General features: G+C 64.0%; 39 protein-coding genes. 18 read left to right on the plus strand and 21 right to left on the minus strand.

The genetic code is table 11. From position 1 onward, the window contains the following. Window positions 1–197: 197 nt before the first annotated feature. A complete protein-coding gene (locus HMPREF0372_RS05645) occupies window positions 198–1574 on the minus strand; it encodes an MATE family efflux transporter (RefSeq protein ID WP_007489701.1) in 1377 nt (458 codons plus the stop codon). Between the two features lie 193 nt (window positions 1575–1767). Here HMPREF0372_RS05645 and HMPREF0372_RS05650 point away from each other — a divergent pair, with 193 nt between their 5' ends. Further along, window positions 1768–2289, plus strand: a complete 522-nt coding sequence (locus HMPREF0372_RS05650; protein WP_007489702.1) for a PadR family transcriptional regulator — start codon at window positions 1768–1770, stop codon at window positions 2287–2289. 537 nt (window positions 2290–2826) lie between these two features. Next, window positions 2827–4479, plus strand: coding sequence for a recombinase family protein (locus HMPREF0372_RS05655; RefSeq protein WP_007489707.1), 1653 nt, complete (start codon window positions 2827–2829; stop codon window positions 4477–4479). Between the two features lie 72 nt (window positions 4480–4551). Here HMPREF0372_RS05655 and HMPREF0372_RS05660 read toward each other — a convergent pair whose 3' ends face one another. From HMPREF0372_RS05660 to HMPREF0372_RS05685, 6 genes are read right to left on the minus strand one after another with little or no spacing between them, the layout of a single operon-like run. Continuing rightward, window positions 4552–5184: a stage II sporulation protein R gene (locus tag HMPREF0372_RS05660; protein ID WP_007489709.1), complete on the minus strand. Its 633-nt coding sequence runs from the start codon at window positions 5182–5184 to the stop codon at window positions 4552–4554. A 54-nt stretch (window positions 5185–5238) separates the two neighbouring features. Further along, window positions 5239–6111: a 4-(cytidine 5'-diphospho)-2-C-methyl-D-erythritol kinase gene (gene ispE, locus HMPREF0372_RS05665; RefSeq protein ID WP_007489711.1), complete on the minus strand. Its 873-nt coding sequence runs from the start codon at window positions 6109–6111 to the stop codon at window positions 5239–5241. Window positions 6112–6123: 12 nt separating this feature from the next. Then, a complete protein-coding gene (locus tag HMPREF0372_RS05670; protein WP_007489712.1) occupies window positions 6124–7404 on the minus strand; it encodes a DUF1015 domain-containing protein in 1281 nt (426 codons plus the stop codon). 13 nt (window positions 7405–7417) lie between these two features. Beyond that, a complete protein-coding gene (thrH, locus tag HMPREF0372_RS05675; RefSeq protein ID WP_007489713.1) occupies window positions 7418–8020 on the minus strand; it encodes a bifunctional phosphoserine phosphatase/homoserine phosphotransferase ThrH in 603 nt (200 codons plus the stop codon). A 37-nt stretch (window positions 8021–8057) separates the two neighbouring features. Further along, the gene (locus tag HMPREF0372_RS05680) at window positions 8058–9245 is read right to left on the minus strand and encodes an aminotransferase class I/II-fold pyridoxal phosphate-dependent enzyme (protein WP_007489714.1); all 1188 of its coding nucleotides are present in this window, start codon (window positions 9243–9245) and stop codon (window positions 8058–8060) included. Continuing rightward, the gene (locus HMPREF0372_RS05685) at window positions 9242–9721 is read right to left on the minus strand and encodes an Lrp/AsnC family transcriptional regulator (RefSeq protein ID WP_009260149.1); all 480 of its coding nucleotides are present in this window, start codon (window positions 9719–9721) and stop codon (window positions 9242–9244) included. Before HMPREF0372_RS05685 ends, HMPREF0372_RS05680 begins: the two co-directional genes overlap by 4 nt. A 255-nt stretch (window positions 9722–9976) precedes the next feature. Here HMPREF0372_RS05685 and HMPREF0372_RS05690 point away from each other — a divergent pair, with 255 nt between their 5' ends. The 9 genes from HMPREF0372_RS05690 to HMPREF0372_RS05730 all read left to right on the plus strand — a co-directional run bounded on the left by HMPREF0372_RS05690 (window position 9977) and on the right by HMPREF0372_RS05730 (window position 18736). After that, the gene (locus HMPREF0372_RS05690) at window positions 9977–10300 is read left to right on the plus strand and encodes a hypothetical protein (protein WP_007489722.1); all 324 of its coding nucleotides are present in this window, start codon (window positions 9977–9979) and stop codon (window positions 10298–10300) included. After that, complete coding sequence (locus tag HMPREF0372_RS05695) at window positions 10297–11355, plus strand: V0D/AC39 family V-type ATPase subunit (protein ID WP_007489723.1); 1059 nt, start codon at window positions 10297–10299, stop codon at window positions 11353–11355. The genes HMPREF0372_RS05690 and HMPREF0372_RS05695 overlap by 4 nt, the downstream gene beginning before the upstream one ends. 36 nt (window positions 11356–11391) lie before the next feature. After that, window positions 11392–13344 carry a V-type ATP synthase subunit I gene (locus HMPREF0372_RS05700; RefSeq protein ID WP_007489724.1) on the plus strand — a complete coding sequence of 651 codons (1953 nt, stop codon included), beginning with the start codon at window positions 11392–11394 and terminating at the stop codon, window positions 13342–13344. 19 nt (window positions 13345–13363) lie between these two features. Further along, window positions 13364–13792, plus strand: coding sequence for an ATP synthase subunit C (locus HMPREF0372_RS05705; protein ID WP_039996764.1), 429 nt, complete (start codon window positions 13364–13366; stop codon window positions 13790–13792). Window positions 13793–13939: 147 nt separating this feature from the next. Next, a complete protein-coding gene (locus HMPREF0372_RS05710) occupies window positions 13940–14248 on the plus strand; it encodes a V-type ATP synthase subunit F (RefSeq protein ID WP_007489726.1) in 309 nt (102 codons plus the stop codon). 23 nt (window positions 14249–14271) lie between these two features. Further along, entirely contained in the window at window positions 14272–14877 is a 606-nt protein-coding gene (locus HMPREF0372_RS05715; protein ID WP_021633374.1) for a V-type ATP synthase subunit E, read from the plus strand. A gap of 18 nt (window positions 14878–14895) precedes the next feature. Then, window positions 14896–16665, plus strand: coding sequence for a V-type ATP synthase subunit A (locus HMPREF0372_RS05720; RefSeq protein WP_007489728.1), 1770 nt, complete (start codon window positions 14896–14898; stop codon window positions 16663–16665). A gap of 27 nt (window positions 16666–16692) precedes the next feature. After that, complete coding sequence (locus tag HMPREF0372_RS05725) at window positions 16693–18099, plus strand: V-type ATP synthase subunit B (RefSeq protein ID WP_007489729.1); 1407 nt, start codon at window positions 16693–16695, stop codon at window positions 18097–18099. A 22-nt stretch (window positions 18100–18121) separates the two neighbouring features. Beyond that, on the plus strand, window positions 18122–18736 hold the full coding sequence (locus HMPREF0372_RS05730; protein WP_007489732.1) for a V-type ATP synthase subunit D: 615 nt from the start codon (window positions 18122–18124) through the stop codon (window positions 18734–18736). A gap of 25 nt (window positions 18737–18761) precedes the next feature. Here the strand turns inward: HMPREF0372_RS05730 and HMPREF0372_RS05735 are convergent, their stop codons facing one another. Continuing rightward, on the minus strand, window positions 18762–19328 hold the full coding sequence (locus HMPREF0372_RS05735) for a uracil-DNA glycosylase (RefSeq protein WP_007489734.1): 567 nt from the start codon (window positions 19326–19328) through the stop codon (window positions 18762–18764). 398 nt (window positions 19329–19726) lie between these two features. On the opposite strand from HMPREF0372_RS05735, the gene aspS reads away from it, so the two are divergent. The 4 genes from aspS to gatB are packed head-to-tail and all read left to right on the plus strand — an operon-like array spanning window position 19727 to window position 24250. Continuing rightward, a complete protein-coding gene (gene aspS, locus HMPREF0372_RS05740; protein ID WP_007489739.1) occupies window positions 19727–21016 on the plus strand; it encodes an aspartate--tRNA(Asn) ligase in 1290 nt (429 codons plus the stop codon). 59 nt (window positions 21017–21075) lie between these two features. Continuing rightward, window positions 21076–21363, plus strand: a complete 288-nt coding sequence (gene gatC, locus HMPREF0372_RS05745; protein WP_007489740.1) for an Asp-tRNA(Asn)/Glu-tRNA(Gln) amidotransferase subunit GatC — start codon at window positions 21076–21078, stop codon at window positions 21361–21363. Window positions 21364–21371: 8 nt separating this feature from the next. Then, complete coding sequence (gene gatA / locus HMPREF0372_RS05750) at window positions 21372–22832, plus strand: Asp-tRNA(Asn)/Glu-tRNA(Gln) amidotransferase subunit GatA (RefSeq protein WP_007489742.1); 1461 nt, start codon at window positions 21372–21374, stop codon at window positions 22830–22832. Beyond that, the gene (gene gatB, locus HMPREF0372_RS05755; protein WP_007489744.1) at window positions 22829–24250 is read left to right on the plus strand and encodes an Asp-tRNA(Asn)/Glu-tRNA(Gln) amidotransferase subunit GatB; all 1422 of its coding nucleotides are present in this window, start codon (window positions 22829–22831) and stop codon (window positions 24248–24250) included. The genes gatA and gatB overlap by 4 nt, the downstream gene beginning before the upstream one ends. Before the next feature lie 69 nt (window positions 24251–24319). Here gatB and HMPREF0372_RS05760 read toward each other — a convergent pair whose 3' ends face one another. Then, window positions 24320–26521, minus strand: a complete 2202-nt coding sequence (locus HMPREF0372_RS05760) for a PstS family phosphate ABC transporter substrate-binding protein (RefSeq protein WP_230979258.1) — start codon at window positions 26519–26521, stop codon at window positions 24320–24322. 286 nt (window positions 26522–26807) lie between these two features. On the opposite strand from HMPREF0372_RS05760, the gene HMPREF0372_RS05765 reads away from it, so the two are divergent. Beyond that, window positions 26808–28142, plus strand: a complete 1335-nt coding sequence (locus HMPREF0372_RS05765; protein WP_007489748.1) for an MATE family efflux transporter — start codon at window positions 26808–26810, stop codon at window positions 28140–28142. Here the strand turns inward: HMPREF0372_RS05765 and HMPREF0372_RS05770 are convergent. The 6 genes from HMPREF0372_RS05770 to HMPREF0372_RS05795 all read right to left on the minus strand — a co-directional run bounded on the left by HMPREF0372_RS05770 (window position 28115) and on the right by HMPREF0372_RS05795 (window position 33120). Next, window positions 28115–28633, minus strand: a complete 519-nt coding sequence (locus tag HMPREF0372_RS05770) for a GNAT family N-acetyltransferase (RefSeq protein WP_007489750.1) — start codon at window positions 28631–28633, stop codon at window positions 28115–28117. The genes HMPREF0372_RS05765 and HMPREF0372_RS05770 overlap by 28 nt on opposite strands. Before the next feature lie 64 nt (window positions 28634–28697). After that, window positions 28698–29981, minus strand: coding sequence for an O-acetylhomoserine aminocarboxypropyltransferase/cysteine synthase family protein (locus HMPREF0372_RS05775; RefSeq protein WP_039996765.1), 1284 nt, complete (start codon window positions 29979–29981; stop codon window positions 28698–28700). Window positions 29982–30043: 62 nt separating this feature from the next. Further along, window positions 30044–30571 (minus strand): GerMN domain-containing protein, encoded by a 528-nt coding sequence (locus HMPREF0372_RS05780; protein WP_007489754.1) that lies wholly within the window; start codon window positions 30569–30571, stop codon window positions 30044–30046. Then, a complete protein-coding gene (locus HMPREF0372_RS05785) occupies window positions 30568–32028 on the minus strand; it encodes a sensor histidine kinase (RefSeq protein WP_007489756.1) in 1461 nt (486 codons plus the stop codon). Before HMPREF0372_RS05785 ends, HMPREF0372_RS05780 begins: the two co-directional genes overlap by 4 nt. Further along, a complete protein-coding gene (locus HMPREF0372_RS05790) occupies window positions 32021–32707 on the minus strand; it encodes a response regulator transcription factor (RefSeq protein WP_007489758.1) in 687 nt (228 codons plus the stop codon). The genes HMPREF0372_RS05785 and HMPREF0372_RS05790 overlap by 8 nt, the downstream gene beginning before the upstream one ends. Continuing rightward, window positions 32704–33120, minus strand: coding sequence for a ComEA family DNA-binding protein (locus HMPREF0372_RS05795; RefSeq protein WP_007489760.1), 417 nt, complete (start codon window positions 33118–33120; stop codon window positions 32704–32706). The genes HMPREF0372_RS05790 and HMPREF0372_RS05795 overlap by 4 nt, the downstream gene beginning before the upstream one ends. A gap of 90 nt (window positions 33121–33210) precedes the next feature. On the opposite strand from HMPREF0372_RS05795, the gene HMPREF0372_RS05800 reads away from it, so the two are divergent. Next, the gene (locus HMPREF0372_RS05800; protein ID WP_039996766.1) at window positions 33211–34608 is read left to right on the plus strand and encodes a D-alanyl-D-alanine carboxypeptidase family protein; all 1398 of its coding nucleotides are present in this window, start codon (window positions 33211–33213) and stop codon (window positions 34606–34608) included. A gap of 340 nt (window positions 34609–34948) precedes the next feature. Here the strand turns inward: HMPREF0372_RS05800 and HMPREF0372_RS05810 are convergent, their stop codons facing one another. The 6 genes from HMPREF0372_RS05810 to spoIVB form a co-directional block, all read right to left on the minus strand. Next, a complete protein-coding gene (locus HMPREF0372_RS05810) occupies window positions 34949–36052 on the minus strand; it encodes a DUF2974 domain-containing protein (RefSeq protein WP_007489764.1) in 1104 nt (367 codons plus the stop codon). A 15-nt stretch (window positions 36053–36067) separates the two neighbouring features. Then, window positions 36068–36670, minus strand: a complete 603-nt coding sequence (locus tag HMPREF0372_RS05815; RefSeq protein WP_007489766.1) for a pentapeptide repeat-containing protein — start codon at window positions 36668–36670, stop codon at window positions 36068–36070. A gap of 330 nt (window positions 36671–37000) precedes the next feature. Next, window positions 37001–37681, minus strand: a complete 681-nt coding sequence (locus HMPREF0372_RS05820; RefSeq protein WP_007489769.1) for an LrgB family protein — start codon at window positions 37679–37681, stop codon at window positions 37001–37003. Beyond that, entirely contained in the window at window positions 37674–38039 is a 366-nt protein-coding gene (locus HMPREF0372_RS05825; protein ID WP_007489771.1) for a CidA/LrgA family protein, read from the minus strand. The genes HMPREF0372_RS05820 and HMPREF0372_RS05825 overlap by 8 nt, the downstream gene beginning before the upstream one ends. A 284-nt stretch (window positions 38040–38323) precedes the next feature. Beyond that, the gene (gene spo0A / locus HMPREF0372_RS05830; RefSeq protein WP_155116974.1) at window positions 38324–39070 is read right to left on the minus strand and encodes a sporulation transcription factor Spo0A; all 747 of its coding nucleotides are present in this window, start codon (window positions 39068–39070) and stop codon (window positions 38324–38326) included. A 187-nt stretch (window positions 39071–39257) separates the two neighbouring features. After that, the gene (gene spoIVB / locus HMPREF0372_RS05835) at window positions 39258–40310 is read right to left on the minus strand and encodes a SpoIVB peptidase (RefSeq protein WP_007489774.1); all 1053 of its coding nucleotides are present in this window, start codon (window positions 40308–40310) and stop codon (window positions 39258–39260) included. 473 nt (window positions 40311–40783) lie between these two features. Here spoIVB and HMPREF0372_RS05840 point away from each other — a divergent pair, with 473 nt between their 5' ends. Further along, complete coding sequence (locus HMPREF0372_RS05840; RefSeq protein WP_007489781.1) at window positions 40784–41296, plus strand: DUF6512 family protein; 513 nt, start codon at window positions 40784–40786, stop codon at window positions 41294–41296. Window positions 41297–41477: the final 181 nt, after the last annotated feature.

Raw genomic sequence — 41477 nt, forward strand, 5'->3', positions numbered from 1 at the left:
TCAGATGTCCAATATGTATTGTAGTCCTACACGAGAAAAATGGTGGTACTCCACATCCTTTTGAATGTCATAGGCGCTTTGCGGTTTCTCCAATACAATACCAAGTATGACTAAATCAATCGACGACATAACGACACCTCCGACTTTTACTATTAACAATAGTACTATTGACAATAGTAAAAGTCAAGGGGCGTAACTTACATTTCCGAATTGGACATAGCCCGTTCTTCAGCCCTGGACAGTTCCCGATGAAGGTGCAACGCCATAAAAATAGTGATGACTACGGAAATTACATCTGCGATGGGTTGGGCATACAAAATTCCGTTCATGCCCCATACCATAGGCAGCAACAAAATGACAGGGACAAAGCAGATACCTTGTCTGCACGCTCCTAAAAAGAAGCCTGCCGCACCTTTTCCCAATGCTAGGAACAGCGAGGAATAAACCGTGTAGAAACCAAAAAGAATGAATGTGATCCCATTCGCAAACAGCGATTTTTGACCAGCTAAAATCATTTGAGTATCTCCATCGGTAAATTGAGAGATAATCTGTGTGGAAAAAATGGCCATCGCTAAGCCCACAACTAAGCAGAAACTTGTAGACCAAATGATCGAGGTTTTGATTGCTTCGCGCAGGCGGTCAAACTTCTTTGCCCCATAGCTGAATCCGGCAATAGGCTGGAATCCTTTCAAAAATCCAAAGACAACAAGTGTTCCCATAGAAGTAATTCGCGTGACTGCCCCCATGCCAGCAATGACCGAATCACCATAATCGCTGGCCGCACGGTTAATCAGTGTAATCGAAAGGCTTGTAAGTAACTGGAACACCAAAGTAGGAATACCAATTTTCAAGATTTCCGCCATCATTTGCCCAGTTGGAGAAAATGCTTTTACGCTGAATGAAAATGCGCTTCTTTTTCGCAGAACGTATGTAAGATAAACGAGTGTAGATACCATCTGTGAAATCGCGGTGGCGATTGCTGCACCAGCAACCCCCATGTCCAAAGCGTAAATGAAAAGCGGGTCCAATCCAATGTTCAATACGGCTCCCAGCAGCAAAGCGCACATGGTCGTCTTTGCGGCACCCTCGCTGCTTACAATGTTGTTCATTGTTACATTAAACACGTTGAAAATACAGGAGAGCACATAAATTCTTGCGTATGTCAGGGCATACGGCATAATCGTTTCTGTTGCGCCCAACATCGCCAAAATTGGTTTGAGGGAAATCGTAGAAAACAGAATGATAATGGCGCCAATCAGAATACTGCTATATAGTGCGGTGCTTGCCACCCTATTAGCTGTATCTTTATCTCCGCGCCCCAGTAGTCTTGACAGATAGGATGCGGCTCCGTTACCGAACATAAGGCCCAAACCAACCACAACTTGTCCCAAGGGAAACACGACGGAAATAGCACCCATTTGACTTTCGCCCAGACCGCCCACAAAATAGGCATCCACCAGATTATATAGGGCGTTGATTAACATCCCAATCATAATCGGTACGCCGAGGGCCATCAGAGCTTTGGGGATAGGCGCACTGCCCAAAAGCTCAAGTTTGTTGTTGCGTTCACTCATTGTGGATACTTCCTCCTAAAAGAATAAATTACAGTAGTATAAAGTATAGTATACTGCAACGATTATACTACTATAAATTATAGTAGTTGTCAAGGGAGTATCACCCACTCTTGACAAAGGCTATAAAATCCAATACTATAATTTATAGTGCTACCATTCAAAATACGCACTGGAGTGGAAGGGAGTGATCCACATGGCTACCATTGATTTGATTGTTCTTGGAATGTTAAAAAAAGAGCCAATGAGCGCCTATGATATACAGAAATTGGTGGAATACAGGAACATCTCTAAATGGGTAAAAATCAGCACCCCATCTATCTATAAAAAGACAATTCAGTTAGAGGAAAAAGGGCTAATCCGGGGCGAAGTAGTCAAAGAAGGCAAGATGCCGGAAAAGGCAGTTTACTCTCTGACCGAGGCTGGAGAATCCGAATTTCAACGGCTCATGTTTGAAATCTCTTCAAAGCCAATTAATATTTTCTTGGACTTCAACGCTGTAATTGTAAATCTGGATTCTTTACCGTATGAAAAGCAACGTGCATGCGTTGCAGAGATTCAGGAAAACATTAATACTTTGAAAGCCTACCTGGAAGAAAATATAAAAGAAAAGGAATGCGAACCTAGTATTCCGGCAACGGGTATGGCCGTATTGCGTCAGCAGTATATATTGGCAGAAGCAATCCAGACATGGATCAATTCTTTGGATCTTGTTTAATCAAATCAAAATAACTAAAACAGCCAGTAACCTGCGGAGCAAACTAGCAGGCTACTGGCTGCTTTGATTTAAAAATACTTTTTTCCACCTCTTTAGCGGGTAGATTCCGTCCTTTCCAGCGTAATATTGGCGAAGCAAAAAACAAGGGTTTAGGAAGCTCCCAACAAGCAAAAATCTCCGCTCCGGCAACAGGCCGGAAACGGAGATTTTGCGGAAGTGTGGCCACACTTCCTATGCTTGCTCTGTTGTGGCTTCCCCGGAAAGGAAGGGAACGGAATGGGACGAAAATGAAGGCCAAAAGAGAGCGATTATTTACCAAAACGGGGAAATCCGCTGCAAGAAACCGTCTGTTATAGGCTCGGTGGGACGGTCTATGAAGTACACACCTCCTGCGGCGGAACGGAGCCGCTTTATGACAAGATGGTGCGCCTTATTCGTGCGGAAGCCGTTGCCGCATCTGCTGACAAAGAGGAGAAAACGCAGTATAATAAAGACAGCAACCTGTTTGTCGGGCGTTCATTACAGGAGGAATGAACCATGACAGCAAACACCAATTATCCCGACAACATTACCGCTTTATACGCCCGCCTGTCCCAAGAGGACGCGCTGGACGGCGAGAGCAACAGCATAGCCAATCAAAAGAAAATCCTTATGAAGTTCGCAACCGATAGCGGTTTTCCCAATCCCACCTTTTTCATCGACGACGGTGTTTCCGGGGTGACGTTTGACCGTCCGGGATGGAATGAGATGATCCGGCTTGCCGAAGCAGGAAAGATCAGAACCGTTATTGTCAAGGATATGTCCCGTATGGGGCGGGACTATCTGAAAGTGGGCTACTATACCGAGAGTTTCTTTGCCGAGCGCGATATTCGGTATATCGCCATCAATGACGGCGTGGACAGCGACAAGGGGGACAATGATTTTACCCCGTTCCGTAATCTGTTCAACGACTTCTACGCGCGCGATACCAGCAAGAAAATCCGGGCTGTTATGCGAGCCAAAGGAAACGCCGGGGAACACCTCTGCACCAATCCGCCCTACGGGTATCAGAAAGACCTGGCAGACAAAAAGAAGTGGATTGTGGACGAGGAAGCCGCCGAGATTGTCAAACGGATTTTTGACCTGTGCATTTCAGGGAAAGGCCCCATGCAGATTGCCAAGCTGCTGACCGCCCAACACGTCCTGACGGTTAAAGCTCACTACGCCCAACGGGACGGAAAGCCGCTGCCGGAGAAGCCGTACCAATGGAGCCCGAAGTCTGTTGCGGGAATCTTGGAGCGGCCAGAGTACACCGGCTGTACGGTAAATTTCAAGACTTATTCCAAGTCCCACAAGCTGAAAAAGCGGCTGCATAACGCCCCGGAGAACCAGCGAATTTTCCCCAATACCCAGCCCGCCATTATCGAAGAACAAGTCTTTGCACGGGTACGGGAGCTGCGGGAGAACAAACGCCGCCCGGCCAAGCAAGCCGAACGGCAAGGGTTGTTTTCCGGCCTGCTGTACTGCGCCGACTGTGGAAGCAAGCTGCATTTCGCCACCGGCAAAAACATGACACCGCAGCAAGACTGCTATCGTTGCTCCCGGTATAAGAGTAATACGGGTGATTGTACCATGCACTTTATCCGGGAAGAAACGCTGAAACTGTTTGTGTTGCAGCGGATTTTCGATGTGACGGCACTGTTCTTTGACGATGCCATGGCATTTGGGGAAGCCGCGAAAAAGCAACGGTTCCAAGAAGCCGAAAAAGAGGCCAAGAAGCGCAGGCGCGAAATCGCCCAAGCGGAAAAGCGTATTGGCGAACTTGACCGGATTTTCAAACGCATTTATGAGGACGACATCAGCGGTACGATCAGCCATGAACGGTTCTTGAAACTCTCCGCCGACTATGAGGCAGAACAAAAAGAACTGACGGAGCAGGTCAAGGCATGGCGGGACGCAGTAGAAACCTTTGAACAGGATCAAGCCGATTTTGCCAGCTTTGCAGCCATTGTGCGAAAATATGTGGGCATCCGGGAACTGACGCCCACCATCGTCAATGAGTTTGTAAAGAAGATCATCGTCCATGCGCCGGACAAGTCCAGCGGCCATCGCAGGCAGAAGATCGAACTGGTCTGGAACTTCATTGGAGAAGTCAACCTGCCGGGTGCCGCTCAGACCGTGGAACGGCAAAGAAAAGGCAGGACGGCATGACTTTTCAGCCATGCCGCTCTGCGACAATTAAATTACTTCCTTATGGGGGCGCACCTTTGCGCAGGCCGCTTTTTATCGCCCTTCCAGCCAGCCCTTGAACTGCTCCAGCAGCTCCACGGCCTTGAACTTCACCACGTAGCCCTCGTCCTCCCCGGTCATCAGGGAGACCTGGTTCTCCGTCAGCCCGGCCTCCAGGGCGGTTTCCTGCGTGGTCTCGCTGACGGAGCCCAGGCATAGGGGCGGGAACACCACGCACCACCAGTTCTGCCCGCCCCCCGCGCCGATCTCGATGCGCAGGGCGGTGTACGCCCCTGCCGGGAGGGCGAAGTCGGTATAGGTCTTGGTGGGGAACCAGTAGTCGTGCACCAGTGAGGCGGTCACCGGATAGGAATAGCCCGCCTCCCCCACCACCTCCGCCCCGGCGGCGGCCAGGTCGTACAGGTGGGCGCGGAGGAGCTCCTCTGTCTCCGCCCGGCCGGCTCCGGGAACAAACAGCTCCTCCGCCTCAGCCAGAATCCGGTCCCGCACCCGGAGCTTGAGGGCCTGGTCGGCCTCGGAATCCGAGTTGGCCAGCACGTGCAGGCGGATCACCTGGTCGGACAGGGCCGCCTGGGCCCCGTCCAGCCACACCCCCAGCAGAGCCGCGCAGGCCACCCCCAGCAGCAGCGCCAGCTCCCAGCGGCGCAGGGTCTTGGATTGCTTCATAAAACATCACCGTCCACTATGTAGTGCCTACATTGTGGACGGTGATGCCGGTTTCTATACCATTTTTTCCAGGCTGCGGGCCAAAAATGTATCCCGGTAGCTCTCCTGGAGCAGCTCATAGGCCCGGCGGGCGGCCTCCTCCCGGTCGAACAGGCCGAAGACGGTGGAGCCGGTGCCGCTCATAGAGGCCCCCAGGGCCCCCTGCTGAACGAGGGCGTTCTTGATGCGCTGCACCTCTGCGCCCCGCCGCTCGGGGAGCACATCCTCAAACACGTTATACATGCGCCGGGCCACTCCGGCCAGATCCCCCGCCGCCAGGGCGGCCAGCAGACCGGCGGTGTCCGGGCGGCGGCGGATGCGGCAGCCGTCCAGCCTGGCGAAGAGCTCCGGCGTGGGCACCGAGAAGGCGGGCTTGCACAGCACCACATGGCAGTCGGGCAGGGCGGGCAGAGTGGTGAGCACCTCCCCCCGCCCCTCGGCCAGGGCGGTGCCGCCCCGGACGCAGTAGGGCACGTCGGAGCCCACCCGGGCCCCGATGGCCTCCAGCCGCTCCGGCGGGAGGCCCAGCCCCAGCAGGCGGTTGAGCCCCCGCAGGACGGCAGCGGCGTCGGCGCTGCCCCCCGCCAGCCCGGCGCACACCGGGATGGACTTGTCCAGCTCAATGGACAGCCCGCCGCAGTCCGCCCCCGTCTCCGCGCACAGGCGCAGGGCGGCGGCCGCCGCCAGGTTGCGCTCGTCGGCGGGCAGGAAGCCCAGGCTGCTGCGCATGGACAGGGGCTTTCCCGTGCCGGTCTCCAGGCGGAGGGCGTCGCTGAGGGTCACGGTCTGCATGACCATGCGCATCTCGTGGTAACCGTCGCTCCGCCGGTCCAGCACGTCGAGAGAGAGATTCAGCTTGGCGTAGGCCCTTGTTTCCAGAACGGGCATCGGGTCACCCCCTTATCGGATCTTGCGCGCCTCCAGGTAAAAGCGCTTGTCGTGGGCCTCCCCCATGGAGAAGGTCTTGCGGGGGAGCACCCCGTCCCGGATGACGGTGGGAAAGAGCTGCTCCTTGCCCATGGCGGGCAGCAGGAAGGCGATATTGCCGGGGCGGGCGGCCAGATCCCGGGCCACATCCGCGCCGTGGATGTAGTCGATGCTCCCCCCGTGCTCCTTCACGTAGGCGTCCAGGAAGGGCTGGAGGGTGCCCACCTCCAACTGGGCCTCCGGGCGGGGCACAGTGACCGCGCCCTTCCCCCCGGCATGGGAGAAGCGGAGCACATGGCCGTCCCCCTCCCCCCGGTATGCGCCTGGGAGGGCGGAGAGCAGCTCCTCCACCACCCGCTCCGGCTCCACGCCGAAGACCACCCGGTGGATGGGCTCGAACTCCAGGGAGGCGTCGTGGAGGTTGACCAGCTCGCACAGGGCGTACCGGGCGGGCAGGCTGTCCCACTGCTCCCTGGGGGTGAGCTTCTTCTGCCGCTCATAGCACTCCTTGGCGGTGGCCAGGGAGTGGTTGCCGTCTCCTACGGCGAAGAGGAGCACCGGCTTGTCCTCCACGCCGTAGCGGGCGCGGAAGGCCGCCGGATCGGCCAGCTTCCGGAGGGCGGCGGCCACCAGGGCCATGCTCTCCCCGTCCAGCCGCCAGCCGGCGATGTGGCCGCCCCGCTCCATGAGGTCGAAGTCGTACACCTTTTCCATCTGATCCTTGCGGGCGGAGAGGGGCTCAAGCACCGTCTTTTCCGGGTCGTCGGCCAGCAGCATCACGTGGGGCAGCTCCAGGGGGGCGTTCTTGCGCACCGCCACCCGGGGCGGAATGCGGGCCATGACGGTGCCCTCGGTGGCCCGCACCTGGGCCTCCGCGCCGGGCTCGTAGTCGTACTGCTCCAGATCCACCATGCCCACCAGGCCCCGGCGCAGGCGCAGGTTGTCCAGCCGCCGCTCCACATAGATCAGGCTGGCGGGCAGGGTGCAGAACCGCTCCTCCCGCAGGTAGCGGGTCATGGTGTTGTTGACCTCCATGATGTCGGTCTCCACGCTTGGGCCGTCCAGGCAGCTCTCGGGCAGGATCAGGCGCAGGGTGGATGGGGCGGAGCCCACCAGCTCCTCCACCTCCTGCCAGTACTCCGGCTGGGAGGTGTACTGGTCGCAGGCCACCACCGACCACTTGGTGTAATCACAGTTCTGGGGCAGGAGGATGTCCGCCGGGCGGAAGGCCAGGCCGTCAAACGGGTCGCGCATACGTCCGCCCTCCTCAGTCCATGGCCCGCCGGATGGCGGCCAGCAGCTCGTCAAAGCCCTCGTAGGCGGGCACCTCCGGGTGATCGGCCTTGATCTGCGCCGTGCTCTTGAAGAGGAAGCCGGCGCGGCTGGCCTGGATCATGCCCAGGTCGTTGTAGCTGTCCCCGGCGGCGATGGTGTCGTAGCCGATGGACTGGAGGGCCTTCACCGTGGTCAGCTTGGACTGTGGGCAGCGCATGCGGAAGCCGGTGATGGCCCCGTCGGGCGCCACCTCCAGGGTGTTGCAGAACAGGGTGGGCCAGTTCAGCTTTTTCATCAGGGGCTGGGCGAACTGCTCAAAGGTGTCGCTGAGGATCAGGACCTGGGTGAAGCTGCGCAGCTCGTCCAGAAATGCCCGCGCGCCGGGCAGGGGGTCGATTTGGGCAATGGTAGCCTGAATCTCCCGCAGCCCCAGGCCGTGCTCCCGCAGTATGCCCAGGCGGTACTCCATCAGCTTGTGATAATCGGGCTCGTCCCGGGTGGTGCGCTTGAGGGCGGGGATGCCGCTGGCCTCGGCAAAGGCAATCCAGATCTCGGGGACCAGCACGCCCTCCATGTCCAGACAGGTGATGTACATATGCTGCCTCCTCTTATGAATGGGGGTGGATGGAAGCTCAGCCCTCCCGGGCCTGCTTCTTGCGCAGGTTGGTCAGGAAGTTGTCCATGCGGGTCAGGGCCTCGGCGATGTCCTTCATGCTGGTGGCGTAGCAGCAGCGGATGAAGCCCTCGCCGCCGGGGCCAAAGGCGGCGCCGGAGATGACGGCTACCTTCTCCTCCATCAAAAACCGCTCGCAGAATTCGTCGGAGGTCAGGCCGGTGCCCCGGATGTCGGGAAACACGTAAAAGGCGCCCTTGGGCTCGAAGCAGGGCAGGCCGATGCGGCGCAGGCCCTCCACCAGATAGCGGCGGCGGCCGTCGTACTCGTCCCGCATCTTCTCAATGTCCACGTCACCGTTGCGCATGGCCTCAATGGCGGCATACTGGCTGGTGGTGGGGGCGGACATGATACCGAACTGGTGGAGCTTGAGCATCTGCTGGAGAATGGGCGCGGGGCCGCAGACGTAGCCCATGCGCCAGCCGGTCATGGCGTGGCTCTTGGAGAAGCCGTTGACCACGATGGTGCGGTCGTACAGCTCCGGCAGGTTGGCGGGCGACACGTGCTTCTGGCCATAGGTCAGCTCGGCGTAGATCTCGTCGGAGAGAACCATGGCGTTGGTGTCCTTCAGCACCCCGGCCAGCTCCTCCAGATCGGCCCGCTCCAGAATACCGCCGGTGGGGTTGGAGGGGAAGGGAAGCACCACGGCCTTGGTGCGGGGGGTGAGGGCGGCGCGGAGCTGCGCGGCGGTGAGGCGGAACTCGTTCTCCGCCTTCAGCTCCACGTACACCGGCGTACCCCCGGCCATGGACGTCAGGGGCCCGTAGCACACAAAGGAGGGCACGGGGATGATCACCTCATCGCCGGGGTTGAGGATGCACCGCAGGGCCAGGTCGATGGCCTCGCTGCCGCCCACGGTGACCACAATCTGATGGGCGAAGTCGTATTGCAGGCCGAAGCGGCGGTTCAGGTAGGCCGCGATCTCCCGGCGCAGCTCCGCCATGCCGGCGTTGGAGGTGTACTTGGTGAAGCCCTTCTCCAGAGAGTAGATGCCCGCGTCCCGGATGTGCCAGGGGGTGACGAAATCGGGCTCCCCCACGCCCAGAGAGATGGCATCCTTCATCTCCTCCAGGATATCGAAAAAGCGCCGGATGCCGGAGGGTTTGACCTCCTGGATGCGCCGGCAGAGTATTTCATCGTAATTCATGAAAAGATCCACTCCTTCTCCTGCTGCTCCTGCTTTTCAAAGATCAGGTGCTTCTCCTTGTACTTGTGCAGGATAAAATGGGTGGCGGTGCCCGTCACGTCCTCCAGGGTGGACAGGCGCTCCCCCACAAACTGGGCCACCTCTTTCAGCGTGCGGCCCGAGATAATGACGGTGAGATCAAAGGCGCCGCTCATCAGATAGACGCTCTCCACCTCGTCGTACTGGTAGATGCGCTCGGCCACCCGGTCAAAGCCGTCGCCCCGCTGGGGCGTCACCTTCACCTCAATGAGGGCGGTGACCGCCTCCCGGTCGGTGCGGTCCCAGTCCACGATGGCCTGATAGCCCAGGATGGTCTTGTCCGCCTCATAGCGCTGAATGGCGGCCTTCACGTCCGCCACGGTCATATCCGTCATGGATGCAAGCTGTTCATGGGTCAGCGTGCAGTCTTGTTCCAGAAGCCGGAGCAGCTTTGCCATAATACTTCCTCCCATCTGCATTTGAGCCCGCGCAAGCCGCGGGACAGCTTTATAAACTCTTATTATATACGCCCCCTCCCAGGATTACAATAGCGCATTCAAGCTCCCCCGCGCGGCATTCGCCGCTTTGTGCGGTATGATGAAATATTTTATTTATCCCTGCCATTTTCTTGTAGAAATCCATCTCCCGATATGGTATGATAAACGGTGACGTACAAATCCCTTTTCACTTCAAACAACGACGGAGGTGTTACGATGGACTACGCCGAGATGGTCAGCCAGATCATGGCCGCCGAACAGGGTGCCAAGGTGCTGGCGGAGGAGTCCCGTGCCAGGCGGCAGCAGCTCCAGGCCGGCCTGGAGCAGGAGATCTCCGCTATGCGCGAGAGCTATCTGGCGCGGGCCCGGCAGCGGCTGGAGCAGGTGCAGCAGACTGAGGAGGCCGCCGCCGAGGAGGCGCTGGACCGGCTGGACCGAAAGCTGGAGCAGACCATGCGCGCGGTGGAGGCGTCCTATGAGAAAAACAAGGAGCGCTGGGTGGACACCCTGTTCTCCCTGATCGTGGGCGTGCAGCCGTGAAAAACGCGGAGATGACCTACGGCGCGCTGTCCGCCAAGATCCGCGCCCTCTACGGCAAGCGCCTGCGGGCGGACGACTTTGCCCGGCTGGCCGGGCTGAAAAATGAGGCCGAACTGCTGGAGGCCCTGCGGCAGCACCCGGGCTGGAGCCGCGCCCTGTCCCTGGTCCCCCCCGGTGCCTGGTCCTACGTGGGCCGGGTGGAGATGGAGGGCGCTCTGCGGGACGAGCTGCGGCTGGAGTACCGGAGCCTGTCCTATTACGTTCCCCGGGAGGACAAGCCCCTGATGCAGTTCCAGCTCCGGGCTGCGGAGCGGAGCGCCCTCCTGGCCGCCCTGCGCCGGCTCAAGACCGGCCGCTACGCCAAGGAGCCTCCCCCCACGTCTGCGGTGCCCCTCCGCCTGCGGCTGGACGAGGGGGCCCTGGCCTCCTGCACCAGCTACGACCAGCTCCTGGACGCCGCCCGCGACACCATCTACGCGCCCGTGCTCCGGCACCTGCGCCCAAGCCGGGACGGCGCACTGCCCGACTTCACCCTGGCGGAGGCCGCCCTGCGCACCGCCTACTTCTCCCACCTCTACCGCATCGTCCACCGGCAGTATACCGGCCGCACCCAGAAGGTACTTCTCCGCGCCCTGGGGGAGCAGATCGACCTGCTCAACATCATCCATGTGCTCCGCCTCAAAACCTACTTCCCCCAGACGGAGCCGGAGACCTATCTGCGCGTTCTCTTCCCCTTTCACTACCGCCTCAACCCCGACTTCACCCGCGCCCTCTGCGCCGCCCCCGGCGTGGACGACGTCTTCGCCCTGCTGCGGGACTCCCCCTACCGGGACTGCTTCGACGGCGTGGCGGTGGGCGCGGTGGAGGAGTACTACCAACGGGCCATCTGCCGCTTCAACAAGCGTCAGCTCACCGCCGTGCCCCCCTCCATTTACACCGCCGTGGCGTACCTGGAGCTCAAGGAGCTGGAGCTGAGTGTGCTGATTAACGTGATCGAGTCGGTGAAATACGGCGTCTCTTACCGCGCAGAACTCGCAGATCTGGTGGGCCAATAAGCCCCCCAAGCCCATGTCAAGGAAGGAGCTACCGCAATGTCCGTTGTCCCGATGAAGCTGCTCACCATCGCCGGGCCGCTGGAGCGGTTTGACGATGTGGTGCGCGCCTGCGTCATCGACCAGGAGTTCCACCCGGAAAACGCCCTGCAGCTCATGCGGAGCGTGAAGGGCCTGCGGCCCCTGGAGCTGGAAAACCCCTACAGCGCACTCCTCCACCGCTCGGTGGAGGTGGCCGATGAGGCGGGCATCCCCCTGGCCTATGCCCCCTTCGACCCCGCGTCCCCCTTGGAGGATTTCGCTTCCTATTTCGATTCCCTCTCCGGGCGCATCGCCGCCCTGCACCGGCGGAGGGAGGAGCTGGAGCACAAGGCCGACGAGGCCCGCAGCATGGTGGACCAGCTCCAGAACCTCCGGGGACTCAACGTCAGCCTGGACGAGCTCTGGGGCCTGGATCACGCCCGGTTCCGATACGGCTACCTGCCCCGGGAGACCTACGACGGCTTCCGGGAGGCCCTCAACGAGGAGGAGGACATCTTTTTCGTCCCCACCACCCTGGGCGCCCGGCGGGTATATGGGGTCTACTTCACCACCAAGGAGGCCCACCACAAGGTGGACTCCCTGTTCAATTCCCTGCACTTTGTACGCATTCGTCTGGAGGACCCGCCCGGCGGGACGGTGGACAACGCCACGGCAGAGCTCAACGCCCAGGTGGAGGCCGCCCAGGCGGCGGTGGCCCAGGTGGGGCAGGAGCTGGAGGAGCTGCGCCGGCAGGAGCGGGAGCACATTCTATCCAGCTACTCCTACCTGCGCTACCACAGCGAGTGCTGCGGGCTGCGCCAGTACGCCTGCCGCAGCAAGGGCACCTTTTACCTCACCGGCTGGGTGCCGGCGGCGGCGGTGCCGGAAATCGAGGAAACGCTCGCCCGGTTCCCCAACCTGTCCTGCGTAGCCGATACCGCCGATGACGTGCGCCACGCCAAGCCCCCCACCAAGCTGAAAACCTGCTTCCTGGGCCGGGTGTTCCAGCCCTTCCTGGAGATGTATGGCCTGCCCGCCTACAACGAGAAGGACCCCTCCCTGTTCATGGCCCTGACCTACTGCCTGTTCTTCGGCATCATGTTCGGCGACCTGGGGCAGGGGCTCTGTCTGGCCCTCATTGGCCTTGTACTGGCCAGGTGGAAGGGCATGTGGCTGGGCGGCATCATCACCTGCTGCGGCCTGTCCGGCGCGCTGTTCGGCTGCGTCTACGGGTCAGTGTTCGGCTTTGAGGACATTCTCCCCGGTTTTAAAATCATGGAGGAGACTACCTTTGCGGGCCTGGGCGTGGTGAGCAATGTCCTGCTGCTGCTGGTCCTGTCCATCTGTCTGGGCGTGTTTATGCTGCTGCTGGTGATGGTCATCAACATCCTCAACGGCATCCGCCAGAAAAACTATGAAAAAATCCTCTTCGGGCCCAACGGCGCGGCGGGCATCGTGTTTTACGCCGGACTGCTCACCGCGGCCGTGTCCACCCTGGCCTTCGGCGTGAACCTGTTCACCCCCGCCTATGTGCTGCCCGTGCTGATCCTCCCCCTGGTGCTCATGCTCCTGCGGGAGCCGCTGTCCCATCTGCTGGCCAAGGACCCCCACTGGAGGGAATTTTCAGTGGGCGAGGTGCTGGGCACCGGCTTCTTCGAGCTGTTCGAGACCCTGCTCAGCTACCTGACCAACACCCTGTCCTTCATGCGCGTGGGCGCCTATGCCATCACCCACGTGGGCCTGATGCTGGTGGTCCACATGCTGGCCGGCCTGGCCGGCGGGGTGGGCGGCCCGGCGGGCATCCTGATCCTGGTGCTGGGCAACGCCTTCGTCATGGGCTTCGAGGGCCTTCTGGTGGGCATCCAGGTGCTCCGTCTGGAGTTCTACGAGCTCTTCGGCCGCTTCTACGACGACGGCGGCATCCCCTTTGTCCCGAAAAAAATCGACTATGCTGCCCGCACAAACGGGTAATCCTGAGGAGGTAGTCACCATGCTGAAATTCATTGTCCTGTTCTTTGCCGCCTTCGCGGTTTTCTCCCCCCTGTTCCTCATCGGCATCCGCAAGTACACCGGACGCAGGGCCAAGCGGGCCCTTGGCGCCAACATCGCCTCCTTCTTCGCCTTCCTGGTACTGGCCAGCGTGGTGGGCATCGGCGGCAGCGCCTCCGCCGTCGGCACGCCTGAGGCCGCCGCGGCGGCTGGCGGTATCGCCGAGGGCCTCAAGTACGTAGGCGCTGCCCTGGCCGTGGGCCTGAGCGGCATCGGCGGCGGCATCGCCGTGGCCTCCTCCGCGTCTGCCGCCCTGGGCGCCATCTCCGAGAACGACAAGGCCTTCGGTAAGGCCCTCATCTTCGTTGGCCTGGCCGAGGGTGTGGCGCTGTACGGCCTGATCGTGGCGCTGCTGCTGCTCTTCGTGTAATCCGTCCAGAGGTATCGGTGTGCTGCGCAGGCGCACAAGGTAAATTGCCCCGAGGGGCAAGAGAAGGCACCCTGGGGTGTGTCCTGCTCCGCACGGATTTTGATTTGATTTCGCCCGCGGGGCGGGCGAAACGCTGAGAGGCAACTTATGAAATACTTCGTCATCACCGACAGCACGGATACCCAGGTGGGGCTGCGCCTGGCTGGCATCGAAGGGGTCGTGGTGCGGGAGGAGCCCCTGGTGCGCGCCGCCATCCAGACCGCCGCCGCCGATCCCGACATCGCCGTGCTGCTCATCACCGAAAAGCTGGCCGCCCTGTGCCAGGATCTCATCGCCCCGCTGAAGCTCACCGCCCAGCGGCCCCTGGTGGTGGAGATCCCCGACCGGCACAGCGCCGGCCGCGCCCCCGACTCCATCACCCGCTACATCCGGGAGGCCATTGGAGTCAAGCTCTGACCAGCTCCGTGAGGAGGTTAACTATGCCTGATATGAATCAAAAGCTGGACCGCTTCACCGCCAAAATCCTGGCGGAAGCCGCCGACGAGAGCAAGCGCGCCCTCGCGGAGGTCAAGCGCCGCCGGGAGCTCCGCCTTCAGGAGGCGGAGGACGCGGCGCTGAAGGAGGCCTACGAGTACATCCACGGCGAGGTGGCCCGCATCCAGTCGGAGGCCGGGCGGGGCGTGTCCCGCCATATGCTGGAGAACAAGCGGGCCCTCTACCTGCGCCGCACCGAGATGGCCCAGGAGGTCTTCGCCCTGGTGCGGGCCAAAATCGCCGCCTTCACCCGCACTCCCGCCTATGGCCAGCGGCTCACTGCCCTGCTGGCCGAGGCGCTGGAGCAGCTCTCCGGCGCGGAGGAGGTGCTGGTTACCCTGCGGGGCGACGATCTGAGCTTTCGGGAGGCCCTGGCCGCCTCCGCGCCCCAAATCCGCCTGACCTTCCGGGAGGGGGACTTCCGCCTGGGCGGCCTGATCGCCGAGTCCCCCGATCTGGGCCTGCGGGTGGACTCCTCCTTTGACAGCGCAGCCGGCGAGTTGTCCGGCCACTTTGCCGAGCTCTTCGGCCTGTCGCTCTCCGACGAATAAGAAAGGATGGTACTTCCAATGAATCAAACGCACTATACCATCCACGGCATCAACGGCCCGGTCGTCAAGGTGACCGGCGGCAAGGGCCTGGCCATGATGGATATGGTCAGCGTGGGCGAGGAGGGCCTGATCGGCGAGGTGGTCAGTGTGGACCGCTCGGCCACCACCGTCCAGGTCTACGAGGACACGGCCGGCCTCAAGCCCGGCCAGCCGGTGGTGAGCCAGGGGGCCCCCATGGCCATCACCCTGGGCCCCGGCATGCTGACCAACATCTTCGACGGCATTGCCCGCCCCCTCAAGGTCATTGAGGCGGAGAGCGGCCCCTTCATCGGCCGTGGGCTGAACATCCCCTCCCTGGACCAGGAGAAGACGTGGGATGTCACCCTCCATGTAAAGGCAGGCGACGTTCTCGCCCCCGGCGCACTCTATGCCTCCTGCCCGGAGACCCCCCTCATCGTCCACCGCTGTCTGGTGCCCGCCGGGGTGTCCGGCCGGGTGACCAAGGTGGCGCCCGCCGGGGCCTACCGGGTCAGCGACACTCTGGTGGAGCTCACCGACGACCACGGGAGGGTGCACTCCCTGTCCCTGGCCCAGCGGTGGCCCATCCGCACCCCCCGCCCCATCGCCCAGCGGCTGCCCATCGACCGGCCTCTGGTCACCGGGCAGCGGATCATCGACACCCTTTTCCCCATCGGAAAGGGGGGCGCCGCCGCCATCCCCGGCCCCTTCGGCGCGGGCAAGACCATGACCCAGCACCAGCTAGCCAAGTGGTCGGACGCGGACATCATCGTCTACCTGGGCTGCGGCGAGCGCGGCAATGAGATGACCCAGGCTCTGGAGGAGTTCTCCGAGCTGCTGGACCCCAAGAGCCAGCAGCCCCTGATGAACCGCACCATCCTCATCGCCAACACCTCCAACATGCCGGTGGCCGCCCGCGAGGCGTCGGTCTACACCGGCATGACCATCGCCGAGTACTACCGGGATATGGGCTACCATGTGGCCCTCATGGCCGACTCCACCTCCCGCTGGGCGGAGGCCCTGCGGGAGATCTCCGGACGGCTGGAGGAGATGCCCGCCGAGGAGGGCTTCCCCGCCTACCTGGCCTCCCGCCTGGCCGAGTTCTACGAGCGGGCGGGCTATGTGAAGACCCTGGAGGGGAAGGAGGGGAGCGTCACTGTAATCGGCGCCGTCTCCCCCCAGGGCGGCGACTTCTCCGAGCCGGTGACCCAGAATACCAAGCGCTATGTGCGTACCTTCTGGGGCCTGGACCGCGCCCTGGCCTATGCCCGCCACTTCCCCTCCATCAACTGGCTGACCTCCTACTCGGAGTACGCCGACGATCTCAGGCCCTGGTACGACGCGCACGTGGGGCCGGAGTTCGTCACCTGCCGCCACCAGATGGCCCACCTACTCCAAAAGGAGTCGGAGCTGATGGAGATCGTCAAGCTCATCGGCGCGGACATCCTGCCCGAGGATCAGAAGCTCATCATCGAGACCGCCAAGCTCTTCCGGGTGGGCTTTCTCCAGCAGAACGCCTACCACGCCATCGACACCTATGTGCCCCTGGACAAGCAGCTGCGCATGATGGAGCTGATGCTCAAGCTCTACCACGGGGCCAAGGACATCGTCTCCCGGGCCATCCCCCTGTCCCAGCTCAAGGAGACCGGCATCTTCGAGGCCCTGGCCAAGATGAAGTACGAGGTGCCCAACGACGGCCAGGAGAAGTTCGCGGAGTATGACGCCGCCATTGAGGACGCCCTGCGGCAGGTCAACGAGGCCAACCGCTGAGGTTGGAGATAGAGGTGAAACACTGACATGAGACTGGAATACATCGGCCTTTCGGAGCTGTCCGGCTCCCTCATTGCCCTGGAGGGGGTCAAGGACGTGGCCTACGACGAGATGGCGGAGGTCACTCTGGAGAACGGGGAGCGCCGCTATGGCCGCGTCATCCTCATTGACGGCGACCGGGTGGTTCTCCAGGTATTTGAGGGCACCCGGGGCATCTCTCTGGAGAACGCCTCCACCCACTTTGTGGGCAAGAGCATGGACATCGCCCTGTCCAAGGAGATGCTGGGCCGGGTCTTTGACGGCGCGGGCCGCCCCATCGACGCCCTGGGCGAGATCTACCCGGAGGAGCGGCGTAACATCAACGGCTCCGCCATCAACCCCGTCTCCCGCAAGTACCCCCGCAGCTGCATCTACACCGGCATATCCGCCATCGACGGCTGCGCCACCCTCATCCGGGGGCAGAAGCTGCCCATCTTCTCCGGCTCCGGCATGAAGCACAACGAGCTGGCCGCCCAGCTCGTGCGGCAGGCCAGGGTGCCCAACCAGGACGGGGAATTCGCCATCGTCTTCGCCGCCATGGGCGTGAAGAACGACACCGCCGAGTTCTTCCGCCGCTCCTTTGAGGAGGCCGGCGCCCTGAGCCGGGTGGTCATGTTCCTCAACCTGGCCTCCGACCCCATCATCGAGCGCATCCTCACCCCCCGCTGCGCCCTTACGGCGGCGGAGTTCCTGGCCTTTGAGCACGGCTACCACGTGCTGGTGGTGCTCACCGACATGACCTCCTACTGCGAGGCCCTGCGCGAGTTCTCCTCCTCCAAGGGGGAGATCCCCTCCCGCAAGGGCTTCCCCGCCTACCTCTACTCGGATCTGGCCTCCCTCTACGAGCGGGCGGGCATGATCCACGGCCGCGCCGGCTCGGTGACTCAGGTGCCGGTGCTCACCATGCCCAACGACGACATCACCCACCCCATCCCCGATCTCACCGGCTACATCACCGAGGGACAGATCGTGCTGGACCGGGAGCTGGATCAGAAGGGCATCTATCCCCCCATCGCCATTCTCCCCTCCCTGTCCCGCCTGATGAAGGACGGCGTGGGCAAGGGCTTCACCCGGGAGGACCACTACGACGTGTCCAACCAGCTCTTTGCCTCCTACTCCAAAGTTCAGGACGCCCGCAGCCTGGCCAGCGTCATCGGCGAGGACGAGCTGAGCGAGCTGGACAAGCAGTATCTGGCCTTCGGCGACGCCTTCGAGCGCAGGTTTGTCCACCAGAGCCTGGTGGACAACCGCACCATTGCGGAGACGCTGGACCTGGGGTGGAAGCTGCTGACCATGCTGCCCAGGGGCGAGCTGGACCGGGTGGACGCCAAGACCATCGAGGCCCACTATGTGGAGGGGGCGTGGAAGGAACTCTTTGAGCGGAAGCAGTCGTAGCCCAGAAAGGAGCTGAACCGCCATGGCCAACCTGCTGCCCACCAAGGGCAACCTGATCGCCGCCAAGCGCTCCCGGACGCTGGCCCGGACGGGCTACGAGCTGATGGACCGCAAGCGCAACATCCTCATCCGGGAACTCATGGGCATGATGGACACCGCCAAGGAGTTGCAGGGACAGATCGACGCCGTCTTTACCGAGGCGTACACCGCCCTCCAGGCGGCCAACATCCGCCTGGGCATCTGCGACCGCATCGCGGAGGCGGTGGATGTGGACGACTCCCTGACCCTGCGCTACCGCTCCGTTATGGGGGTGGAGCTGCCCCGCATCCCCGGCCAGTCCCCCCCGCCCCGGCCGGAGTACGGCATGGGGGATACCTGTTCCGAGCTGGATGAGTGCTACCTCAAGTTCTACAGGGTCAAGGAGCTGACCCGCCGGCTGGCGGAGGTGGAGACCTCTATCTACCGCCTGGCCGACGCCATCAAAAAGACCCAGAAGCGGGCCAACGCTTTACAGAACATTGTCATCCCCGGCCTGGACGGCACCATCCGCTTCATCACCGACGCCCTGGAGGAGAAGGAGCGGGAGGAGTTTGCCCGTTTGAAGGTCATCAAGCGGGTGACCACAAAACAAAAGTGAGGCGGAATTCCGCCTCACTTTTGTTTCAGTATGTGCGCACACAGACCTCCCGGATTTTGGCCTGGAGGCTCTTCAGATCCTCAAAGCTCTCCGGCCGCTTGCGGGGGTCCCGCAGCAGGGCGGAGGGGTGGTACATGGCCATCATCCACACCCCGGCCTTTTCGATCCACTGGCCATGCTCACGGGTGATTTTGAAGTCCTCCTTGATGAGCTTCATAGCGGCGATGCGCCCCAGGCAGACGATGATCTTCGGCTTGAGCAGAGCCACCTGGTTGCGCAGATAGCCGATACAGGCCTCCTGCTCGATGTTCAGGGGGTCCCGGTTCTGGGGCGGGCGGCACTTGACCATGTTGCCGATGAACACCTTCTCCCGCTTCAGGTCGATCATGGCCAGCATATCGTCCAGCAGCTGGCCCGCCCGGCCCACAAAGGGCCGGCCGGTGCGGTCCTCCTGCTCGCCGGGGCCCTCCCCGATGAACATGACCTCCGCGTCCCTGGCTCCCTCGCCGAACACCACGTTGGTCCGGGTCTCCGCCAGGCCGCACTTCTGACAGTGGATGCACTCCTCATAGAGGGCGTCCCAATCCTTCATAGTCTCTCACCTCAGTGTGTGGTTTTCGACATTGTACCACACCCGCGCCCCCGGTGCAAAAAAATTTTGTGCTTGACTTTTGCCTTCAAACTGCGTATACTACGCTCAACAAAGGCAGAGAGAACGACCGCCCCCCGTGAGGGCCGACAGAGAATCCGGGTCACCGACTGAGAGCCCGGTCCGGCAGGATGGGATGGCGCAACACGTTTGAGCCGGCGTCCCGAGCCCTGGCCTCAGGGGGTAGGCGCGCCCGTCCCACCCGCGTTAAGGGTTCCGAGTGGCGTCCGTTGCACACGACGGCGCAATTTTGGGTGGTACCGCGGAGTTTGTTCCGTCCCGAAGCTGGAAAACCGGCTTCGGGATTTTTTTATTCTTTTTTGCAGAAAGGTGTGATTGGCATGGAAGTTCTGGCAACGAAATTTGACGCGGCGGTGGTGGGCCGGAATAACCGGGCCGTCACCCTGCACGGGATGGTGCACGCCCTGCGGGATCTGGGCGGGGTCACCTTCCTCACCCTGCGCACCCGGGAGGGGCTGGTCCAGTGCGTCTGTCCCCGGCGTCCCGAGGGGGTGCGCGAGGAGTGCGCCGTCTCTGTCTCCGGCGTGCTCCGGCCCGAGCCCCGGGCGCCCGGCGGGGCGGAGCTGGCGGAGGCCCGGTTCACGGTGCTCTCCCGGCCCGCCGCGCCCCCGCCGGTGCCCCTGTCCAAAAAGAGTTCCGTCAGCCTGGACACGGAGCTCTCCCTCCGCCCGGTGACCCTCCGCGCCCCCCGCGCCCGGGCGGTGTTCCGCATCCAGGCGGCCGTCTGCCGGGCCTTCCGGGAGTTTCTCCAGGGGGAGGGCTTTACCGAGATCCACACCCCCAAGCTGGGCCGGGCCGGGGCCGAGGGAGGCTCCAGCCAGTTCCGGCTGGACTATTTCGGCCGGAAAGCTGTGCTGGCCCAGTCCCCCCAGCTCTACAAGCAGGCCATGGTGGGGGTGTTTGAGCGGGTGTATGAGATCGGCCCGGTGTTCCGGGCGGAGAAGCACGCCACCCAGCGGCACCTGAACGAATATACCTCCCTGGATCTGGAGATGGGCTTTCTCCACTCCTTTACCGACCTGATGGCGCTGGAGCAGGGCTTTCTGCGCCGCCTTGTGGCCCTGCTCCGGCAGGAATACGCCGGAGAGCTGGCCCTGCTGGGTGCGGAGCTGCCCGATGCGGAGCACATACCCGCCGTCCGCTTTGACGAGGCCAAGCGCCTGGCGGCGGAGGCCTACGGCTATGCCATCCGGGAGCCCTACGATCTGGAGCCGGAGGAGGAGCAGCACATCGGCCGGTACGCCAAGGAGGTGTGGGGCAGCGACTTCGTGTTCGTCACCCACTACCCCGGCAGGAAGCGTCCCTTCTACACCATGGACGATCCGGAAGACCCCCGGTACACCCTCTCCTTCGATCTGCTCTTCCGGGGGATGGAGATCACCACCGGCGGCCAGCGTATCCACAATTACGGCCAGCAGGTGGAAAAGTTAAAGGCGCGGGGCATGGAGCCGGAGGATTTTTCGGGCTACCTGCTGTTCCACAAGCACGGCGCGCCGCCCCACGGCGGCCTGGGCATCGGCCTGGAGCGGCTGACCATGCAGCTCTGCGGCCTGGACAACATCCGCCGGGCCAGCCTGTTTCCCCGGGACCGGACCAGGCTTGAGCCATAAGGAGCGGGGGCGGGCGCGGTTCGCCCCCCAGACAGCGAAGAAAAGGAGGAACCCTTCCCATGAACATTACCGAAGCGCGAATTGAACATCTGTCCGATCTGGCCCGCCTCTCCCTCCCCGGCGGGGAGAAGGAGGAGATCGCCCGGGAGCTGGAGCGAATTCTGGACTACATGGCGGTGCTGGGCGGTCTGGACACCGCCGGCGCGGAGCCGCTGAGCCACGTTTTCCCGCTGAAAAACGTCCTGCGCCCCGATGAAACCGCCCCCTCCGCCGACCGGGCGGCTCTGCTGGCCGGGGCCCCGGCCGCCGACGGGGAGAGCTTTCTCGTCCCCAAAGCCGTGGAGTGAGGTGGAATATGGAGCTGTATGAACTGACTGCCCTGGAGCTGGCCGGGCAGCTCCAGGCCGGAGCCGTCACCCAGGCCGAGGCCATTGCCGCCGCCGCCGGGCGGATTGCCGCCTGCCAGCCGGGCAACAACGCCTTTATCACCGTGGCGGATTCGCCCGCCCCCGCCCCCGCACTGTCCGCCTCCCCCCTGGCCGGGGTGCCCATGGCCTGCAAGGACAACATCTGCACCAGGGGAATGCGCACCACCTGCGCCTCCAAAATCCTGGGGGACTTCACCCCCTGCTACGACGCCACCGCCGTGGAGCGCCTGACCGCCGCTGGGGCGGTGTCCATGGGCAAGCTGAACCTGGACGAGTTCGCCATGGGCTCCACCTGTGAGACCTCCTGTTACGGCCCGGCGAAAAACCCCTGGGATCTCACCCGCTCCCCCGGCGGCTCCTCCGGCGGGGCGGCCGCCGCGGTAGCGGTCGGGGAGGTGTGGTACGCCATCGGCTCGGACACCGGAGGCTCCATCCGCCAGCCCGCCGCCCACTGCGGCGTCACCGGCATGAAGCCCACCTACGGCTCCGTGTCCCGGTACGGCCTGGTCGCCTACGCCTCCTCCCTGGATCAGCTCGGCCCCATCGCCCGCTCCGCCGCCGACTGCGCGGCGGTGCTGGAGCTCCTCCGTGGGCGGGATCCCCGGGACGCCACCAGTCTGGAGCTCCCCACCGGGGGACTGCTCTGCGCCCTCACCGGCGACGTGCGGGGCAGGCGCATCGGCCTGCCCGCCGAGTGCTTCGGCGGCGCGCTGGAGCCGGAGGTGGCCGCCGCCGTCCGGGCCGCCGCCGGGGTGCTCCGGGCGCGGGGCGCGGTGGTGGAGGAGTGCTCCCTGCCCCTGCTGGACTACGCGGTGCCCGCCTACTACATCCTGGCCTGCGCCGAGGCCTCCTCCAACCTGGCCCGGTTCGACGGGGTGAAATTCGGCTGGCGGGCGGAGGGCTGCGGCAGTCTGGAGGAGCTGTACCGCAGAACCCGCACCGAGGGCTTCGGCCCGGAGGTGAAGAAGCGGATTCTTCTGGGCACCTTCGTCCTCTCCGCGGACTGCTACGACTCCTATTACAAAAAGGCCCTCCAGGCCAGGGCCAGGCTGAAGGCCGCCTTTGACGCGGTCTTCCAGAGGTACGATCTGCTCCTCACCCCGGTGGCCCCCACCACCGCCCCCCGGCTGGGGGAGGGCCTGGCCGACCCGCTGAGCCTTTACCTGAGCGATATCTACACCGTCCCCGCCAACCTGGCGGGCCTGCCCGCCCTGTCCATGCCCTGCGGCTTCGACCGGGGCGGCCTGCCCATCGGCGCCCAGCTCATCGGCCCGGCCCTGGGGGATCTGGCGGTGCTGGACGCCGCCCACGCCTACCAGCAGGAGACCGACTGGCACCGCCGCCATCCGGACACGCCTGCAGCCGCCAAAGGAGGTGACGCGCTGTGAACTGGGAAACCGTAATCGGCCTGGAGACTCATGTGGAGCTGGCCACCAAAAGCAAAATCTTCTGCGCCTGCACCACCGCGTTCGGCGGCGCGCCCAACACCCACTGCTGCCCGGTGTGCACCGGCATGCCGGGGGCGCTGCCCGTGCTCAACGGGAAGGTGGTGGAGTACGCCGTCCGGGCCGCCCTGGCCCTGGGCTGCACCGTCACCCGGTACAGCCGGTTCGACCGGAAAAACTACTTCTACCCCGATCTGCCCAAGGCCTACCAGATCTCCCAGCTCTATCTGCCCATCGGCCGGGACGGGACGGTGGAGGTGGGGGGCCGCACCGTGGGCATTCACGAGCTGCACATGGAGGAGGACGCGGGCAAGCTGATCCACGACCCCTGGACGGAGCAGACCAAAATCGACTACAACCGCTGCGGCGTGCCTCTCATCGAGATTGTCACCGAGCCCGACTTCCGCACGGCGGAGGAGGTGGTCGCCTACCTGGAGTGGCTGCGGGAGACCCTGCAATACCTGGGCGTCTCCGACTGCAAGATGCAGGAGGGCTCCCTCCGGTGCGACGTGAACCTGTCGGTGCGCCCGGCGGGCTCGGACACGCTGGGCACCCGCACCGAGCTGAAAAACCTCAGCTCCTTCAAGGCCATCCGCCGGGCCATCTACTATGAGGCCCGGCGGCAGATCGAACGGCTGGAGGCGGGCGGCCGGGTGGTGCAGGAGACCCGGCGCTGGGACGAGAACAAGGACGCCTCCTATCCCATGCGCTCCAAGGAGGACGCCCAGGACTACCGCTACTTCCCCGAGCCGGATCTTCCGCCCCTGGAGCTGAGCGAGGCCTACATCCAGGCGCTGCGGGCCAGCCAGCCGGAGCTGGCTACGGCCAAGCGGGCCCGCTATCAGGCCGCCTGGGGCCTGGGCCCCTACGACGCGGAGATGCTCACCTCCCAGAAGGCCCTGGCCCGCTTTTTCGAGGAGACGGTGGCCCTGGGGGCGGAGCCCAAGCAGGCGGCCAACTGGCTCATGGGGCCGGTACTGGCCCAGCTCTCCGCCCACGGCCTGGAGGCCAGGGACATGGCCCTGACGCCCCCCACCCTGGCCCGGCTGATCCAGTTGGTGAAGGAGGGGCAGCTCAACCGCAACACCGCCGTCAAAGTGTGCGAGGCGGTCTTCGAGACCGACGGCGACGTGGACGCGTATGTGGCCGCCCACGGTCTGGCCCAGGTGTCCGACGCGGGCCTGGTGGCCCAGGTGGTGGAGCAAGTGCTCTCCGCCAATGAAAAATCGGTGGCCGACTACCGCTCCGGCAAGGAGAAGGCCTTCGGCTTCCTGGTGGGGCAGGTCATGCGCCAGCTCAGGGGCCAGGCGGCCCCGGCGGTGGTGCGTCAGGTGCTGCTGGAACAGTTGGCGGAGCAATAACAATGTGCGGGCCGGTCTTTTGACCGGCCCGCACGGTGTTTGCCCCTTCCGCCGCGGCTTCACAAATCACTACGAAAGCCCGGTACAGCCGTCCAGCACCTGTCCGCCCTGGAGCAGCTCCAGCTTCTCCAGCGCGGGGCTGCCCTCCAGCAGGAAGTGGAAGGTCTGGCCGGGATAGACCCGCTGGGTCAGGCTCTGCCCGCCTCCGTAGGTGAGGCGGACGGTGAGGCTGTCCCCCCGCTCGCCGCCCACCGCGCCGAAGATCACGGTGCCGCCCCCGGAGCCCAGCCGGGCGGCGGAGAGTTTGCCCGGCTCCGGCGCGGGGCACTCGTTGGCGGTCAGCTCATGCCAGCGGCCGTCCGTCCCGCTCCGCTCCAGACCGCTGGCCCGGAGGGTGGTGTGGGCCTCATCCCAGGAAAGAACCACATAGCCAGGCCCAGCGGGAAAGACGGCGTCCACGCTCCGGTTCGGCTGCTCCCGCTGGAAGTCCGCCTGGGGGCCCGAGGACAGGGGGCCGAAGCCCGCGCTGCCCACGCAGTTCTGGCCCGCCTCGCTCACCATGAACTCCGCCAGCCGCCGGGCGGGGGCGTCCTCCGGCTCGCCGGCCCGGAGCACCAGGTAGTTGTACCCCGCCAGGGGGTAGCTTCCGTCGGCGATGGTCTCATCCGAGGGGAGCACCCCATCCACCGCCAGCAGCTTGAGCTCCCCTCCGCCCGCGTCGCCCAGGAGCCAATAGCTATTTACATAATAATAGTACACACTATAGCCCATGGCGTAAGCCAGGGGGTCGGTGGTCATGGCCCCGGCCACATCGGTGAGGGCGGAGGACATGGCGTAGGAGGTGAGGACATTGTGCACGTCGGGGCTGAGGGAGAGCTTTCCGCCCTCCAGGAAATACTGCTCCATCAGGGCGTGGGAGCCGCTGTCGGTGTTGCGGCGGTAGGGCAGCAGCTCCGCGTCCGGGCCGCCTATCTGATTCCAATTCGTATATTTCCCGTACACATATATGTCCTGTATTTGCTTTTGGGTCAGCCCGGTGACAGAGTTCTCCGCGTTGGTGAAGAACACCATGGCGTCATAGGCGATGGGAATGTACTCCAGTTCCACCCCCGCCGCCTCCGCCTGGGCCTTCAGCTCCTCCGAGGGCAGGGTGGCGGCGAAGAGGGCGTCCACCTCCCCGTTGATGAGCCGCTCGTAGGACTCATGGCTCTTGGAGTGGCTCTCCGGGAACTGCGGATGGTTGTCATAATTCCAGAAGAGCGCCCCGTACACCGCCCTGGTATAGGGGTAGGTGGAGGTGGAGCCGTCGACGACGGGCATGGTCTCGTCAAAGCCCCAGTCGATGGCCGTCTGGGTGGGGTACCAGGGCAGGCGGGTACGGGCGTCGTCCAGGAAGGTGATCGCCTCGCCCCGGGTAGCGGGCCTGTCCCACTCTGCCAGCTCCTCCACTCCGGGCTCCCCGTAGACCGGGTCGGTCTCTCCGGTGGACCGCTGGGTGAAGATGCCCAGGCCCTGTTTATCAAAGGCCAGATAGGACGCTAAAGCCCAGTCCGGAATCTCCCCGGCATCGACCAGAGTCAGCTCCGCCGCCGTTCCCCCCTCCGGTATGGTCAGCCAGCCCACCGCCTCCATGGCCCGGGCAGCCATGACGGTGAGCTCTCCCCGGGTCACCAGCCGGTCGGGGTGGAAATAGGCGTCCTCCGCCGCCAGTCCGCCGGCCCGGGCGGCGGAGGCGGTATCATAATACCAGTCGCCGGGCTCCGCGTCGGCGTAGCCGGGGTCGCCGCCGGGCTCCAGGGACAGCAGGCGGCAGATCAGGGCGAAGGCCTCCGCCCGCGTCAGGGCGGCGTCGGGGTTCAGATTGCCCGCGTGATCCCCCTGGAGCACTCCCCGGAGATACAGCTCCTTTGCGCCGCCGGGGTCGTTGTAGTACTCGTGCCCCTTCCAGACCGTGATGCAGTCGGGGAAGCGGTGCTCCTCCCCCTGAAAGACCTCCAGGGGCCGCTCCGCCTCCTCCGCTGGGACGGTGGCGAAGAGCCAGCCCTGCTGGTAGTCGCTGGTGAGGGGCACTGGCTCCCCCGTGTCGGCGTACCGCACCGCGAGGAGGGTCTGCTCCGACCAATCCAGGGCCTCCCCCTGGGGGCAGGGCACCCGGAGGGTCACATAATCTCCGCCCGGCTCGCTCCGGCTCCACCCCTTCGCCTCCTCTGCCGCCCGGGCGGCGGGGCACAGCAGGGCCAGACAGAGGCCCAGCGCCAGTATTCGCTTCATGGTACACACTCCCTTCAACATTCGATTCCTATTTGTATTATAGCTCCCCTGGTTTTCCCGGACAAGTTACAGAGCAATAACAAATGGTAAAAAAAGCTGGTACAGCCGGGGGGTTGACAGGGGGCGGTCTTTCTGTTATCTTAATACCCGACAGATGAATGCCCTGTGGCTTCCCGTTTATCACCGGATAAGTGTGAAACGTGCCTGAACCGATTCCGTAGGTCTTAGAAGGAATCGGCCCAGGCACGTTTTTTGCCGCTCTGGGACGTTTTTAGGAGGGATCGGAGTGAAGCGGAGCTTTTTCCAGTATGTGAGCCTGAATGTGCTGGGCGCGCTGGGCCTGTCCGGCTACATCCTGGCCGACACCCTGTTTGTGGCCCACCGGCTGGGCACCGACGGGCTGGCGGCCCTCAACCTGGCCATCTCGGTCTTCGGCCTCATCAACGGGCTGGGGCTGATGCTGGGCATTGGCGGGGCCACCCGGTACGCCATCTGCCGCACCCAGGGGGACGGCGTGCGGGCCGACCGCGCCTTCTCCCGCGCCCTGGCCTGCGGCGGGACGCTGGGCGGGCTACTGGCGCTGGCCGGTCTGCTGTGGGCCGTGCCGCTGGCCCGCCTGCTGGGGGCGGAGGGAGCCATCCTGCCCATGTGCTCGGTCTATCTGCGCACGGTGCTCCTCTTTGCCCCCTGCTTCCTGCTCAACCACATTCTCACCGCCTTCGTGCGCAACGACGGCAATCCCAAGCTGGCCATGGCCGCCATGCTGCTGGGCAGCCTGTCCAACATTGTGCTGGACTATGTGTTCCTCTACCCCATGGATATGGGCATCTTCGGCGCGGCCCTGGCCACCGGCATCGCCCCGGTAGTGGGCCTGTGCGTGTCCTCCCTGCACATCCTCACCCGCCGCAGCCGCTTCCGCCTGCGCCCCTTCCGCCCCGCCCTCCGGCCGCTGGCGGATCTGGCCGGGCTGGGCAGCGCCGCCTTTCTCAACGAGTGCTCCTCCGGCCTGGTGCTGGTGGTCTTCAACCTGCTGACCCTCCGCCTGGCGGGGACGCTGGGGGTGGCGGCCTACGGCATTGTGGCCAACCTGGCGCTGATGGCCCTCGCTCTCTTCACCGGCGTCAATCAGGGCGTCCAGCCCCTGGTCAGCCTGGCCCACGGCCGGGGGGACGCCGCCGGGGTGCGCACCCTGTGCCGCATGGCCCTGGGGCTGGCCCTGTGCGCGGGGCTGTGCATGGCCGCGCTGGCCTTCTTCGCCGCCGGGCCGCTGGTGTCCCTCTTCAACCGGGACGGAGATCCGGCGCTCCAGCAGATGGCGGAGCAGGGCCTGCGGCTCTACTTTCTGGGCTTTCCCTTTGCCGGGCTGAACCTGGTCACCGCCTCCTTCCTGGGGGCGGCGGAGCACCCCAGCCGCTCCCTCCGGCTCTCCCTGCTCCGGGGCTTTGTGGCCATCGTGGCCGCCGCCCTGCTGCTGGCCGCCCTGCTGGGCCTCACCGGCGTATGGCTGGCCTTCCCCGCCGCCGAAGGGGCCGTTCTCCTCGTCAGCCTGCGCCTCAGCCGCTCCCTCCGGCGCGCCCGGCCAGAACCCGCCCCTCAGGCCATCACCACCGCGCTCAGGTAACACGCGAATGCCCCGTACTCCGCCGGGGTCAGCGCCCGGGGGCTGGAGAGCACCACCAGCTCATGGCCCGGGTACTCCGGCCGGTAGGGGGGATGGACGTGGGGATAGGGGTTGACGGCGAAGCCGCACCTCTGGTAGAAGCCCTGCCGCCGCCGGGCGATATCGTCCACCGGCGGGTCGATCTCCAGTACCACGGTTTTCCCGTCCCGGCCCAGCTCCTCCAGCGCCTTGGCGCCGTAGCGGCGGCCCCGCAGCTCCGGACGGACGCAGAAATGCTCCACATAGCGGAAGTCCTCCGCCTCCCAGTAGAGCAGCAGCCCCACGAATTCCGCCCCATCAAAAAGCTGGATGAAATGGTACTCCGGGTGGGACAGGACGGCCCGCTGCTCATCGGGCAGCCGCTGCTCGTGGCGGGGAAAGCTGGCCTCGTAGAGGGCCATCGCCCTTCCAAACGCCGGTTCCTCCGGCTGTGTCAGCCGTCTCCATTCCATAGCAGTCTCTCCTCTCTTCTAAAAAATGCGCTCCCGTTTTGGGAGCGCATTTTATTTTTTCTGTTTACGCTCCCTCCAGGGCCTTTTCCAGGTCGGCCAGGATATCGTTCACATCCTCGATGCCCACGGAGAAGCGCACCAGGTCGGGGGCCACCCCGGCGGCGGCCAGCTCGGCGTCGCTCATCTGGCGGTGGGTGGTACTGGCGGGGTGAAGCACGCAGGTCTTGGCGTCGGCCACATGGGTGGCAATGGAGGCCAGCTCCAGGCCCGCCATGAACTTAGAGGCCGCTTCCCGGCCGCCCTTCACGCCGAAGGACACCACGCCGCAGGTGCCGTTCGGCAGGTACTTCCGGGCCCGCTCGTAGTAGGGGTCGCCCTCCAGGCCGGGGTAGCGCACCCAGCTCACCTTGGGGTGTCCCTTCAGGAACCGGGCCACGGCCAGGGCGTTTTCACAGTGCCTGGCCATGCGCAGGGGCAGGGTCTCCAGCCCCACGTTGAGCAGGTAGGCGTTCATGGGGGCGGGGATGGCGCCGAAGTCCCGCATGAGCTGGGCGGTGGCCTTGGTGATGTAGGCTCCCTCCAGTCCGAAGCGCTCGGTATAGGTCACGCCGTGGTAGCTCTCGTCCGGGGTGGTGAGGCCGGGGAACTTGTCGGCGTGGGCTGTCCAGTCGAACCGGCCGGAGTCCACGATGGCGCCGCCCACCGCGTTGGCGTGGCCGTCCATGTACTTGGTAGTGGAATGGGTGACAATGTCGGCCCCCCACTCGAAGGGGTGGCAGTTCACCGGGGTGGCGAAGGTGTTGTCCACGATGAGGGGCACGCCGTGGGCGTGGGCCGCCCTGGCGAACTTCTCAAAGTCCAGCACGGTGAGGGCGGGGTTGGCGATGGTCTCGCCAAAGACGGCCCGGGTCTCCGGCCGGAAGGCGGCCTCCAGCTCGGCCTCGGTGCAGTCGGGGTCGACGAAGGTGAAGTCGATGCCCATGCGCTTCATCGTGACGGCGAAGAGGTTATAGGTACCGCCGTAGATGGAGGAGGAGCACACCACATGTTCCCCGCAGGAGACAATGTTAAAGATGGCGTAAAAGGAAGCCGCCTGACCGGAGGAGGTCAGCATGGCCGCGGTTCCCCCCTCCAGGGCGCAGATCTTGGCCGCCACGTGGTCATTCGTGGGGTTCTGGAGGCGGGTGTAGAAGTAGCCGCTCTCCTCCAGGTCGAAGAGGGCTCCCATCTGCTCGCCGGTGGCGTAGCGGAAGGTGGTGGACTGGACGATGGGGATGTTGCGGGGCTCACCATTCCCGGGGGTATACCCGGCGTGGAGGCACTGGGTGCCGATGCGCTGCTGACTCATGGGCAGGATCTTCCTTTCCTGTTTCAGGTTGAGTGTTATGCTACACCCCCGCCCGGCCCTTGTCAAGAGGCGGGCGGGGTGGGACTGGGCTCCGGCTCCTCCGGCGGCACATCGGTGCCGTCGGTGAGCAGCAGTCCGTCGGGACCGAGCTGCTGGACGCGGCGGTAAGGGATCTCCCTCCCCTCCACCGTCACATAGACCGACTCCACCCCCTCCACCTGGCACAGCGTAAGGGTCAGGCAGGCGTCGGCCACGGTGAGATCCACCCCGGACAGGCCGCCGTACTGCTCGGAGAGGTCCAGGTGGAGGCGGCCCTCCTCCAGTTCCCAGCTCAACAGGCGCACCCCCTCGGGGAAGGGGGTGGCGAGGCCCTGGGTCTCCGGCGGGGACAGCAGGGCGTCCACCAGGGCAGGGATGGGGTCGCCGGCGCTCCCCTCAAAGGGCTCACAGTCCAGCGGCAGGGGGGCAAAGCGGTCGGACAGGGCGGAGTAGTACACGCAGTAGCCGCCCTCCGGCTCCTCCGGGCGGGGGGCGCAGCCCCCGGCGGCCAGAGCCAGCAGACAGCCCAGCGCCGCGATGCGTCGTCTCATCGGCCCACCTCCTCTCCGTTCCACTGGGCAAAGCTGACCTCGAAGCAGGTGCCCTCCGGCTCCCGCCGCCGGGCAGTGACGGCTCCGCCGTGCTGGAGCACCGTGTCCCGCACGATGGACAGGCCCAGGCCGGTGCCGCCGGCGGCCCGGGAGCGGGCCTTGTCCACCCGGTAAAAGCGGTCGAAGATCTTGGGCAGATCCGCCTCCGGGATGCCCACGCCGGTATCCTCCACCCGGAGGACCACCCGCCCGCCGTCGGCAGTGAGGGTGACGAGCACCCGGCCGCCGGGCAGGTTGTACTTCACCGCGTTCTCCATCAGATTGAAGGCAATCTGGTAGAGGTCGTCCTCGGTGGCCAGCACCACGCAGCCCGGCTGGAGCTTCAGCTCCAGGCTCACCTCTACCGCCCGGGCCAGGGGGGAGAGCATGTGCTCTACCCGTTCCACCACCGCCCCCACATCCACGGGGACGTCCTCCGCCGCCGGGGCGGTGTCGAGCCGTGTGAGGGTAAGCAGCTTCTCGGTGATGCGGGTGAGCCGATCAGCCTCGTCCCCGATGTCGTTGAGGAACTCCCGTGCCGTCTCGCCGTCCATGTGGTCGGCCTGGAGCAGGGAGTCGGTGAGCAGGCGGATGGAGGCCAGTGGGGTTTTGAGCTCATGGGAGGCATCGGAGACGAAGCGCCGGCGCACCTCCTCGGTGGTCTGGAGGCGGCCGGTGAGCTCGTTGAACTCGTCGGCCAGGCGGCTGAGCTCGTCGCCGCCCCGGACGCTCACCCGGTGGCTGTACTCGCCCTCCCGTACCGTGTGGATGCCCCGCAGGAGCTGGGCGATACGCCGGGTGAGGGCCTTGGAGAAGACCACCCCCATCACCAGCGACACCATACAGATGACGATGGAGATAAAGCGCAGGTTGGTCTGGATCCCCTGGAGCAGCGCGCCCTGCTCGGCGTCGTACTCGTAGAGGTAGACCGCCCCCTGGGTCATGGAGCGGTAGGTAATGGGCACCGCCGCCCAGCTTCGGAAGGCCCCGTCGCCGTACTCAGAGCGGAACACGTTGTTGCCCCGCAGGGCGGTGACCAGCTCCCAGAACAGGGCGTACCGCCCGGCGGTGTCGGTCCGCCCCACGCCGTCCTGGAAATCGCAGAGCACCAGGCCGTTTGGGTCGGTGACCACCACCCGGGTCACTCCCAGGCTGCCCCGCAGCAGCTCCACCGTCCGGGTGGCACCCTCGGCCGTGAGGGCCTCCGGCCCGGTGGCCAGGGCGGAGGCCAGCACCGAGGCCTGGTTGAGCATGGAGGCCTGCTTGGACTGGTAGGCCAGCTTTTCCGACACCACCAGGGGGTAGGTGTTGAGCAGAATCAGCACCGCCGCCACAATCACAATATAGGTCAGGGCGAACTTGGTCTGGAGGGAGCGCCAGAAGGGCACGCGCCTGACCGCGCCGCTCCCCTTATCCATGCTTCAGATAGTAGCCCACGCCCCACTTGGTGAGGATATACTCCGGGTTGGCGGGGTCCAGCTCCAGCTTCTCCCGCAGGCGGCGCACGTGCACGTCCACCGTGCGGTAATCTCCGGCGTACTCATAGCCCCACACCACGTTGAGCAGGTTCTCCCGGGAGTACACCCGGCCCGGGTTGCGCAGCAGCAGCTCCATCAGGTCGAACTCCTTGGCGGTGAGATCCACGCTCTTGCCGTCCTTCCAGGCGGCCCGGGCGTCCACATCCAGGGTGATGTGGCCCATGGACAGCCGGCCGCCGCCCCCCTGCTTCTGGGCCGCCATGCCCGCCCGGCGCAGCAGGGCCCGCACCCGGGCCTTCAGCTCCAGAATGTTGAAGGGCTTGGTGATGTAGTCGTCCGCCCCGCACTCGAAGCCGATGATCTTGTCGGTGTCCTCGCTGCGGGCGGTGAGCATGATGATGGGCACGTTGGAGAACTCCCGGATGCGCATACAGGCCTGGAGCCCGTCGATCTTGGGCATCATCAGATCCAGGATAATGAGATCGAAGGCGCCGTTCCGGGCCAGCTCCACCGCCTCCTCCCCGTCATAGCCCGCCTCCACCTGGTAGCCCTCGCTCTCCAGGTTGAACTTGATGCCCTTGACCAGCACCTTCTCGTCGTCTACCACCAGTATTTTCATCGGTTCTCCTCCCCAGTCGTCACGTAGTCAATGAGGCCCTCCAGAATGCCCTCGCCGATGCCCGGCACCTCGGTCAGCTCCTCCGGGATGCGGAAGGGGCCGTTGGCCTGGCGGTAGGCAATGATGTCCTCCGCCCGCTTCTCCCCGATGCCCGGCAGGGTCATCAGCTCGTCCACCCCGGCGGTGTTGAGGTTGATCTTCGCCCCGCCGGCAAGGGTATCCTCCTTGCTCTGGGCGGAGGGGGAGGGCGTAGGCGCGGGCAGCGCCAGGGGCGTCTCCTGGGTCAGGGTACGCTCGGTCTCCACCCGCACGGGCTGGGGCGCGGCCTGCCCCCGAAAAAACCAGCCCGCCGCGAAGGCCGCAAAGACCGCCGCCAGCAGCAGGGCCACAAATTCCAGTCTGGAAATCTTCATCTTTTTGTATCCCCCTCCCCGTTGCGTCCCGGTCCGGGGTTTGTTATAATAGCCATACCGTTATTATAACATAGTCAAATGGAGTTTCCTATGAAAAAATCACGACTGCTTTCCGTTTTACTCTGCCTCGCCCTGCTCTCGGGGCTGCTGACCACCTTTGCCTCCGCTGCGGACAGCGGCAGCGCCATTCTGGACGAGATGGACGTCAACGCCAAGGCCGCCGTTCTGGTGGACCCCGACACCGGCGAGATTCTCTACGAGAAGAACGCCCACGCGCACAACTACCCCGCCTCCATCACCAAGGTGATGACCTGCCTGCTCACCCTGGAGGCGGTGGACCGGGGAGAGCTGTCCCTGGAGCAGACCGTCACCGCCAGCTCCGCCCTTCACACCGGCATCGGGGAGGGCGCTTCCACGGCCGATATCAAAGAGGGGGAACAGATCCGCATCATCGACCTGCTCTACGCCGCCCTGATCCCCTCGGCCAACGAGGCGTGCAACGTCATGGCAGAGGCGGTGAGCGGCGATGTGGCCTCCTTCGTGGAGCTCATGAACACCCGGGCCGCCGAGCTGGGCATGGAGGACACCCACTTCTCCAATACCCACGGCTACCACGACGATGACCACTACACCAGCGCCTACGACATCTACCTCATGTGCCGGGAGGCCATGAAGCACGAGACCTTCCGCACCATCGTGGGCTCCAAGAACTACACCATGCCCGCCACCAACCTGCACCCCGAGCCGCGCATCATCCGCTCTACAAACGCGCTTATCTCCAACTTCCGCGTGGCGGGCTACATCTACGAGTACGCCACCGGCATCAAGACCGGCTCCACCCCCGAGGCGGGCTACTGCCTGGCCGCCTCCGCCACCCGGGAGAACCGGAACCTGATCTCCGTGGTCATGGGCTGTGAGCGTGAGCCGGGCACCTCCGGCAGCGAGGGCTATATCTACTTTGACGAGACCATCCGCCTGTTTAAATGGGGTTTTGCCAACTTCTCCACCCAGACCATTCTGGACAACACCAAGCGGGACATCCCGGAGGTGGAGGTCACCCTGGGCAAGGACGCCGCCTCCGTCACCCTCATGCCCGACGGGAAGCTGACCGCCCTGCTGCCCAACGACGTGTCCGCCGAGAACTTTACGTATGACTACACCCTGGAAACCCGGAGCGTGGAGGCACCGGTGGTGCAGGGGCAGGTGCTGGGCACCATCACGGCCTATTTCAACGGCAAGTCCTACGGCACCCTGGATCTGGTGGCCACCTGCTCGGTGGAGCGGGACGAGTGGGCCTACCGGCTGGACCGGATTCAGAAGTTCTTTGACAATCTGCTGGTGCGCATCCTTCTGGTGGTCATCCTGGTAGTAATCGCCGCCCTCCTGCTGCGGGTGGTGCTCTTCCGCGGCCGGGGCCGGACGGGCCGCCGGGGCTACGCCTACAGCGGCCGGGGCCGCTACACCGGCAGCCGCCGGCGCAGAGGTTAAGGTACAAAAACGTGGAGGGCGGTTGATACCGCCCTCCACGCAGCCTGTCGAAAAAGACTTTTCGACAGGCTGCTAAACTTTTTGAACCTGCAAAACAGGTTCAAAAAGTTACTTGATCCAACGCGAACGGCCCAGGCCGGTCTCTCTTGGCCTGTGGCCAATTCACCTTCAGGGAACCCTGACGGTTCATCTCCGCACCAAGCGCCGCCGCAAGCGGCGGTTGTGCTCCGAATCGCCCTGCGGGGCAGCCTTTCACACTATCCTTCCCTCCGAATCCTTCGACAAGAGGTTTTATCGACAGTCTCTGGGGAGGGCGGTTAATATCGCCCTCCATGTTCCCTTATGTCTCCTCGCCCCGGAGCAGGCCCATGCTGTTCCGCGCCGCCTCGGCCAGACGGGCCAGGGCCTGGAACAGCATGAGGCGGTCGGCGCCGTCCAGCGCCCGGAGGCGGCGCAGGCCAGCCGCCGCGGCCTGGAGCCCGCCCTCGGACAGCTCCGCCGTAGTCTGGGCCCCCGAGGCCCCCAGCACCTCGAACAGGAGGTCCACAAACTGCTCCCGCCGCTCCGGAGTCAGGGAGGCCACCCACTCCTTGAGGGTACGGCTGACAAAGCGGCTGGCGTCGGTGACCCGCTCCACCTCCACAAAGTCCGGCCCCAATATCTGCCAGGAAAAGGGGCTGTGCTGGAACAGGCCGGACTGATCGCTGCGCACCACGGTGTAGTCCTCCTCGTGGTCCAGAAGCATCCCCACCACCGAGGACTGGGGTACAAAGGTGTGTATCCGCCCCCGCACCGCCTCATAGCCCGCCTCATCCACGGCCCCGGCGCAGAAGCCGGGGCCGTCGTTGTTGTAGACCGCCAGCAGGCGGTCGGGCGTCCGGCAGGCCGCCGCCGCGTAGACCGCCAGATTCCCGCCTTTGGAGTGCCCGCCCAGACGCAGGGGGCCGCCCCACCGCCGCAGGGCGTCGGACAGGTACTCCGCCGCCGACCTCTGGGCGGGCACCGGCGTCTGGTAGCTCATGTTGAAGTCCTCTTTCCACCCCACCAGGGTGCTGTCCGTCCCCCGGTAGGAGACAAACCGGGCCCCGTCTCCGGTGTCGATGGTGAGGGCGGCGAACTGCTCCTCCGTCCCTGCGTCCAGGTGGCTCACCCAGTCCAGCAGCATCAGGCCGGAGAACCGGGGCGCCCGGGCCAGGGCCCCGAAGAGGCGGAGCACCTCCTCCCGAAACTCCCCCCGGCCCCGCTCCGGCCGCGGCGGCCAGACGCCGCCCGCCGCCTCCCACCGCTCCGCCGCAGCCCAGAGGGCGGTGCCCTCCCGGTCCACCAGATGGTCCAGCGGCGCGTAGGATAGGGTGCTCAGGAGCAGATTATCCACCGGGTTGAAGGGGGACTGGGCCAGGCTCAGCTCCCCCCGCCAGTCCAGATAGTCAAACAGTCCGCCCATCGGGCGCTCCCTCCCTCACAAAAGCTGTATCCCCAGCAGGGGGATCAGATCAACCGCCTGGGCCGGGTTGATCTTCATGCCCCGCAGCTCTCCCAGGCTCTCCGATACGGTGATGCCCTCCAGCGCGCAGTCGGAAAAATCCACGCCCTTCAGCGGCGTGCGGAAAAAGTCCACCTCCTGGAACCCCGTCCGGTGTGGGCTCAGGCCGGCCACATCCGCCTCGGCCAGCACGGCCCGGCGAAGCTGGCAGTTCTCCATGCGGCACTTTTTCCACCGCGACTGTGCAAAATTGGCGCAGCGGAAGGCGCTCTCGCCCAGGGTACAGCCCCGCCACCGGCTGGCGGTGAACCGGCCGCCGTCCCCCTTGCAGTCCCGCACCACCGTGTCCGTCCAGACCGTCCCGCCGAAGCGGCAGTTGGAGAAGTCGCAGCCCCTCCACTCCACCCGGTCAAAGACCGCCCCCGAGAAGTCGCAGTTCTGGAACCGGCACCGGTGCAGGCACACCCGGCGGAACTCCAGCCCCGACAAGTCCGCGCCCGCCAGGCACTCCCCCTCCACCGTCACGTCCTCCACGTCCCGCTCTTCCCGCCGCGCCCGGCGCACTTCCTCCTCCAGCATGGGGCAACACTCCTTTCTCCCCCTACTCTACTACAATACACCGCCTTTGTATACACGAGATCACAAAAACGCCCCCGCCATCGGCGGGGGCGCCAGTATGTCGAAAAAGCCTCGCAGAGTTCGCGCCCGCAGGCGCGAATCAAGTACCAATCTGGTTTCCCCGGCGACATGTGCGTCGGGGAAAACACTTCTCAGGCTGCAAGTGTTGGGTCTGGCCTCCGCAGGCGGATAAACCCTGCGCGCGGCAGACTGCGGCTTTCTCAAAAAAGTGGCTTTGCCACTTTTTCGACAGACTGCGCCCCCGCCGTCGGCGGGGGCGTACGGATTCCGCTACATCAGGAACAGGGAGAGCACCACTGTGATCAGCCCGCACACCCCGATAGCCAGCCCGCTCATGGCCCCCTCGGTCTCTCCCAGCTCCAGAGCCTTGGAGGCGCCCACCGCGTGGGAGCTGGCGCCGATGGCCAGCCCGGCGGTCATGGGGTCCTTCACCCGGAACAGCTTGATGAGCAGCGGGGCCGCGATGCTGCCGAAGATGCCTGTGATCAGCACCGCCACCACGGTGATGGGGCCGATGCCGCCGTGGGCCTGGGATACGCTGATGGCAATGGGGGTGGTGACGGATTTGGGCAGGAGGGACGCGGTCATGGCCGCGTCCAGCCCAAACAGGCGGCAGAGCAGAAGGATGCTGCCCATGGAGGACGCCGAGCCCACCACGCACCCAACCAGAATGGGCAGCCAGTTCTCCTTCAGAATACGGATTTTCCCGTAGATGGCCACCGCCAGGCAGGCGGTGGCGGGGGCGAGAAACATGTTGATGATCTCTCCGCCCTGATGATAGGACTCATAGGGAATGCGGAACAGCAACAGCACCCCCACCACCAGGACGATGCCAATGAGCAGGGGATTACAGACCACCAGGCCGGTCTTTTTCTGGATGCGCACCCCAACCCAGAAGGCCAGGATACTCAAAGCGATGCCAAAAAAGGGGGAAGCAAACAGCTCAGACACGGGACTTCCTCCTCTCCAGCAGGCGCAGGGTGAACCGGATGCTCAGGGCGGTGGCGCCGAAGGTGATCACCGTTGAGAGCAGGCAGACCAACACCAGCGCGACGGCCGAGCGGCCCAGCACATCGAAGTAGTTGATGACGCTCACCCCGGCGGGCAGGAAAAAGAAGGCCATGTTGGCCAGCAGAAAATCCGCCTTTTCCCGGATATGCTCGATTTTGAGCAGCCCGGTGGCCAACAGCGCCAGCAGCAGCAGCATGCCGATCACGCTGGCCGGGAATGGAACTGGCAGCGCCGCCTCAATGAGCTGGCTGAACCAGCACACGGCAAAGATGACGCCGATTTGACAGATGATTTTCACGGGAATACGCCTCCTGTTTTACACATAAAGATGATTGTAGCCCCGATCTCTCTCCCTGTCAACCAGCTTCCTCCGCCTGTTGAGGCTGTCGATAAACCCTTCAGGCAGAGGTTTCGGAGGGAACGATCGTGTGAAAGAAAACCGTCAGGGGTTTCTTTCGCGTTTGATCAGCCGACTTTTTGAACTTTTTTGAAGGTTCGAAAAGTCCCTCGGACTGTCGAAAATACTTTTTCGACAGGCTGAACAGGCGGGGGAAAATCCCCCGCCTGTTCGGATTGCTTTCCTTACTTCTGTTTGCGCTCCAGCTGGAGCTTGTCGGCGATCATGGCGATGAACTCCGAGTTGGTGGGCTTGCCCTTGGCGTTGCTCACCGTATAGCCGAAATACTTTTGCAGGGTCTCCAGATCACCCCGGTCCCATGCCACCTCAATGGCGTGGCGGATGGCGCGCTCCACGCGGGAGGCCGTTGTGCCGAAACGCTTGGCCACCTCCGGGTAGAGGATCTTGGTCACCGCGTTGATCACATCCATGTCGCCCACGGCGATGATGATGGCCTCCCGCAGATACTGGTAGCCCTTGATGTGGGCGGGCACACCGATCTCATGGATAATGGAGGTGACGGTGCTCTCCAGGTTCTGGCTCTCACCAGAGAGGCGCCCGGGCTCCTCCCCGCTGCTCTGGGGCTGTCCCGCCAGTTGGCGGATGCGCTCCATCACGGCGGAGAGTTTGCACGGCTTCATCATATAGTAGTCCGCGCCATGGGCCGCGGCCAGCTCCGCCATATTGCCCCGCGCAAAGCTGGAGAGCACCAGCACCCGGGGCCGGCCGGGCAGCGCCGCCAGCTCGGACAGCACCTCCAGTCCATCCATACGGGCAAGCACGAAATCCATCACCACGATGTCCGGGGAGAGCTCCTTTGCCAGGCGGACCGTCTCCTGCCCGTCCCCTGTCTCTGCGGCCAGCTCCAGGCCGGATTCCTCCTCCAGCGCACCCGTAAAGACACGGCGGAACTCCTCACTGGCATCGGCCACCAAGATCCTCTTTCTGGTTTCCAATATTGACACCCTTTCCAGCAGGTTTCCCTGCCCTATGTTTGCTGCCTGGCCAAGGCTGTTTACCGGTTGCCTATAATTTACCATAATCAGACAGCAAACGCAAGGGTTTTTCTGGTAATTTATGGGTATTTCTCCTCGACTTCATTCGACCTTTTTACGACCGTTACGACCGGTTCTCCCCATTTTCCGCCTCCAGGAGCATATTCTCCGCCAAAATGCCGTAGCCCTGGGTGGGATCATTGACCAGAACATGGGTCACTGCGCCCACCAGCTTGCCGTTTTGCAGAATGGGGCTGCCGCTCATGCCCTGGACAATCCCGCCGGTGGTTTCCAGCAGGCGGGGGTCGGTCACCTTGAGCATCAGGTTCCGGGTATCCGCGCCGTTGGCGGGATACACCCGGATAATCTCCACCTGATACTCCTCGACCTGGTCGCCGGCGATGTTGGAGAGAATCGTGGCCGCCCCGGTCTTGACCTCCTTGCGCTCCGCTACGGGCACCGGCTCCAGGCCGTCGGTCAGCGTACCGTCCTCCAGGCGGCCAAACACGCCGCTGGCAGTATTGGCGTACAGCTCGCCCAAATCCCGGTTCACCTGAAACGCGCCGTGGAGCTCGCCGGGGGCTCCCTTTTCCCCCTTCTTCACATCGGTGACCTCCGAATACATGATGGAGCCGGACTGGAGGGGCATGAGCTGGGCGGTGTCCACGTCGTTGATGCCGTGGCCCAAAGCGCCGAACCGCCCGGTAGCGGGCTCGCAGAAGGTGAGGGTGCCGATCCCCGCCATGGAGTCGCGGATCCACGCCCCCAGCTTGTATTGGCCGTCGCTGCCGCACTGGACCGCCTGAGCGGTGAGCTGTACGGTCTTGTCGTCCCGCACCGCCCGGATGCTCATGGGTTTTCCGCCCACCTCCTGGAGGACACTCTGCACCTCCTCGATGCTGTCCACCTCCTCCCGGTTGATGTGCGTGATGATGTCGCCCTCCCGCAGTCCACAGTCCCGGGCCGGGGCGCTGCTGCCCTCCGCGCCGGCCACCTCGGAAAAGCCCACCACCATTACGCCGTCGGAAAAGAGTTTGATGCCCACCGCGCGGCCCATGGGGATCACCGTCCGCTCCTCCGCGGCCCGGGCCGGGGCCGCCGATACCAATGACGCCAGCACGAACATCACCGCCACCGCCAGGGCCGCCCATGGCCTCGTTTTGGATTCCTCCTTCATTTGACCACCCCTTTTTTGAATTGAAACGTGAAAAACGGCGCACGCTGCGCGCCGTTTTTAATATGGCCGGAACGCGCGCCGCCGCCTCTGGCAATGAAACGCTCCTTTGGCTTGTCGTTTCCTTCCAGCGCCGGCCCCGTCGGCCTTCCTCCTTTTATTCCGCCAGATTTCCCCTTTGTCCCGGCAATTTCCTGTTTCGGTTATAAGAAGATTCTGGTAAAGTGCAAGGTAACCAAAAATTGGCGAGCGGTTCAAACCGAATCAAGCTCTTTATTCCGGGAGCCTGTTGGCCGCCCGCGCCATGGAAGCGGGCCCCCCCGTCGCCGCTGCCTGTGCCGCCGGGCTGCTGGCCTCGGAATACAAAGCCGCACAGGCCCCGGCCCCTGTGCCGTGCAGACATTCCCTGCCCCTGCGGGGTATGTCCGCCCCGCTCTGCGCATATACTCCACTATCACAAAACAGGGGGTATCGCTATGTCCCGTTTGTCCAAGGCGGCGCTGATCACCTTTGTGGTGGCCACGCTGGCGGGCTCCTGCCTGCACTTCCTCTACGCTCTCTGGCCCAATGGCCTGACCGCCCTGCTGGCCCCGGTCAACGAAAGCCTCTGGGAACATGTGAAAATCCTCTACTGGCCCTGCCTGCTCTCCGGTGTTCTGCTGGTGCGCAGGGAGCCGGAGAGCCTGGGCGCCCGCGCCTTCTCCCTGCTTCTCTCGGCTGCGGTCATGCTGGGCGTGGGTTACCTCTATCATGTGGTGCTGGAGGGCGACTCCCTCTTTTTTGACGTGGCCCTCTATGTGCTGGTGATGGCCGCCTTTTTCCTGCTGCCCTGTTTCCTCCGCACTCCCGTCTGGAGCCGCACACGCCTGCTCTGGGCGGCGCTGGTGCTGGCGCTGGGCGCCGCCACCTTTGTATTTACCTGGTGCCCGCCGGATGGCCTGCTGTTCCGGGATCTCTCCCTGCCCGCCATTTATTCGCTTCCCTGTTGAGTATGAGCCATTTCGGCCGTGAGTATGTCCCTGCAGGGCCGGAGGGATTTTTTCACAGAAAAAGGCGGAACGCACACGTCTGTCCGCGCAGACCTTTCGCCCCGCAAAGGGGACGCCGCTCCCCGCCTGCCCCGGTACGTCTCTACCCTGTAGGGGCGGGGCTTGTCCCCGCCCGCGGGCG

Source organism: Flavonifractor plautii ATCC 29863 (assembly GCF_000239295.1).
In the GTDB taxonomy this organism is placed as follows: Bacteria; Bacillota; Clostridia; order Oscillospirales; family Oscillospiraceae; genus Flavonifractor; species Flavonifractor plautii.

Bases quoted from the DNA above. Each gene is read 5' to 3' on its own strand.
- HMPREF0372_RS05645 (WP_007489701.1), bottom strand. From the start codon at position 1,574: ATGAGTGAACGCAACAACAAACTTGAGCTTTTGGGCAGTGCGCCTATC.
- HMPREF0372_RS05650 (WP_007489702.1), top strand. From the start codon at position 1,768: ATGGCTACCATTGATTTGATTGTTCTTGGAATGTTAAAAAAAGAGCCA.
- HMPREF0372_RS05655 (WP_007489707.1), top strand. From the start codon at position 2,827: ATGACAGCAAACACCAATTATCCCGACAACATTACCGCTTTATACGCC.
- HMPREF0372_RS05660 (WP_007489709.1), bottom strand. From the start codon at position 5,184: ATGAAGCAATCCAAGACCCTGCGCCGCTGGGAGCTGGCGCTGCTGCTG.
- ispE (WP_007489711.1), bottom strand. From the start codon at position 6,111: ATGCCCGTTCTGGAAACAAGGGCCTACGCCAAGCTGAATCTCTCTCTC.
- HMPREF0372_RS05670 (WP_007489712.1), bottom strand. From the start codon at position 7,404: ATGCGCGACCCGTTTGACGGCCTGGCCTTCCGCCCGGCGGACATCCTC.
- thrH (WP_007489713.1), bottom strand. From the start codon at position 8,020: ATGTACATCACCTGTCTGGACATGGAGGGCGTGCTGGTCCCCGAGATC.
- HMPREF0372_RS05680 (WP_007489714.1), bottom strand. From the start codon at position 9,245: ATGAATTACGATGAAATACTCTGCCGGCGCATCCAGGAGGTCAAACCC.
- HMPREF0372_RS05685 (WP_009260149.1), bottom strand. From the start codon at position 9,721: ATGGCAAAGCTGCTCCGGCTTCTGGAACAAGACTGCACGCTGACCCAT.
- HMPREF0372_RS05690 (WP_007489722.1), top strand. From the start codon at position 9,977: ATGGACTACGCCGAGATGGTCAGCCAGATCATGGCCGCCGAACAGGGT.
- HMPREF0372_RS05700 (WP_007489724.1), top strand. From the start codon at position 11,392: ATGTCCGTTGTCCCGATGAAGCTGCTCACCATCGCCGGGCCGCTGGAG.
- HMPREF0372_RS05705 (WP_039996764.1), top strand. From the start codon at position 13,364: ATGCTGAAATTCATTGTCCTGTTCTTTGCCGCCTTCGCGGTTTTCTCC.
- HMPREF0372_RS05710 (WP_007489726.1), top strand. From the start codon at position 13,940: ATGAAATACTTCGTCATCACCGACAGCACGGATACCCAGGTGGGGCTG.
- HMPREF0372_RS05715 (WP_021633374.1), top strand. From the start codon at position 14,272: ATGCCTGATATGAATCAAAAGCTGGACCGCTTCACCGCCAAAATCCTG.
- HMPREF0372_RS05720 (WP_007489728.1), top strand. From the start codon at position 14,896: ATGAATCAAACGCACTATACCATCCACGGCATCAACGGCCCGGTCGTC.
- HMPREF0372_RS05725 (WP_007489729.1), top strand. From the start codon at position 16,693: ATGAGACTGGAATACATCGGCCTTTCGGAGCTGTCCGGCTCCCTCATT.
- HMPREF0372_RS05730 (WP_007489732.1), top strand. From the start codon at position 18,122: ATGGCCAACCTGCTGCCCACCAAGGGCAACCTGATCGCCGCCAAGCGC.
- HMPREF0372_RS05735 (WP_007489734.1), bottom strand. From the start codon at position 19,328: ATGAAGGATTGGGACGCCCTCTATGAGGAGTGCATCCACTGTCAGAAG.
- aspS (WP_007489739.1), top strand. From the start codon at position 19,727: ATGGAAGTTCTGGCAACGAAATTTGACGCGGCGGTGGTGGGCCGGAAT.
- gatC (WP_007489740.1), top strand. From the start codon at position 21,076: ATGAACATTACCGAAGCGCGAATTGAACATCTGTCCGATCTGGCCCGC.
- gatA (WP_007489742.1), top strand. From the start codon at position 21,372: ATGGAGCTGTATGAACTGACTGCCCTGGAGCTGGCCGGGCAGCTCCAG.
- HMPREF0372_RS05760 (WP_230979258.1), bottom strand. From the start codon at position 26,521: ATGAAGCGAATACTGGCGCTGGGCCTCTGTCTGGCCCTGCTGTGCCCC.
- HMPREF0372_RS05770 (WP_007489750.1), bottom strand. From the start codon at position 28,633: ATGGAATGGAGACGGCTGACACAGCCGGAGGAACCGGCGTTTGGAAGG.
- HMPREF0372_RS05775 (WP_039996765.1), bottom strand. From the start codon at position 29,981: ATGAGTCAGCAGCGCATCGGCACCCAGTGCCTCCACGCCGGGTATACC.
- HMPREF0372_RS05780 (WP_007489754.1), bottom strand. From the start codon at position 30,571: ATGAGACGACGCATCGCGGCGCTGGGCTGTCTGCTGGCTCTGGCCGCC.
- HMPREF0372_RS05785 (WP_007489756.1), bottom strand. From the start codon at position 32,028: ATGGATAAGGGGAGCGGCGCGGTCAGGCGCGTGCCCTTCTGGCGCTCC.
- HMPREF0372_RS05790 (WP_007489758.1), bottom strand. From the start codon at position 32,707: ATGAAAATACTGGTGGTAGACGACGAGAAGGTGCTGGTCAAGGGCATC.
- HMPREF0372_RS05795 (WP_007489760.1), bottom strand. From the start codon at position 33,120: ATGAAGATTTCCAGACTGGAATTTGTGGCCCTGCTGCTGGCGGCGGTC.
- HMPREF0372_RS05800 (WP_039996766.1), top strand. From the start codon at position 33,211: ATGAAAAAATCACGACTGCTTTCCGTTTTACTCTGCCTCGCCCTGCTC.
- HMPREF0372_RS05810 (WP_007489764.1), bottom strand. From the start codon at position 36,052: ATGGGCGGACTGTTTGACTATCTGGACTGGCGGGGGGAGCTGAGCCTG.
- HMPREF0372_RS05815 (WP_007489766.1), bottom strand. From the start codon at position 36,670: ATGCTGGAGGAGGAAGTGCGCCGGGCGCGGCGGGAAGAGCGGGACGTG.
- spoIVB (WP_007489774.1), bottom strand. From the start codon at position 40,310: ATGAAGGAGGAATCCAAAACGAGGCCATGGGCGGCCCTGGCGGTGGCG.
- HMPREF0372_RS05840 (WP_007489781.1), top strand. From the start codon at position 40,784: ATGTCCCGTTTGTCCAAGGCGGCGCTGATCACCTTTGTGGTGGCCACG.